Annotated in this window: 43 protein-coding genes (2 of these 43 cut by a window edge); 21 read left to right on the top strand and 22 right to left on the bottom strand. The window is 71.6% G+C overall.

The window, feature by feature from the left end:
• Positions 1–184, top strand: the final stretch of a protein-coding gene (gene hemQ, locus NQO67_RS31625; protein WP_255953763.1) for a hydrogen peroxide-dependent heme synthase. Its footprint begins 557 nt before the window's first position; 184 of the gene's 741 nt are visible here — the last part of the coding sequence; the start codon falls outside the window, past its left edge; its stop codon occupies positions 182–184.
• A 46-nt stretch (positions 185–230) separates the two neighbouring features.
• Here the strand turns inward: hemQ and NQO67_RS31620 are convergent, their stop codons facing one another.
• Together NQO67_RS31620 and NQO67_RS31615 are read right to left on the bottom strand one after the other, a co-directional pair.
• A complete protein-coding gene (locus NQO67_RS31620; RefSeq protein ID WP_255953762.1) occupies positions 231–1,592 on the bottom strand; it encodes an MbnB/TglH/ChrH family RiPP precursor modification enzyme in 1,362 nt (453 codons plus the stop codon).
• A 356-nt stretch (positions 1,593–1,948) separates the two neighbouring features.
• Entirely contained in the window at positions 1,949–2,689 is a 741-nt protein-coding gene (locus tag NQO67_RS31615) for a peptidyl-tRNA hydrolase (RefSeq protein ID WP_305126527.1), read from the bottom strand.
• Between the two features lie 350 nt (positions 2,690–3,039).
• Here NQO67_RS31615 and NQO67_RS31610 point away from each other — a divergent pair, with 350 nt between their 5' ends.
• The 3 genes from NQO67_RS31610 to NQO67_RS31600 all read left to right on the top strand — a co-directional run bounded on the left by NQO67_RS31610 (position 3,040) and on the right by NQO67_RS31600 (position 5,535).
• Entirely contained in the window at positions 3,040–3,957 is a 918-nt protein-coding gene (locus NQO67_RS31610; protein ID WP_255953761.1) for an ABC transporter ATP-binding protein, read from the top strand.
• The gene (locus tag NQO67_RS31605) at positions 3,954–4,622 is read left to right on the top strand and encodes an ABC transporter (RefSeq protein ID WP_255953760.1); all 669 of its coding nucleotides are present in this window, start codon (positions 3,954–3,956) and stop codon (positions 4,620–4,622) included. The genes NQO67_RS31610 and NQO67_RS31605 overlap by 4 nt, the downstream gene beginning before the upstream one ends.
• A gap of 169 nt (positions 4,623–4,791) precedes the next feature.
• Positions 4,792–5,535 carry an SAM-dependent methyltransferase gene (locus NQO67_RS31600; protein ID WP_255953759.1) on the top strand — a complete coding sequence of 248 codons (744 nt, stop codon included), beginning with the start codon at positions 4,792–4,794 and terminating at the stop codon, positions 5,533–5,535.
• A 15-nt stretch (positions 5,536–5,550) separates the two neighbouring features.
• On the opposite strand, the gene zapE is transcribed toward NQO67_RS31600, so the two are convergent.
• On the bottom strand, positions 5,551–6,690 hold the full coding sequence (gene zapE / locus NQO67_RS31595; RefSeq protein ID WP_255953758.1) for a cell division protein ZapE: 1,140 nt from the start codon (positions 6,688–6,690) through the stop codon (positions 5,551–5,553).
• Between the two features lie 37 nt (positions 6,691–6,727).
• Here zapE and NQO67_RS31590 point away from each other — a divergent pair, with 37 nt between their 5' ends.
• The 4 genes from NQO67_RS31590 (at position 6,728) to msrB (ending at position 10,652) form a co-directional block, all read left to right on the top strand.
• Complete coding sequence (locus NQO67_RS31590; protein ID WP_255953757.1) at positions 6,728–7,783, top strand: pyrimidine reductase family protein; 1,056 nt, start codon at positions 6,728–6,730, stop codon at positions 7,781–7,783.
• Between the two features lie 445 nt (positions 7,784–8,228).
• Positions 8,229–8,702, top strand: coding sequence for an indole-3-glycerol phosphate synthase (locus NQO67_RS31585; RefSeq protein ID WP_255953756.1), 474 nt, complete (start codon positions 8,229–8,231; stop codon positions 8,700–8,702).
• A gap of 128 nt (positions 8,703–8,830) precedes the next feature.
• Positions 8,831–10,219 (top strand): UDP-N-acetylmuramate--L-alanine ligase, encoded by a 1,389-nt coding sequence (murC, locus tag NQO67_RS31580; RefSeq protein WP_255953755.1) that lies wholly within the window; start codon positions 8,831–8,833, stop codon positions 10,217–10,219.
• A 25-nt stretch (positions 10,220–10,244) separates the two neighbouring features.
• Positions 10,245–10,652: a peptide-methionine (R)-S-oxide reductase MsrB gene (gene msrB, locus NQO67_RS31575; RefSeq protein ID WP_255953754.1), complete on the top strand. Its 408-nt coding sequence runs from the start codon at positions 10,245–10,247 to the stop codon at positions 10,650–10,652.
• A 60-nt stretch (positions 10,653–10,712) separates the two neighbouring features.
• Here the strand turns inward: msrB and NQO67_RS31570 are convergent, their stop codons facing one another.
• Positions 10,713–13,112 (bottom strand): helix-turn-helix domain-containing protein, encoded by a 2,400-nt coding sequence (locus NQO67_RS31570; protein WP_255953753.1) that lies wholly within the window; start codon positions 13,110–13,112, stop codon positions 10,713–10,715.
• 331 nt (positions 13,113–13,443) lie between these two features.
• Between NQO67_RS31570 and NQO67_RS31565 the strand changes: the two genes are divergently transcribed.
• Positions 13,444–14,568, top strand: coding sequence for a glycoside hydrolase family 183 protein (locus NQO67_RS31565; protein ID WP_255953752.1), 1,125 nt, complete (start codon positions 13,444–13,446; stop codon positions 14,566–14,568).
• 241 nt (positions 14,569–14,809) lie between these two features.
• Here the strand turns inward: NQO67_RS31565 and NQO67_RS31560 are convergent, their stop codons facing one another.
• From NQO67_RS31560 to NQO67_RS31535, 6 genes are all read right to left on the bottom strand, one after another.
• Entirely contained in the window at positions 14,810–15,001 is a 192-nt protein-coding gene (locus NQO67_RS31560) for a hypothetical protein (RefSeq protein ID WP_255953751.1), read from the bottom strand.
• Positions 15,002–15,279: 278 nt separating this feature from the next.
• Positions 15,280–18,189, bottom strand: coding sequence for a CHAT domain-containing protein (locus NQO67_RS31555; RefSeq protein WP_255953750.1), 2,910 nt, complete (start codon positions 18,187–18,189; stop codon positions 15,280–15,282).
• Positions 18,190–18,200: 11 nt separating this feature from the next.
• Positions 18,201–20,150: a caspase family protein gene (locus NQO67_RS31550; RefSeq protein ID WP_255953749.1), complete on the bottom strand. Its 1,950-nt coding sequence runs from the start codon at positions 20,148–20,150 to the stop codon at positions 18,201–18,203.
• Positions 20,147–20,728 (bottom strand): nucleotide exchange factor GrpE, encoded by a 582-nt coding sequence (gene grpE, locus NQO67_RS31545; RefSeq protein WP_255953748.1) that lies wholly within the window; start codon positions 20,726–20,728, stop codon positions 20,147–20,149. Before grpE ends, NQO67_RS31550 begins: the two co-directional genes overlap by 4 nt.
• Entirely contained in the window at positions 20,725–21,861 is a 1,137-nt protein-coding gene (locus tag NQO67_RS31540) for a tetratricopeptide repeat protein (protein WP_255953747.1), read from the bottom strand. The genes grpE and NQO67_RS31540 overlap by 4 nt, the downstream gene beginning before the upstream one ends.
• Before the next feature lie 14 nt (positions 21,862–21,875).
• Positions 21,876–23,495, bottom strand: a complete 1,620-nt coding sequence (locus NQO67_RS31535) for an Hsp70 family protein (protein ID WP_255953746.1) — start codon at positions 23,493–23,495, stop codon at positions 21,876–21,878.
• Positions 23,496–23,810: 315 nt separating this feature from the next.
• On the opposite strand from NQO67_RS31535, the gene NQO67_RS31530 reads away from it, so the two are divergent.
• Positions 23,811–25,796, top strand: a complete 1,986-nt coding sequence (locus NQO67_RS31530; RefSeq protein WP_255953745.1) for a caspase family protein — start codon at positions 23,811–23,813, stop codon at positions 25,794–25,796.
• Positions 25,797–25,884: 88 nt separating this feature from the next.
• Here the strand turns inward: NQO67_RS31530 and NQO67_RS31525 are convergent, their stop codons facing one another.
• From NQO67_RS31525 to NQO67_RS31510, 4 genes are all read right to left on the bottom strand, one after another.
• Positions 25,885–26,538: an RES family NAD+ phosphorylase gene (locus tag NQO67_RS31525; protein ID WP_255953782.1), complete on the bottom strand. Its 654-nt coding sequence runs from the start codon at positions 26,536–26,538 to the stop codon at positions 25,885–25,887.
• Between the two features lie 2 nt (positions 26,539–26,540).
• Positions 26,541–27,242: a hypothetical protein gene (locus tag NQO67_RS31520; RefSeq protein WP_255953744.1), complete on the bottom strand. Its 702-nt coding sequence runs from the start codon at positions 27,240–27,242 to the stop codon at positions 26,541–26,543.
• Entirely contained in the window at positions 27,239–28,357 is a 1,119-nt protein-coding gene (locus NQO67_RS31515) for a macro domain-containing protein (RefSeq protein WP_374119205.1), read from the bottom strand. The genes NQO67_RS31520 and NQO67_RS31515 overlap by 4 nt, the downstream gene beginning before the upstream one ends.
• A 101-nt stretch (positions 28,358–28,458) precedes the next feature.
• Positions 28,459–29,910 carry a pyridoxal phosphate-dependent decarboxylase family protein gene (locus NQO67_RS31510; protein ID WP_255953742.1) on the bottom strand — a complete coding sequence of 484 codons (1,452 nt, stop codon included), beginning with the start codon at positions 29,908–29,910 and terminating at the stop codon, positions 28,459–28,461.
• A 192-nt stretch (positions 29,911–30,102) separates the two neighbouring features.
• On the opposite strand from NQO67_RS31510, the gene NQO67_RS31505 reads away from it, so the two are divergent.
• The 7 genes from NQO67_RS31505 to NQO67_RS31470 all read left to right on the top strand — a co-directional run bounded on the left by NQO67_RS31505 (position 30,103) and on the right by NQO67_RS31470 (position 41,654).
• Positions 30,103–30,594, top strand: a complete 492-nt coding sequence (locus NQO67_RS31505) for an Lrp/AsnC family transcriptional regulator (protein ID WP_255953741.1) — start codon at positions 30,103–30,105, stop codon at positions 30,592–30,594.
• 647 nt (positions 30,595–31,241) lie between these two features.
• Positions 31,242–32,738, top strand: a complete 1,497-nt coding sequence (locus NQO67_RS31495) for a hypothetical protein (protein WP_374119210.1) — start codon at positions 31,242–31,244, stop codon at positions 32,736–32,738.
• Positions 32,735–34,243, top strand: coding sequence for a vWA domain-containing protein (locus NQO67_RS31490; protein ID WP_255953740.1), 1,509 nt, complete (start codon positions 32,735–32,737; stop codon positions 34,241–34,243). The genes NQO67_RS31495 and NQO67_RS31490 overlap by 4 nt, the downstream gene beginning before the upstream one ends.
• Positions 34,244–34,305: 62 nt before the next feature.
• Positions 34,306–35,418: an ATP-binding protein gene (locus NQO67_RS31485; protein WP_255953739.1), complete on the top strand. Its 1,113-nt coding sequence runs from the start codon at positions 34,306–34,308 to the stop codon at positions 35,416–35,418.
• 41 nt (positions 35,419–35,459) lie between these two features.
• Positions 35,460–38,309, top strand: a complete 2,850-nt coding sequence (locus NQO67_RS31480; protein ID WP_255953780.1) for a DUF5682 family protein — start codon at positions 35,460–35,462, stop codon at positions 38,307–38,309.
• 1,288 nt (positions 38,310–39,597) lie between these two features.
• A complete protein-coding gene (locus NQO67_RS31475) occupies positions 39,598–40,947 on the top strand; it encodes a B12-binding domain-containing radical SAM protein (protein WP_255953738.1) in 1,350 nt (449 codons plus the stop codon).
• Entirely contained in the window at positions 40,944–41,654 is a 711-nt protein-coding gene (locus NQO67_RS31470; protein WP_255953737.1) for an HAD family hydrolase, read from the top strand. The genes NQO67_RS31475 and NQO67_RS31470 overlap by 4 nt, the downstream gene beginning before the upstream one ends.
• Before the next feature lie 214 nt (positions 41,655–41,868).
• Here the strand turns inward: NQO67_RS31470 and NQO67_RS31465 are convergent, their stop codons facing one another.
• The 7 genes from NQO67_RS31465 to NQO67_RS31435 form a co-directional block, all read right to left on the bottom strand.
• Entirely contained in the window at positions 41,869–42,447 is a 579-nt protein-coding gene (locus tag NQO67_RS31465; RefSeq protein ID WP_255953779.1) for an adenine phosphoribosyltransferase, read from the bottom strand.
• Positions 42,448–42,617: 170 nt separating this feature from the next.
• On the bottom strand, positions 42,618–43,943 hold the full coding sequence (locus NQO67_RS31460) for an ABC transporter substrate-binding protein (protein WP_255953736.1): 1,326 nt from the start codon (positions 43,941–43,943) through the stop codon (positions 42,618–42,620).
• Positions 43,940–45,031 (bottom strand): hypothetical protein, encoded by a 1,092-nt coding sequence (locus tag NQO67_RS31455; RefSeq protein ID WP_255953735.1) that lies wholly within the window; start codon positions 45,029–45,031, stop codon positions 43,940–43,942. The genes NQO67_RS31460 and NQO67_RS31455 overlap by 4 nt, the downstream gene beginning before the upstream one ends.
• Positions 45,028–46,503, bottom strand: coding sequence for a VWA domain-containing protein (locus NQO67_RS31450; RefSeq protein ID WP_255953734.1), 1,476 nt, complete (start codon positions 46,501–46,503; stop codon positions 45,028–45,030). The genes NQO67_RS31455 and NQO67_RS31450 overlap by 4 nt, the downstream gene beginning before the upstream one ends.
• Before the next feature lie 66 nt (positions 46,504–46,569).
• Positions 46,570–48,747, bottom strand: a complete 2,178-nt coding sequence (locus NQO67_RS31445) for a tetratricopeptide repeat protein (protein WP_255953733.1) — start codon at positions 48,745–48,747, stop codon at positions 46,570–46,572.
• A gap of 4 nt (positions 48,748–48,751) precedes the next feature.
• Positions 48,752–50,731 carry a S1 family serine peptidase gene (locus NQO67_RS31440; protein ID WP_255953732.1) on the bottom strand — a complete coding sequence of 660 codons (1,980 nt, stop codon included), beginning with the start codon at positions 50,729–50,731 and terminating at the stop codon, positions 48,752–48,754.
• Between the two features lie 111 nt (positions 50,732–50,842).
• A complete protein-coding gene (locus tag NQO67_RS31435) occupies positions 50,843–52,717 on the bottom strand; it encodes a WD40 repeat domain-containing protein (RefSeq protein WP_255953731.1) in 1,875 nt (624 codons plus the stop codon).
• Positions 52,718–53,190: 473 nt separating this feature from the next.
• Between NQO67_RS31435 and NQO67_RS31430 the strand changes: the two genes are divergently transcribed.
• Positions 53,191–54,042 (top strand): putative RNA methyltransferase, encoded by an 852-nt coding sequence (locus NQO67_RS31430; RefSeq protein WP_255953730.1) that lies wholly within the window; start codon positions 53,191–53,193, stop codon positions 54,040–54,042.
• Positions 54,043–54,081: 39 nt separating this feature from the next.
• On the opposite strand, the gene NQO67_RS31425 is transcribed toward NQO67_RS31430, so the two are convergent.
• Positions 54,082–54,660 carry a TetR/AcrR family transcriptional regulator gene (locus NQO67_RS31425; protein WP_255953729.1) on the bottom strand — a complete coding sequence of 193 codons (579 nt, stop codon included), beginning with the start codon at positions 54,658–54,660 and terminating at the stop codon, positions 54,082–54,084.
• A 401-nt stretch (positions 54,661–55,061) separates the two neighbouring features.
• Between NQO67_RS31425 and NQO67_RS31420 the strand changes: the two genes are divergently transcribed.
• The 3 genes in view from NQO67_RS31420 to NQO67_RS31410 are tightly spaced (each overlapping or abutting the next) and all read left to right on the top strand, a layout consistent with a single transcriptional unit that may run on beyond the window.
• Positions 55,062–55,661, top strand: coding sequence for a (2Fe-2S)-binding protein (locus NQO67_RS31420; RefSeq protein WP_255953728.1), 600 nt, complete (start codon positions 55,062–55,064; stop codon positions 55,659–55,661).
• On the top strand, positions 55,658–56,650 hold the full coding sequence (locus tag NQO67_RS31415; RefSeq protein WP_255953727.1) for an FAD binding domain-containing protein: 993 nt from the start codon (positions 55,658–55,660) through the stop codon (positions 56,648–56,650). The genes NQO67_RS31420 and NQO67_RS31415 overlap by 4 nt, the downstream gene beginning before the upstream one ends.
• A protein-coding gene (locus tag NQO67_RS31410; RefSeq protein WP_255953726.1) for a xanthine dehydrogenase family protein molybdopterin-binding subunit crosses the window boundary here: on the top strand, positions 56,647–57,671 show its start. Its footprint extends 1,126 nt past the window's final position; 1,025 of the gene's 2,151 nt are visible here — the first part of the coding sequence; it begins with the start codon at positions 56,647–56,649; the stop codon falls past the right edge of the window. The genes NQO67_RS31415 and NQO67_RS31410 overlap by 4 nt, the downstream gene beginning before the upstream one ends.

Raw genomic sequence — 57,671 nt, 5'->3', positions numbered from 1 at the left:
CGCCTCGTTCTCGCTGGGCGACTACGAGTGGATCCTCGCCTTCGAGGCGGACGAGCTGCATCGCATCGTCGACCTGATGCGGCACCTGCGCGGCTCCGAAGCGCGCCGGCACGTGCGCGAGGAAGTGCCCTTCTACACGGGGCGCCGCAGGTCGGTGACCGAGCTCGTCGCGGGCCTGGCCTGACGGCCCGCGTCCTCCTCCTGTGCGGCGGAGGGTGGCGGCACCGCGGTCACCCGCGGTGCAACGCCACCCGCGCCGCCCGTACCAGCCGGGCGACGGGACGGTCCGACGGCGGTTTCGGACCGGACCGCTCAAGCCACCAGGCGGTCAGCCGACGCCGCGCGCCCGCGTCCGTCGGCTCGCCCGCGAGCAGCAGCTGCTCGGCGAAGTCGAGCGCGTCGCGCCGGTAACCGCCGGTCAGTGGCCGCTTCCGGGCGTACGCGAGGAAGGCGGCGCGATAGCCGGCGCCGAGGATCTGCGGCAGCTCGGGCGCGACCTTCGCCACGACATCGGCCCGCTTCCTGGCCAGCGCCCGGCTCTGCACCGTCAGCCGCACCCGGTCGAACCCTTCCGGAACGGGGGTCCCGGCGACCAGTGACGACAACAGGGCCGCCTGCGCCAGCCCCAGGCGCTGACGTGCGGGACCGGTGTCCGGCGCGGCGTCGGAGGACGTGACCGAGGGCTGGGAGGGCGTGGTCGCAGGGGTCGCAGGTGTTCCGGTCCCGGTACGCCGTGGTGCGCGCGAGCCTCCGGGGCGCGCGGCATGGGCGGCCGTGGTGATGGTCTCCCGTATCGCGTCCAGCTCCGCCGTCAGCTCCGCCGGTGCCGGGAAGTTCTCGTCGCGTTCCAGCAGGACGCCGGGCGGAGTGGTCCGTGCGGCCAGGTCGGCGAGGATGTCGAGGACCTGACGGGGGACCGGATGGGCGTGGCTGTCGTGCCAGACGCCGTCACGCTGGTAGCCGCCCGCCACGTGCACGTAGGCGATGGCCTCCACGGGCAGTTCGTCCAGCGCCTTCGACGGGTCCTCGCCGCGGTTGACGTGGTTGGTGTGCAGATTGGCCACGTCCACGAGCAGGCGCACGCCGGTGCGCTCCACCAGCTCGGACAGGAACCGGCCCTCCGTCAGCTCCTCACCCGGCCAGGAGAACAGCGCCGCGATGTTCTCCACGGCGAGCGGTACCGGCAGGGCGTCCTGGGCGATCCGGATGTTCTCGCAGAGCACGTCCAGCGCGTCCCGGGTCCGGGGGACCGGCAGCAGGTGCCCCGCCTCGACATGCGCCGAAGCGGTCAGCTCGCCCCCCGCCCGTACGAAGGCGATGTGCTCGGTGACCAGCGGCGATCCCAGCGCCTCTGCGCGTGCCGCCAGCTCGGCAAGGCGCCGGGGGTCGGGCCGCTCCGCGTCGCCGAGCCCGAGGCCGACCCCGTGCGGCACCACGGTCACGCCGCGCTCGCGCAGTCGCAGCAGGGAGGCGGGCAGGTGACCCGGGCAGACGTTCTCCGCCACGACCTCCACCCAGTCGACGCCCGGCATCTGCTCCACCGCTTCGGCGATCTCCGGCCGCCAGCCGATCCCGGTTCCGAGCCGCTCCATGTGCCCTCCTCCGTCACGTCCCCCCGCACCCGAACGGGCCCGGCACCGGAGGCCCGCCGGCCCGGCCGCTCCGTCCCGGTGGCCCTCCGCCCACCGGGACGGCTGCTCCCGGTCGGTCGATCGGTTGCGGCGCCGTGCGTTGCCGTGGGCCGTTTGCCGGCCGGTGGGTTGCCGCCGTTCGGGCAGAGTGCCGTCATCCGCGCAGACTGCCGCCGTTCGGGGCAGGCCGGCGCATCCGGTGCTGCGGGTCTCCTCACCAGCGTGCGCCCGGCCCAACCGTTCGGACGCGCGTTCAGAGGAACATTTGAGCTTGGCGGCGGGCGTGTTCGGGTGCGGTGGGCCGGGGTGAGGGTGGGTCAGGGGCGTCCTGTCGCCTTCAGGTCCGCCACCCGGTGGTGGCCCTCCACCGCGACCGTGTCCCCGGGCGCGATCTCCGTGAAGCCCGCGTCACGCACCACCGGCAGGCCGCTCGTGGTCAGCCGGTGCCATCGGGCCGGATCGGCGGTGCGGACGGAGAGCGGGAAGCCGGCGGCGTGCCAGGCGGTGCGTTCCGTCTCGGAGAGGTCCCACCAGGCGAGTTGGGCACCGTGCCCGGCCTGGGCCATGGCCTTGCCCGCTGTCATGTCGACATGTGGGCTTATCCACAGTGTCGGTGTGTCGGGGTCCGCGTCGGGGGGTGGCTGCGGATCGTCCAGCACGGTGCCCGAGACCTGGAGCCGCGCCAGGTCCTTCGGCCAGCCGTCCAACGGTACCGGGGGGAAGACCTGCACCTCCGCCGAAGCGCCGGTCACCGTGATGCCGTCCAGCGCCTGGGCGCGCCGCCACTCGGCGCCCCGCGCCCGGCGCACGACCTTGCGGATCCGGCCGTCCTGCCAGTCCCGTACCGCCTGCGCCCAGGGCCCGTCGCCCTGCGCACGGGGATCACTCAGCATCACCAGCACCGCACGGGCCGCGGTCTCCAGCGCATCCGTACGGGACGGAGGCGAGGCCCGCTCGATGTGTACCACCAGCGGGAGCACGAACTGCGGCGGTTCGTCGCGCGGCGAACGAGCCGAACGGAACGGGCTCTCCTGGGCGCCGCCGGCCGGTTCCGGCAGCGCGCGGCCGCCCGTGTCCTCGCCGCCCACCGGTGCCGCACCGGTGTTCTCACTGGTGTTCTCACTGGTCACGGCTCCAGTCTGCCAGGCAGGGATGGCGTGCTCGCGGGCCCCGTCCAGGGGCGGGGGGACGGCCCGCGCAGGGGTGCGCTTGGCGGTGGACGCGGCGGACAGGAGGATGGGGCGCGTGACGGGTGCGCACGCCCATGCGGGTGTGGTGTGGATGATGTGTACGGTGCGCAGGAGACGGATGCGGCACACGAAGTGCCCGCGGTGGTGGGGAGGCGCACGTGGGGCTGGAGGCGCGCGTGAGGCCCGACGCGCTCGGCGGGCGGGGGTCCGGTGACCGCTTGTCAGAGGTGTGCATACGGCTGACCGGCGTAGGGCGGCGCTACGGGCTGCGCGGTCCCTGGGTGCTGCGCGAGGTCGACCTCGACGTGCCCACGGGAACGCTGGTGCGCGTCGAGGGGACCAACGGCAGTGGCAAGTCGACGCTGCTGCGGCTGCTCGCGGGCGTCGACGCACCGAGCGCGGGCCGGATCAGCGGGCGGCCCCGTAGGGCCTACGTTCCGGAACGCTTCCCGGCCCGGCTGCCCTTCACCGCCGCCGGCTACCTGACCCACCTGGGCCGCATTCACGGCCTGTCCGGCCCGGCGGCGAAACGTGCCGCGGGTGAGTGGCTGGAACGGTTCGGTGCCCAGGAATATCTGCACACACCGTTGTCCGAGCTGTCCAAGGGCAGCAGCCAGAAGGTGGCCGTCGCGCAGGCCCTGCTGGCCGCGCCCGACCTGCTGCTGCTCGACGAGGCCTGGACCGGCCTCGACACCGCGGCCCGTGCCGAACTGGACAGGGCGGTCGTGGAACGCACTGCGGCGGGCGGCACCGTCGTCTTCGTCGACCACGACCCGCGCCGCCTCGCCGGTGCGGCCGATGCGACGTTCCGCGTGGCGGGCGGCACGGTGCGCCGCGTGTCGGCGGGGCCCGCGGGGGCGCTCGTGACCATCGAGACGTCACCGCCGACGGAGGCACCGGGCGCAGGGCCCGACGGTGCCGCGGGGCCCGGTGCAGAGCCCCGCAACCAGCCGCCCGTGGGCCCGCACCACGTGACCGGCCTGCGCACCTCGGGCGGAACCGTCCGCCTGGCCGTGCCCGCGGCCGACTCCGACGCCGTCCTGCGCTCCCTGCTGACGGCGCAGCCGCCGTGGCACGTGGTGTCGGTGACCCGGGAGAGGGCCGGTTCCGGACCGGTTGCCGGGGTGGTCCGATGAGTGCCCTGCTGCGGTACCACCTTGCGCTGTTGCTGCGCTCGCAGCGCTGGCTGCCGCCGGTGTTCCTGTACGTTGCCCTGCTCGCGATCGGTGTCAGGCCCGGCCAGCCGGTGCTGGACAGCCTGGGCTACACGGCCGGGTGCCTGCTGCCCGTGGCGGCCTGGTCGGTGCGGATCTGCGTGACCGGCGAGCCGCCCGCCGCACGCATCTGCGTCGCCGCGCCCGCCGGCCCAGCGCGGGCGCACCTCGCCGCGCTGCTGACCGCGTTCCTGACGTCGGCGGTGGTCGGTGCCGTCGCCGCCCTGCTGGTCACGGCGATCAGCGAGCCGGCGAGCGGTGACCACCAGGTGCATGTGCCGCGGGTGCCGGCCGGTGCGGCCGGTCTGCTCGGGATGCTGGCGTGCGTACTGCTCGGAACCGCTGCGGGAGCGGTCACCAGCCGGCCGCTGCTGCGCAGCCGGGGCCACGCCGTCCCCGCACTGGTGCTGGCGGTGATCCTGGCCCTGGTGCTGCCCGGCTCCCCGGCGCGCGCCGCGCTGACCGACCTGGTCACCGGCTCGCAGGACGGCGTGGTGCATGCCCCGCTCCTGCCGTGCGCCACCGGCGCACTCGTCGCCTTGGCAGCCACCGCGCTGGCCTGCGCCCTGTGTTCACGCCGGGACTGAAACGGGGCGCACCAGCAAGGAACAGCCCGCAACAGCAAGGAACAGTCGGCAACGGCAAGGATCAGTCGGCACAACAGCAAGGGTCAGCCGGCAACAACCGGGAACACCCCCCGACAACCCGCAACGAAAACCACGTGCGCCTGCTCTGCGGCGTTGACACGCTGCGCCGGTGAATCGCGAACAGATCTCCCGGATCGCCCATGCCGAGCATCCGATCAAGAGCCCGATCGACGACGCCTCGGTCAGTCGCCTGCTGGCCCGCGGGCTGCCGCGCGGCGACGAGCGGGTGCTCGACCTCGGTTGCGGGGGCGCGGAATGGCTGCTGCGCGCCCTGGCCACCCGACCCCGACTGCACGCGGAGGGGGTGGACGTCTCCGCGGACGCCCTGGCCCAGGCCCGCCAGGCAGCCAGTGCCCTCGGCCTCCGACAGCGCCTCGCCCTGCACCACCGCAACGCCCAGGACTTCGTCCCGTCAGAACCGTTCGACCTGGTGCTCAGCGTCGGTGCCACGCACGCCTTCGGCGGCCTGCTCCCCACCCTCGCAGCGGCCCGCAGACACCTGGCCCCCGGCGGGTACGTGCTGATCGGTGAGGGGTTCTGGGAGCGCGCCCCCTCCCAGGAAGCCGTCGAGATGCTCGGGGACCTCACCGACCTGGCGACCACCGTGGACCGGGTCGTCGCCGACGGATGGACGCCCGTCGACGGGCACATCAGCACACGTCGCGAGCTGGACGACTACGAATGGGCCTGCTGGGGTTCGCTGGCCGCGTGGGCCCTGGACCACCCGGCCGATCCGGACAGCACGCAGGTGCTTCAGACGGCCACCATCCGGCGCTCGGAGTGGCTGCGGGTCTACCGGGACGCCTTTGGCTTCGTCTCCCTGGTGCTGCGCCGGACACCGGAGCACGCCTGACGTGTGTACCGCGGCTCAGTCCGTGGCGGCGGCTGTGCCGCGGTCGCCGCGGTCGCCGCGGTCCAGGAGGGCCTGTCCCTCGCCGGCCAGGGCGGTGAGGCGGGAGATCGCACGGAGGTACTTCTTCCGGTAGCCGCCGTGGAGCATGTCCGTGCCGAAGACGTGGTCCAGCGGCTCGCCCGCCGCGAGGACCGGCGTCTCGCGGTCGTACAGCCGGTCGGCGAGGACGACGAGGCGCAACGCGGTCGCCTGGTCGAGCACCGGCCGCACCCCGGTGAGGCAGACCGCCGAGACACCCTCGGTCAGCGTGCCGTAGCCGCTGGGATGGCTGCCGGAGAGCTGTGCGAGCAACCGCGGGAAGTCGTCCAGCCGGGCGCCGGCGGTGGCGTGCGCGGTCGTGGTGACCTGCTCGGCGGTGGGCGGGGGCGGGGCGGTCGGCAGGCCGCGGTGGCGGTGGTCCTCGCCGTCTATGCGCACCGTGCGAAAGCGCGCGGCGAGGCCCTGTATCTCGCGCAGGAAGTCGGCCGCGGCGAACCTGCCCTCGCCGAGCCGGTCGGGCAGCGTGTTGGAGGTGGCGGCAAGGGCCACGCCCGCGTCGGCCAGCCGGCCGAGCAGCGACGAGACGAGCACGGTGTCGCCTGGGTCGTCGAGCTCGAACTCGTCTATGCACAGCAGCCGGTGCCCGCTCAACCTGCGCACCGTCTCCTGGAAGCCCAACGCCCCGGCCAGGTGCGTCAGCTCCACGAAGGTGCAGAAGGCCTTCTGCTCGGGCGGTACGGGGGCGGCGTGCCAGAGCGCGGCCAGCAGGTGGGTCTTGCCGACGCCGTAGCCGCCGTCCAGGTAGACGCCGCGCGGGCCCTTCGGCGTCGCGGCCGCCGGGCGGGCCCCGAACCAGCGGCGCCGTCCGGCCCGTCCGGCGCCCTGCCCCGGTTCGAGCCCTGTCGCGAAACCGCTCAGCGTGTGCACGGCCTCGGACTGGCTGGGGCGCCGCGGATCCGGGACGTAGGTCGCGAAGCGCGCCGTGCCGAACCGTGGCGGCGGCACCAGACCGGTCACGAGGCGCTCCGCCGGCACGTCCGGCCGACGGGCGCACAGGGACGGCGGTGCCGCGGTGGGCAGCGGGCGGTCGCCGGAGGCGTGGGTGGAGCTGGACACGCTTTCCGAGGGTAAGGCCCATGCGACACTGCACGGCATGCGACGACTGTTCCCTGTGACCGAAGAAACACCTGGCAGGACGGGCCGCCAGGAGGCCGGGCACGCGGACGCGGCGGACGCCGCGGCGTCCGGCGGGCAGGACGTGCAGGGCGGGGACGGTACGCCGGTTCCGGAACGGAAGGACCAGGAGGACCGGACGGACCGGGAGGGCCAGGTGGACCGGACGGACCGGGAGGACCAGGTGGACCGGACGGACCGGGAGGACCAGGTGGACCGGACGGACCGGACGTGGGAACTGGACGAGCTTGCGGAGGCGTACGCCTATCCGGAGCCGGTCCCCGCCTCCGCTCCCGCCCCGGCCTCCGCGCCCGCCCGCCCCCGTCACGTCTGGCTGCGCGCCAACATGGTCTCCAGCCTGGACGGCGCCGGGCAGCACGACGGCCACTCCGAGCCGCTGTCCTCCGCCGCCGACATGCGCATCTTCGGGGTGCTGCGGGCGCTGGCCGACGTCGTGATCGTCGGTGCAGAGACGGTACGGAAGGAGGGGTACCGGCCGGCTCGTGCGCGCCGGCACTTCGCTGCCCGGCGCGCGGCGGCCGGGCAGCCTCCGGCGCCCCCGATCGCCGTCGTCTCCGCCGGCATGGACCTGGACTTCTCGCTGCCGCTGTTCACGGAGCCGCTGGTGCCGACGCTCGTGATCACCGGGGCCGAGGCGCCGGGGAACCGGGTCGCGGCGGCACGGCGTGCGGGCGTCGAGGTGGTGATCGCGGGTGAGGGCGTGGGTGTCGAGCCGCAGCAGGTGGTCGCGGCGTTGGCCGAGCGCGGCTACGCGCGGTTGCTGCTGGAGGGCGGGCCGCGGCTGCTCGGCCAGTTCGTGGCCGTCGGCGCGCTCGACGAACTCTGCCTGACGGTGTCCCCGGTGCTCACCGCGGGCCAGGCGCAGCGCATCGCGGGAGGACCGGCGGTGCCGGTGCCGGACCGTCTCCGGCTGGTCTCCGTCCTGGAGGACGAAGGCTTCCTCTTCACCCGCTACCAGCGGATTCGCCCGCTGCCGGCGGACCCGCCGGAGGAGCCGCAGGATCCCGAGGCGTGACGACGGCCGATACGGGAGAGAAGCGGAGTGAGGCAAGAGCTGGGAGGGACAAGAACCGGGGACGAGGACGGGGGAGAGGAACCGAGGCAGGGAACAACCGAGGCAGGGAACAAACGCATCGGGCCGTCGAAGACATGTTCCCGCCGTTACCCGAAACGGTGAACCGGGCCGTTACCCGAAACAGCGAAGGTGACGGTCGGCGACCGGAGAGCCCACCCGGCACAGTCAGTCATACGCAGTCAGCCATAGGAATCGCACCAGTCACGCTGCGCGCACCGTACCCCTCAGGCAGATCGTTCGTGCGGCCTGACCCTGCCGGTCGGAATAGATCATTCCGATTCGCCGTCGCCGGGGTGCTGAAAGCCCTCGTCCACGGGCGGATACGGGGCAGGATGGTTTCCGCAGGGGTCTGAGGCTGGGCCCAAGGAGGAAAGGGGCGCCTGTCGTGTTCACAAGCGTACTGATGATCGAGAAGGCCCTGACGTCTGCAGACGTGGAGTTCGTCACCACCTTGCACGGTGATGAGGACGTCTCCTTCAGCGTGCTGCTCCAGCCGCGCGGCGAGCAGGCCGACCGGCTGCTGAGGGCCATCGACGACGTGGCCATCGGCGAGCTGGACCAGGCGGCGCGCGAGGCGGCGGCGCCGGACGGTCCCGCGGGCGCCGACCAGGCGGAGCAGGCTCTCGAGGTGTCCCTCGCCGCGCTGCACGCGGCGGGGTGCGAGGCCACCGGACGGTTGGTCGACGACCATCCGCTGGACGCCGTGAAGTCGCTCGTCGAGGAGACGCATGCGGACGAGGTGATCGTGCTGACCGATCCGCACTACGTGGAGGAGTTCTTCCACCGTGACTGGGCGTCTCGGGCCCGCCACAAGGTGGGGGTGCCGGTCCTGAAGCTGTTCTCCCACGCTCGGGCCTGACCAGCCCGCGACCGCCCGCGACCGGCCCGTTCCGGGACACGTACGCTCAGACGGGCACCGCCCCCAGGGCATAGTCTGACCACCGCCGGTCGCCCGGACCGGAACGGCACCAATGAGGAGACAACCGCATGGCACCCGGCCTTCCTGCCGCGATGGCGCGACCGCACTTCATCGGCATCGGCGGCGCCGGAATGTCGGGTATCGCGAAGATCCTCGCCCAGCGCGGTGCGACGGTCGCGGGCAGCGACGCACGGGAGTCGGTCACCGTGCACGCCCTGCGGGATCTGGGTGCCACCGTGCACATCGGGCACGCCGCCGGACACCTGGCGCCCGACGCCACCTGCGTGGTCGTCTCCTCCGCCATCCGCGACGACAACCCCGAGCTGGTGCGCGCCGCCGAACTCGGCATCCCCGTCGTCCACCGCTCCGACGCGCTCGCCGGCCTGATGGACGGCCTGCGCCCACTCGCGGTGGCGGGCACGCACGGCAAGACGACGACCACCTCGATGCTGGCCGTCGCGCTGTCGTCGCTCGGCCTGGACCCGTCGTACGCCATCGGCGGCGACCTGGACGTGCCCGGCTCCAACGCCCACCACGGCACCGGTTCGATCTTCGTCGCCGAGGCCGACGAAAGCGACCGCAGCTTCCACAAGTACGCCCCCGAGGTCGCCATCGTCCTCAACGTGGAGCTGGACCACCACGCGAACTACGCCTCCCTGGACGAGATCCACGAGTCCTTCGTGATCTTCGCGGACCGTATCGTCGAGGGCGGCACGCTGGTCGTCGCGGCGGACCACGAGGGCGCGCGGGAGCTGGTCCGGCGGCTGCCCGACTCGCTGCGCGTGGTGACCTACGGCGAGTCGGCCGGCGCCGACGTGCGCATCCTGTCCGTCGTGCCGCAGGGCCTGTCCAGCGAGGTCACCGTGCTGCTCGACGGGGCGAAGCTGACGTTCACTGTCGCGGTCCCCGGACGCCACTACGCCCACAACGCCGTCGCGGCCCTCACCGCGGGCGTCGCCCTGGGCATCCCGGTCGCCGAGCTGGCCCCCGCACTCGCCATGTACACCGGGGTGCAGCGCCGTCTCCAGCTCCGGGGCGAGGCGGCCGGCGTGCGGGTGATCGACTCCTACGCGCACCACCCGACCGAGATGACCGCCGACCTGGAGGCCATCAGGGGCGCGGCGGCCGACGGGCGGATCGTCGTGGTCTTCCAGCCGCACCTGTTCTCCCGCACCCAGCAGCTCGGCGCCGAGATGGGCGCCGCGCTGGCGCTCGCGGACGCCGCCCTGCTGCTGGACATCTATCCGGCCCGCGAGGACCCCATCCCCGGGGTGACCAGCGACCTGATCCTCTCCGCCGCGCGGGAGGCCGGCGCGGACGTGGCCGCTGTGCACGACAGGACGGCCGTCGCCGAGCTGGTCGCGGGAATGACGAAGCCCGGAGATCTCGTTCTCACCATGGGCGCGGGTGACGTCACGGAGCTCGGACCGGAGATCGTCACCCGCCTGAACCAGTAATCCGCATGGACAAGGGGCTGACACCATGGCGTACGACGTCGAGAAGCCGGACGAGCAGTGGCGCGCGGAGCTGACTCCCGCCGAGTACGCGGTACTGCGCCAGGCCGGCACGGAGCCCGCGTTCACCGGTGAGTACACCGACGCCAAGACCAAGGGCGTCTACACCTGCCGTGCCTGCGGCGCGGAGCTGTTCACGTCGAACGAGAAGTTCGAGTCCCACTGCGGCTGGCCGAGCTTCTACGACCCGCGCGCCACCGACGCGGTGGAGTTGCTGGAGGACCGTTCGCACGGGATGGTGCGGACGGAGGTGCGGTGCGCGAAGTGCGGCTCGCACCTGGGGCACGTCTTCGAGGGCGAGGGGTATCCGACGCCGACGGACCAGCGGTACTGCATCAACTCGATCTCGATGCGGTTGGTGCCGGACGGGGAGTGACGCCCAGGATCGGCCGCGTATCCGCCCTGCCGCTGCCGCTGCCTCCGGCGACGGCACCCCTCACGTGAGGGAAGAGACATCGGCCGGCCCACCGAGCTCGGAGGTCCGGGCCCGGTGGGCGCGGGCGAGGTGCTCCTGCATGCGGGCGTGGCGGAACTGGTAGACGGCACCGGCCTGGCGCAGGACACCGCGCTGGTAGGCGTCGTCGAGGAAGCTCATCAGGGCCCAGGGCAGCCGCCCGGTCAGGGGCAGCCAGATCCGGGCGATGAGCACCCACTGGCCCCAGGCGGTCAGCGTGAGCCCATAGCCGACGGCCCCGCCGAAGCCGCTGAGGGCGCCGGCGATCACGCTGCTCGCGGGCGACCACGCGAGCGGTCCCAGCGGCCTTTGGAGCAGCGCGACCACCACGTAGCTGCCGATCCCCACCACGAGACCGAAGAAGGGCGCCCACACCACCATCTGGGTGAGGGCGGTACGCCGGTCGGCGACCAGCAGGCTGCGCGGGTCGACGGCGGAGCCGAGGTCGAGCGGGGCTTCCAGTACACCGAGGAGGCAGTAGGTGAGCCCGGTGCTGCCGCCGAAGACCAGGGCGAAGATGATCCCGTCGCTGATGCCGATCCGTAGCCCCTGCGCGATGCCGATGTGCCAGTAGAGGACCCGTATGACGCCGAGCGCCATGCCGTAGCAGGAACCGAAGGCGGTCCCGCACAGGGCCCCGAGCAACAGTCGGTGACCTGAACTCCGTGTGAAGGTCCCCGTTCTGCCGCTGACGCGTAGGCGGACCGCGGAGGGCGTGGCGGCCACGTTTCTGACACCGAACGTGATCCAGTGGGCGAACCCGAACAGGAGCCCGGCGAGGAGGCCGACGATGGGAGCGTCGATGAGCGCCACCCGAACCGGGCCGACGAGGGTCCCGACGCCGAAGTCGACGAATCCCACGGCGATTCCGACCATCAGCGCGGTCACCAGGGACTGGGAGGAACGCCGCAGTCCGCTGCCGATCCGCCACCATGCGAGGTCGGGCGTGCCGAGAACGGTCAGATGGCGGGCCAGGTAGCCCAGCCAGTTTCCGACCCGGTCCGGGTCGGAGGTCCGGGCCCGGTCACCGACCGGAACCCGGCCGGGCTCGGGGTGGTACACGGTGGACACGTAGCAGCCGAGCAGGTGCTCTTCTAAGGCCTGGCTGCTGCCGAAGCTCTCGTTCCTCAGCAGCTCGGCCGGCTCATGGTCCGGGCTGTCGCTGTAGACGGTGCGGGCCAGTGCCACCATCAGGGGAGTGGTCAGCACCGACGCGACACGGGCCACGTGGGGGTCGTGCGGCCGTTCCCGCAGTTCGGCAAGGACGGGATCCCAGACGTTGGCGGTGGGGTCGGCGGCATCGGTCTTGCGCGTCGTGCGCGGCAGGTAGCCGACGAGATCGTCGAGGGTGAGATCGGTCAGTTCGATCGTCGCGGCAGAGGTCAGGACGTCCGCCAGTGCCACGGCCGCGGTGTATTCGTCCGGGCGGCTGGTCAGCACCAGGGGGAGGGCGGTGGCGTTGAGGGCCTTGAGCGCGGGGCGGCGCAGGCCTTCGGCCAGCTCGTCGAAGCCGTCGAGCACGGGCAGCACACGGCCGGAATCGACCAGTTCGGCGGCGAGACTTCGGCCGGTCGGGCCCTGCGCGGCGTAGCCGGGATGGTCGCGGGTCAGCCGCTTCGCCAGCCAGTCCCGCAGGGTGTGGGTGGTGGGGTTCCAGGTGCCGATACTGAAGATCACCGGGATGGGCTCGGTGTCGGTCCGGGTCTTGAGCAGGTCGAGTACCAGACGCAGGGTCAGGATCGTCTTCCCCGAGCCGGCTCGGCCCAGGATCACCAGCCGCCCGGACGGGATCCGCCGGTACGTCCGTGCGATGCCGTCCAGCCGGCCGGTCAGGTCCAGCGGATCGGCGTCGCCTCCCGGAGGCAGGCAGAGGATGTTGGCCCAGTGGTCGGTCTGCGCCTCAGGACCCGGCTGCCAGCGGACCGGGAGGGGGAACGGATCGTGGATGTGCCGTTGCTCCTCCTCGCGTTGCCAGCGGGCGGCCATCAGCCTCGCCAGCTGCTCGGCGGCGTCTGCCGCCACGCCTGCGGGTGTCGGCGCGCCGCGGGGCGCGTCCGTGCGGGTGAGCCCGGCGGTGCCACCGCCGAGGGTGCCCTGCCGGCCGCCGTCCGCGGGCTCGCCGGCAGCGGCGTCCCTGTCCTCCCCGGCGTCACGTGGGCTCTGGACGACGACCGTTTCCAAAAGCTTCTTGCGGTCCCCGGGCAGGAGCCGAAGCGCGTCGCTCAGCTCCTGCACCGTGGCCATACGGGGGTTGGAACGCTTACCGGTTTCCAGGCCGCGGATGGTGCTCACGCTCACCCCGGAACGGCGCCCCAGGTCCTCCTGCGTCAGGTCCGCCTGACGGCGCAACTGACGCAGAAGTTCACCGAATTCACTGGACACCGATCATGCCCTCCCCGTGGAGACCCCGTTTCCGCAGGTGACGAATGTAGCGCGAGTACCGGTCATATATGGCCGCCTCCATGACCTGTCCATCTCGCGTTCCCGGCACCAGGCTCGCCTGCACCGATCGGACACGGGAGATGCGGGCACGGTCCGGAGAGCGGGCACGGTCCGCAGGTCCGGACGGAACGAGGACCGGACGGAACGAGGACCGGACGGAACCACGGGCCCCCGCTGAACGAGGCCCGTCCACCGACGCAACACCGACACTCACCAAAGGAATCCCCCCCACATGTCCGCTCCTTCCCATCGTTTCCGACCGAATCGGCGCATGCTGCTGAAGACCGGCGTAGGGCTCGGTGTCGCCCTCGCCGGGGTCGGTGTGGCCCGTGCCACGTTGGCCGACGCCTCGCCCACCGAGGCCGCCGGCCAGCGGAACAAGGAACTGTGCGACCAGCCCGGCGACTCGGCGAGCCAGCAGGGCCTGGGCTCCGGCGACCTCGGTATCCCGTACTACCGGGAGCACGACGGCACGTGGGGCTACGTCTTCGGCGACTCCTGGTCGGGCATCCAGCAGACCGGCACCTACCTCGGCTCACCGGTGATGCTCAACCAGGACCACTTCGACGCCTCAGGGGCCGCCCCGATCTCGTTCACCTGGGCGATGCCCACCGCCGGTCAGGCCCGTCAGCTCTTCGACTACCGGACGAAGGCGGACAACGGGTTCGGCTACGAGGTGTCACGCATCCCCAACGACTGCATCGAGTTCGGCGGCCGCACGTACATCCAGTACACGTCCGTAGCGACCTGGGAACCGCCGGCCGGCTACGACGGCTCGCTGATGTCCGGTGTCGCCTACTCCGACGACTACGGAGTGACGTGGCACGACTACTCGTACCACTGGGACGGTGACGTCCGTGGGGCCAACCAGTCCCTGTACGGCATGTGGTCGTTCGCGGGAATCGACCCCGACGGCTGGCTCTACATCTTCTCCAAGCGGTGGAACGGCACCCACCGGAACACGGCCGACGGCGGAGCGATCCAGCTGTTCCGGATCCAGCCGAACGACTTCCGCGACGGCAACTTCGGCGCCCAGCAGAACTGGGCGTACCTTGACGGCTCGTGGAAGTGGACCACCGCGGCCGCGCCGTCGGTGATCCTCTCCGGGAACGACACCGGTGAGTTCTCCGTCAAGCGGATCGGCGACACCTACTGCATGAGCTACTTCGACGTGAAGCTCGGCGCGATCTGCACCCGCCATGCGTCCCGTCCGGACGCGGGGTGGAGCGTTCCCGTTCCGCAGATCACTTCCGTGGAGGTGCCGAACCTCTACGGGGGTTACATTCACCCCGGCAGCGCAAGTGCGTCGTCTCTTACCCTGATCGTGTCGCAGTGGAACGGAGTGTTGAACGCACCGCCGTACTGGGTGAAGCAATTTGACGGTATCGCTTCCTGACCGCCTTTGCCTTCACTTCTCCTTGTTGTCGTGCGCTCCTGGAGTGCACGACAACAAGGAGTGTTTTCTTTGCGGCTGCAATTAGCTGCTCAAGCCTTGGTTCTTTTCCCTGGCCTTGGTTATTTTCCCCGTCAGGGGGAATTGTACGGAAACGGCCCCCGCCGAGAATGGAGTCCTCGGTGAGGGCCGGCTGGGAGACGGGCTACGGAGAGCAGCCCGTCACCTTTGTGTGCGGCGTATCTCAGAAAGAGATGTCGCCGACCGTGAGGGTGGCGGAACCGAGGTGACCGCCGGTCACGATCGGCACGCCGTTCGGGCCGGGCACGACGTCCAGGTGCAGGTTGCTGAAGCTGCCGCTGAGGTCGATGCCGCCGGCGACCGCGTCGAGGGCGGTCTCGTCGAGTTCCTGGGTCTCGATGCGCTGGTCACTCATAGTAAATATATCCCTAACTGCGATGCCGACTGTTTCGTGATGCCGCGAGCCGCTGTGCGTGGTCTTCGTGCAGGACCAATCGGACAGTCACGCCCGACGTCACAGCGGAAGCCGTCATGATTTCCGCTTGACCAATACAACCACAGACTCGAGCTCCCACGTGTCACGGAAGGATCAGTCTTCACACTTTGGTCACGCACATGAATGAGCACTCGCAAATGGAATCCGGTCGATTCCGGAGCCAGGGCGGCGTGGTGCTCCCACGCGAAGTCCGGCGGTCACCAGCCCTGGTGCGTGAAGCCGGCCCAGCCGACCAGATGGTCGGGGTGGATGTACCGGGCCCGAACGGCGAGATGGGCCGGCATCTCGGGCGGGATGCTGCGCCGTGGGTCGAGCATCCACAGCTGCGCCCGGCGAAGCGCCTGCCTCGGCGGCAGCGACTCGCGCCGCAGGTAGTGGTGGGTCATGTACATCAGCAAGGAGGTGGCCTCGTCCGGCACCGGCCACAGCGAGCCGAGCACCGTGTGAGCGCCAGCCGCGAGAAAGGCGGTGGCCAGGCTGTACGCCTCGTCGTAGCCACGGCTTGAGACATTGCTCCAGCAGGCGGCGAGACATACCAGACCGAGCTCGTACCGCCCGATCGTGCCGTCGGTCAGTTCCTCGGCGGCCAGCCTGCTGCCCGCGGCCAGGTCCAGGTACGCGCTGTGCCGCTCACCGGGATCGACCCGCGCGTGACAGGCCAGGTGCAGCACGCCGCCGCGCAGGTCGGCCAACCGGGCGGACACCTGCGTCGCCACGGCGGTGTCCGCGTCGAGATAGGTTCCGCGCGGGTAGAGCACCCGGTGGATGGCCTCGGCCTCCTCGCCCGCGTAGCGCAGGTCACGGGTGGGGTTCCCGATCACCAACGCCGGGCTGCCGGGCGCCCTGACATCGGCCGGTGTGCGTCCGGCGACCTCACACAGCGTCCGGGCCGAGGGCGCGTACGAGACGTGCAGGTCCTGTAGCGCATAGCGCCGACCCTGCCCTGCGGAGCGCCAGGAGGCGTGCCACGGCACGGCGCCGAGCGCTCCGATGGGGACGAGTACCACGGACGGCAGCCGGGACGCGCCCGATTGAGCACCGAAGAAGCCGCCGCGCTCGTCGAACTGTCCCGCCAGCGGCGCCAGCACGGACCGCCATGCCCAGGAGCACAGCTGATCCAGCGCCTCGGCCGCCTGCGGCAGCCACCCGGTTTGGGGTAGATCCGCCGGGCCGGCGTCCCTGCGCGGGCCCCGGCCCACACCGCCAACGGCCTGGTACGCGGCGAGTTCCGGGGCGTCGAGGCGCAGGTTCGGCAGCTCGATCGACCACATCATCCCGTCCGCCGAGACGATCAGCGCGGCGCCGGGAGCCTTTCCGCCCAGCCGCGGCAGGGACAACTTCTTCGCGGGCACCAGATAGACGAGCGCGTCGGTGTCGAGCGTCCGCAGTGCCCATGCGATCTCGGCAGCGGACGGCGGCGAGAGCAACTTCTCGCGATAGGGGGAGGCGGTCAGCACCTCCAGTGCCTGCCGCCGTAGCCGCATTCCGGGGCCGGTGGCCGCCGGCAACGCCACCGTGGCGGGGCGGCCGGGCGCCCCCGGGTCCGGATCGGGCGGTACCGGCCCGGCCGCCCGCCACTCCTCGGCCAGCTCGTGCTGGCCGAGCTGCCGCAGCATGTCCGGCACGGTGGCGTGGACCTGCGCGCTGTGCAGCACCAGTGCTCGGCCGCTGTCCAGCGCCCGTACCGCGTCATCGAGTTCGTTGTCCTCGATGCACCAGAGAGCGATGTCCAGGCAGTGATCTTCCATCGCCCTGCTGCCCGCTTCCATGCCGTGCCGCGGACCGGATTGGAGGAGGGCGCTCCAGGCGAGCCCGGACAATGCGTCGAGGGCGACCTCCCGTGACTCCTTCCACATCTGCATGGCGGTGCCCGTCCGGAACAACGGCAACATCATCGACCGCGAACGCAGCGCGTCTGCCAGCGCGTGGCCGATGGAGAGCCACAGCGGGTGCGCGGGCCCCTCGGTGGCCCGAAAGGCCTGCCGCAACAGGGAGATGGCCTCATTGGTCTGGGCGGTGATCTGCCGGCCCGCACGAGAAAGGTGGCTCAGTGGCTTCGGCTCCCAGGCGACGAGACTGGACTGGAGAAGAAGGGCCATGGCCAGCTGGGCCGCACACCGCACCCAGAGCTCGTCACCCTCGTCGCACTGCGCCATCGCCTCGCGGAGCAGGCCAGCCGCCCTGCCGACCGTTTCCGGGTTCTCGCCGGCTTCCGCCGTTTCAAGTATCTCGATCGCGGCCAGAACCAGTTCGTGGTGGTCGGACCGGTGCGCCGGCTTGTGGGCGTCGCGTCCCGGTCGGGGCTCCGGCGAGGTCTTGCCCCTGCGTTCGGTGATCAGGCCCCGGAGCTTGATCCGATCGACGGCCAGCCATCCCTCGGCGCTGGCCCGCCCCGGATGGCGGCGTGGCAGCCGGGCCAGGGCGAGTTCCTCCGCGCGGACGTGTCGAGCCATCGCGTCCGCGTCCATGGCGAGGTAGGCCCGGCCGGCGCGGAGACAGGCGATATGGCAGGTGAGGTACGCCTGCTCGTCCGGTCGGTGCGCCATGCCCCGCCGGGCCGTGACCAACTCGTCGATGGCCGCCTCGAGTTCGGCCTCGCCGCCCCTCAGCCGGGCGTATTCCACCAGCACCACCGCGCGGGCGACTCCGAAGCCACCGGCGGTGCTCCCCTCGGGCAGCCGGCCGGCGACCGTGTCGAGATCCTCCATTATTTTTTTGAGCAGCTCCGGGTCCCGCTGCGTGACGGGGTCTTCCAGCATCGCGAGGCTGCGGACACCGATGATCGTCGCCTGCCACTCCGGGTCCTGCACGGTCAGTGCCGACGCAGCCAGTTCTACTGCCTGCTCGTAGGTGCAGCACGATCCGCTGCGTCGCATCAGCGGCACGAGCTGGAGCAGATAGCCGGCGAACGTGGGGCGGCGCGGATCGCTGTCCGGCATGGTGCGCCACTGCGCGAAGTAGACGTCGAAGGCCGCTGCGGCATCGGCCGTGCCCGCGTGCGCGGCGACCATCGCGCTCAGCCGGTTGGTCGCCGTGGTCCACGGCCCGTCACCGACCACCGACTTCAGGGAGCGCATCAGGAGTTCAAGGTCGTGACGATCAGGCATGCGGACTTCCTTCACCACGGGGGCACGACGGTGCGTATCGGGAGCGTCTGGGTGGCCCACTGGCCCGGACCGCCCGGCTCGGCCGGGCGGGCGTCCCTGTGGCTGCGTTCCGGCGGGTCGAGACGTAGCACCCCATGCGTGTGCCGGGGGGAAGCCCGCCGGCTGCCGAGCGGTGCCAGCGGGTCCCAGCGGTCGAGGTGGAAGGGCACGGTGTTCAGCTCGCCCTCGCAGACGATCAGCTTCAGCCAGTCCTGTACGAGCGCACCGGGCCGCGGTGCCCGGTGCGGCGGGAGGGACAGCTGGACGGGCCGGTTGTCCAGCGCGTAGCCGGTGTGGCCGGGGCCGACGAAGCGACCGTCGTCGAAGAGCCCGGTGTCCGAGGCGTAACTGTCGGTGAGGTCGAGCAACAGGCACCACAGCCGACGGCCCGTGGCGGCCCGGTGCCGGATCCGCACGGAGACGAGCGGCGGTGTGGGGCCGGCGGCGCCGAGGCCGTACCGGCAGACGATCTCTCCGTTGCCGCCGGGAAATAGCGGGACGTCGCTGCCCCACGGGGTGATCTCCAGCTGCACCTGCCCCGTCAACGCAGAGTGCGGCGCCTGGAGGTCACGTAGCTGGTGCCAGCGGGTCAGGTGGACGAGGCAGGCCGCGAGGCGGTTCCGGTCCTCGGGCACGGCCAGTGGCAGCGGGTGGACGAACGCGGAGCCGTCGCGCCGCAGGATGTGTGCCCGTCCCCCGCGCAGCTCGACCCGGAACAGCAGATCGCCGGCCTCCTCCGGCCGACCGACAATACGCAACAACGGGGAGGGGCCGCCATCGGGCCCGGCTTCCGAGATCGCACGCTCCAGCGTGCGTCGTGCCGCGGCGGGACCGTCGGGTGCGGACAGGACGACCGAGGCGGGCGGCACGGCCAGTGCGGACAGGGCCACCGGGTAGACCTCTGCCGCGCTGGGCACCCAGTCCACCGGCTCGACGTGGGTGTGCTCCGGGCCCACGGCCACCGCCCTGACCGCCCGCCCCGCGGCCGCCGCCGGGCCACGATCGCCCGACCGGAGCACCCGGAACTCGGTGCCCCGGCCCGGCGGCAGGCCGTGGCCCGTGCCGCAGTCGACCTGCCAGCTGTTCGGCCGGTCTGCCCGCAGCAGATGCGGACTGGGCCGGCGGCCCACGGCGCCGCCCAGGAACGGCTGGTCGGCGACCCCACCGGGCTGCGTGGGCAGCAGTGCCGGTCGCTGGTAGGCGCAGGAGACCTGCACCCGGGACGTCGTGGTGGCGTGCAGCTCGCGGTACGTCGTCGTGGCGCCCGCCGTACGCAGCGCATCCAGCAGGGCGTGGCTGAACAGGCCGTGCGTCCGACCGTCGCGCCGGACCTCGTAGGCGGGCTCGTCGAGCTGGCCGGCGGCGAGCAGCACGTGCCTGGCCGGCCGCTCGGGAAGGACGGCGTCACGTGCCGCAGCCGCGAGCCAGGCCGGGTCGGGTGGCACGAAGCGCGGGGTGAGGAGCCGGCCGCGGGTGGCACCTCCGGCGTAGCAGCAGTCGAGGACCGCGACCGTGTGGGCGCCGCCCGCGGCCACCTCGTTGAGGAGTGCACCGAGGCGCTTGTCGACGAGCAGGCCGTCCACGCAGACGAGGGCCTGGTTGCGGCCGGTCGCCTCGACGTCGAGGTGGAGCCGCTCGACGGCGGGCAGTTCGGTGCCGTGGCCGGAGAACCAGAACAGTGCCGTGTCCCCGGGGCCGGCACGACCGAGGTGGTCCCGGATGGCCGCCTCGACCGCGGCCACGGTGACGTCGGCGTCCAGCAACGTGATCGGTTGCAGCCGTCTGCCGGCGCGCCCGCGCAGCAGTTCCTCGGCGGCCACCACGTCGTTGAGGCAGCCTTCGAGCGGTGTGCATCGGTCGGCGGGGTAGGCGTTGACGCCCGTGAGCAGGGCGTAGACGGTGCGCATCCGGCCGTCGCTCACCGGTCGGTGTAGACGCGGACCTGCTGCGGGCGCACGATGCGCTCGCCCGCCCGATAGCCGTGTCGCACCACTTCGGCGACGTCCCCGCTCTGCTCCGGGGAGGGCGCGTGGGTCGTCCCGATGGCCTCCTGGGTTTCGGGGTCGAACGGGCCGACCGCGGCGGGGATACGGGTAGTGCCGTACTTCTCCAGGAGGGCCAGCAGCTCCATGGCCACGGATGCGGCGAACGCGTCGTCCTGCGCGGCCTGCCGCTCAACCCGGTCGACGAGGAGCACGAGGTCGTACAGGAGGGGCTGCACGATGCGGCCCTCGGCTGCCCTGCGCGCGTGATCGAGCTCGGTCAGCAGCCCGTCGAGGCTGCGGCGGGTCTCCCGGTCGTTGAGCAGCCGACGGCGGAACTGGTCACCGAGCGCGGCCAACTCCTCGCGCATGCCGTCGACCGCGTCGGCCACGACGGCGAACGGGTCGGGGTCCCGCGCCGGGTCCTGCCCCTGGTCCGGCGGCGGTCCGGGCTGCTCCACCAGGTGGGTGTCGGGCGGCTCTGCCGGTTGGGGCGGCAGCGGCGGTTGCGTGGTCATGGGAACCTCCCTGCCTGCGGCCCGAGATACGGGGCCACGTCGTCGTAGGTGTGCTTCCAGCGCGGCTTGAGGCCCATGGCGATCGGCAGTCCCAGGACCCCGGCCAGACCCAGCAGGTGGAACGCGTCCTCGGGCATGAACATCACGATGGCGCAGAGGATCACGACCGGACCCGTGCCCCGGCGCCAGTGCCACGTCCTGGCCAGTGCCGTGCCGGCTTCCAGCCGGTACGTGTTGAGCTGCTGTACGAGCTCGGGGTCCGAGACGCCGGCGGCCAGCGCCTGTTCCACGCAGTGCGTGACCACCGGGACGCTGTCGGCCGAGGCGATGACGTACTGCATCCGGACCGGGTGCCAGACCATGGCCCCCTCAGCGCGCAGCGACCAGATCCGGCCGATCCGATCACGGATGGTGCGGTCGCTCGGTCGCCTGGCCAGGGCCTGCTCGTAGGTGCTCAGCGCCTCGTCGTGGCGCCCGGCCCGGTGGAGGCTGTCGGCGGCCATCACCTGGGCGTCGGCGTCGTGCGGCACGAGTCGGGCCGCCGCCAGGTACCAGGAGGCGGCCGTGGACGAGTCGCCGAGCTGCTCGTGGGTATGGGCGATGAAGGCACGGATGAGGGCCTCGTGGGGGAAGTGCGGCAGGGCCCGCAGGAACTCTTGCAACGCTTCCCGCGGCTCACCCAGCTTGAGGTGGAGCCAACCGAGCAGCTGCCAGGCGTCGCCGTTTTCGTCGTCGTGGTACACGGCCTGCCGCAGCTCGTACAGCGCGCCCTCATAGTCTTTCCGGTCGAGCCTGGCGCGCGCCTGACCGACCCAGTCCCGAAGGTGGGGCGGGTCCGGCTGTGGCTCGGGTGCCGGCTCCTTGCGCTGCTCTGAGCTGGGGCGCTGGCGCGCTGTGGCCAGCTTGTGGTCGTAGGCCGCGCGCCGTGCGCGGTCGAGCAGATCCCACCGTGCCTGGCGGACCAACTCGACCCTGTCCTCGGCCTCCCGCCGCTTCGTGGCGTCGGGGGCCAGACTGGCCCGGCTCGACCAGGTACGGAAGGCCCGGTCGAGGAGCCGGGAGATCTCGTTCGTGGTCGCCGACCGGTCGATGCCGAACTCCGCGTAGTAGTCGGCGGGGGTGTCAGTCGTCATCGCTGCGGTTCCGACTAGAGGGTCGACACCCTGGCGACACGGTCGGTGAGCTCGGCGAACTCGGCCTCGGCCAGGTTGTCAGGGCGCTCGACCTCGAACTCCCCGAGCCACTTGCCCGTGGTGAGGTCCTTTACCTCGACGTGGATGATGCCGTCGACGTCGTAGGCGTAGAACACCTCGAACGGCGCGTCTTTCGGGTACGACGGGATGTCGATGGTGCTCTCCCCGACCGTCCTCACATAGTCCAGGTCCTCGCCCTCGCCCTCCGTCACCTGCACCCTGAACTTGGTCTGGTGGTCGATCAGGGTGCAGAAGACGTCGCTCTTCTTGGTCGGCACCGGTGTGTTCCGCGGGATGATCACCGCGTTGTAGTGCAGGTCGTGGTTCTCCGTACGGGTCGCGATCATGCCGAGGGACTGCGAGGTGACGTCCTTGATGGACTTCACCTTCCCCTTGGTGAGACGGGCCAGGCCGTTGCCCGGAGTGGACTCGGTGCTCGCCCCGGGCCCGACGTACTTCCGCTTCTCCTGCGCGTCCTCCGCACGCACCGCGGCGTCCAGCGCGACCAGCGCGGCGCCGAGCGCCACCACCTCGTCCTGGGCGATGCCGCGCTCCGGCTCCCGGCCGGAGAGCCGCCGGATCAGCTCGTGCACCATGGGCATCCTGGTGGAGCCGCCGACCAGCAGCAATCGATCGATGTCGGCCCAGCCGAGCTGGGCTTCCTCCAGCACGCCCTCGGTGATGATGCGGGTGCGATCGAGCAGCTCGGCGCTGATCTCCTCGAACTTCTCGCGTGTCACCCGGATCTGCTCGTGCCGGCCGCCGGCGGAGAGCATCACGACGGCCTGCTCGGTGGTGGACAGGGTCCGCTTGGCGATCTCCGCCTTGTCACGCAGCTCGGCCTGGAGGCCGCTGTCCTCGGTGAGGTCCGGGCCGCCGGCCGCCATGAACGCGTCGTTGAGGTGGCTCATCAGCATGCCGTCCCAGTCGAAGCCGCCGAGGTTGCGGTCGCCGTCGGTGGCGATCACCGTGTAGTCGCCGTCCTCGATCCGCATGACCGTGACGTCGAAGGTGCCGCCGCCCAGGTCGTAGACGAGCACGATGCCGATCCTCCCGCCGTCCTCACCGCCCTCCTCGCGGTCGGCGGAGGACCGGTCGAGGCCGTAGACGAGCGCGGCCGCGGTGGGCTCGTTGACGATGCGCAGCACCTGGAGCCCGGCGAGCCGCCCGGCGTCCTGCGTCGCCTTGCGCCGCACGTCGTCGAAGTACGCGGGAACGGTGATGACCGCCTGTTCGACCGGCTCGCCGAGCATCATCTCGGCGTCCTCCTTGAGGCGTTTGAGCAGCAGCGCGGAGATCTCCTCGGGCCGGTATGGTGTGCCGGACTCCGAGTGGTAGATCGGGTTGGCCTCGCCCATGTAGCGCTTGACGAACTGCACCACGTGATCGGGGGCCGTCGCAACGGAGCGTTTCGCCTGGGAGCCGACGACGACCGTGTCGCCCTGGAACATCACCACGGACGGAGTGATGTTCTCGCCCTCTCGGTTGCGGACGATGGACGGGCTGCCCGAGCGGTCCGCGACCGCCACGGCAGAGTAGGTCGTCCCGAGGTCAATGCCCACCACACGCGTCACTACTGCTCCCCCTTATGAGCATGAACATCTACATGCCAACAATGCCCATTTGAGGGACAGTTGACCGCATGAGACCCGTTGCCGGCCTGCTCCCCGTCGCTTCTCGGCCGATTGCGCCTCGCCCCCGCCGGGCGGGTCGGGAAGGCGGATCGTCATGCCTGCGCTGGTCGGGCACGGATGGACCTCGATGGTGCATCAGGAGGAGGGCCCGGCACCATCGCTCAGGACCGGGTGACCGACGATGAACCGGAACACGACCGTTTCTCGCCCTCTTCTCTTCCGCGCTGCCGGGGCAACCGCTGCGACACTGGACGTATGGGGCACATCCACGCCCTTCTCGTGGGCGTCAACAGCTATCCGCCCGACATCGCCGGTGGGCTGACCGGTTGTGTCAACGACATCGACGCGGCCCGTCGCCTGATCGAGGAACGCGGCGGCGGCGCGGCGCGGGTGCTGACCCTGGCGGAGGCGGAGGCGACGACCGCCGCGGTCGAGGCCGCGATAACAGACTTCATGGGGCAGGCGGGTGAGGGCGACACCGCGCTGTTCTGGTTCTCCGGGCATGGCAGGCAACTGCCGGCGTCGGGCGCGGACCTGCTCCTCGAAGCGACCGGGATGAACCAGGCACTCGTGTGCTACGACGGGGACCTGTTGGACAAGCGGCTGGGAACCCTCCTGGACGGCGTCGCGGCGCGCGGCGCTGAGACGGTGGCCGTGCTCGACTGCTGCTTCTCGGGCGGCGCAACACGGAACGCCGACACTGCACCGGACCTGACCGTGCGCTACGCGCCACCGCGCAGCCGGAGGGAACCGTCCCCACGGTTGCCCGGTACACGGCACGGCGCGCAGTCGCGCGACGCGGCGACCGGTGCCCGGCCGCAACGGCACCTTCTTCTCGCGGCGACCCGGCTGGACCAGTACGCGTACGAGGACTGGTGCGGGGGCCGGCGGCACGGGATCTTCACCCACTCCCTGCTCGAAGCGGTCCGTGCGGCCGGGCCCGGCGTCTCCTATCGGCAGTTGCTCGTGGCGGCGGACGCACGGGTGCGCCGCGCCGTGCGGAGCCAGCAACCGGTGCTGCAACCGGCAGGGACCGGTGGCGCGGCCGACCGGCCGTTCCTGGGCGGCCCGGTCACCGGTGCGGCCGGCGATCACCTGTTGCGGTACGGGCCCGCCGGTTGGGAAGTCGACTGCGGAGCCGTGCACGGCCTGCGGACCGGGCAGGGTGCCGAAGGCACCGAGTTCGCCCCGGTCGACGGCGCGGACGGCGGCCTGCTGCGGGCGCACACGGTGCTGGCGGAGCGGACGCTGGCCGAACCGGTCGGGTGGACACCGGACCGGGCGCGGGTCTACCCCGTCGCGGTGTCCGCGCTGGCCTCGCCGCCGGCCGCGGTGAGCATCAGGGCGGACGCCACGGACCGGGCAGCCCTGCTGCGGGAGGCGATTGCCGGACACGGCTCGGGCGGACGTCCCTCACCCTTGCTGCGGGTCGCCGACGATCCGCAGAACTGGTCAGCGCTCCATGTGCAGGCCGTGGTCCAGAACGGCACGGTCAGGCTGCTGAGCCGGGACGGGACCCCGCTCCTCGGCTCGCTGCCGCTGGTCGGCCCGGCGGACGCACGGCGGGTCGTCGACTGCCTGGCCCACCTCGCCCACTGGCACCGGCTGCGAGAGCTGGGCTCGGGGCCGTCCGTCCTGGACACCTCCGTGTCGCTGGAGATCGTGCCCTGGCACTGCCCGGCCGGCCCTGCCCTGGCGCCGGACGGCAGCGGGGAGATCGTCTGCTCGTACGACGGCTGGGACGACAGGGGACCACATCGGCCGCTGGTGTCGATCCGCCTGCACAACCGGGCCCGACGGCCGCTGTGGTGCCTCCTGCTCGACCTCACCGACAGCTACGCCGCCCACCCGTTGCTCTTCCCAGGGCACTGGATCGGGCCGGGCGGCACGGGCTTCGCCTTGGACGGCGCAGCCGTGGAGCTGAGCGTGCCGTCGGCCAGGGAGGAACCGGGTGCCGAAGCACGTGACTGGCTGAAACTCGTGGTCGCCGAGTCGGAGTTGAACACCCTGCCGTTCTGCCTCGACCCGTGCGACCCGTCCCGACCGGAGGGCCGCGGCGCCGCGGCCGAGCCGTCCGAGGTGCTGCGCTTCGGGCCGCCGTCCAGCCACCGGGACCTCGGCCGGCCCTCCGGCACCGCGGCGCTGGCCCGCTGGGCCGTTCGGACCATCCCCTTGCGTACCCGCATCCCGGCCGGGATACGGGTACGTCCCGCCGGGGACGGGCACCGGCCCGGTACGTGATCTCGAACCAGGCCGGCGCGGCTGGCCACGCAGAGGCTCCTTCAGCAGGCCGGGGAGTGGTACGCGACGTCCGGGAAGGGTGTCGGATTCACGGCGCGAGACGGACGTGGTACGGCTCCAGAGCCGCATCGAGCCACTCCCGGCCGGCCGGCCCGTCCAGGTCGAGGGCGGAGTCCGGCTCGACGCGCAGGGCGCCGGGCGGGCAGCGGTCACCGAAGAGGACCAGGGCGCGCTCGCCGGGTTCGCGCTTCGACGGCCACAGGAAGCCCATGGCCCAGGGCTCGGTGTGGCGGCGGATCCAGTGACCCCAGTCGCGGGTGTACGCGTAGTCACGCGCCTCGGTGTGGATCAACCAGGGGTCCTGGTGGACGGCGGCGAGGTCGCGACCGTCCAGCAGGGGCAGGACGGTCAGGTCCGTGGTGAGGCGCAGTGCGGTGAGCCGGCGGCCCTCGACGGCGGCACGGGTCAGCAGACGGGGGCCGCCCGAGGGTTCGAACTCCAGGTCGCGCACGAGGGTTTCGCAGAGGGCGGCGGCCACGCCGAGCCCGGCGTAGAGGTACGGGTACGGGGCGCAGGAGGTGCCGTCGAACCGGCCGCCACCGTACAGGCAGTGGGCGGGGCGCGGGTTGAAGGCATCGGCGGGGCGGTGGGAGCGGTGCACGCGGTGGAGCAGGGTGCCGCGCGGCAGGACCGCCTTGCCGGGTGTGCCGGTGAGGCGGTCGGGTGGCTGGTAGTGCGGCACGGTCAACCCGCCTCCTTCAGCAGTCGCGCGGTGTCCAGCAAGCGCCCGTCCTGCCCGGCGCCGAGCAGACGGGCGGGGGCGACGCCCAGCCAGGCGTTGGCAGACAGCCACCAGTCGGCGACGCCCCAGGGGTCCTGGTCGGCGCCGAGCAGCCGGTTGACGTCGAGGACGACGGGACGGGGCCGCAGATCGTCGTCGAACTGGAACAGCGGCACGTGCTGCCGGCCGCCCGGACCGGGCAGCCGGATCAGGTCGGAACGGCACGGATCCTGCCCGCGGGCACGGACGGCTTCCGGACGGGCGGCGGGCTCGGCGAGCAGCCGATCACGGATCGCGCCGAGCGTCGGACCGACCATCCGGTGGCCGTCGACCACGAGCACGGCGAGGTCCTCGGCGACGAAACCGTGCACGGACGGGGCCTCGACGCCACCTGAACCGGCGGGGACGAAACGCGCCGACGGACCGTGGTCGAACTCGCCGGGCAGCGTCCGGCCCAGCAGGCGAGCCGCCTCGGCCGCGGCTTCGTCGGGGGAGTCTCCGTCGCGGTACGCGGTGAGCAGTGCAGCCAACCGGTCTCGGATTCCCGGGTTCGCCTCGAGGCGCGGTGCGATGCGGTCCCAGCCGGCCGCCGCGGCGGCGAGCGCCAGCCGGGGGTCGGCTGCGGGATCGCTCGATGCGGCGTCGTCCAACGGTCTGTCGTTCACCGGACGGCTCCGAGTTCGCCGAGCATGCGCTGCAACAGGTCGGCTCGGTCCGGGTTGCGGACGACGAAATGAACCTCCCACTCGGCGCCACGTGCCCATTCGGCCTCGACGGCCGCCCAGACGGCGGTGAAGCTGGCCGCCGGTTCGAGACCGCCACGGCCCGCTCCGAGCAGGGGCAGGCACAGGGACCGCAGGGGCGGGTCGTGCCGGCCGGACTCGTGGGAAAGGAGTGCGAAGACGCGCGCCATCGCGCGGGTGACGTCGGCGGGCTGGACCTCGTACTCGTTGGTGCCGGGCCGAGGAACGGCCACGGCGGCGTGGTAGATGCGTCGGATGCCCTGGTGGCCGAGGGCGCCCGCGGTGGTGACGGCGACGGTGCCGGCGTCGGCCGGGCGGCCCGGGCCGCCGTGCCGGGCGACCCACTGGGTCAGTTCCGCCTGGAGGTGGTCTTCCGCTATCCCGCCGGCCGGGTCGCGGCGGGCTCCGGCCCGCCGGAGGGCGGCCGAGACGGAGGACTTGTAAGGGGCAGGCAGTGCGAAGTAGGTGTTGGTGGGCGCAACGACCACGTCGATGTCGCGCAGCAGGTCGACGGAGTGCACGTGCACGGTGACGATCACGGCCCGCCCGCTGACGCGCATCCGCAGATGACGGTGGCTGGGCGCCAGCCGGGCCGGTGAGGAGGCGATCAGCGGAGCGTGGCCGGTCGCCTCTGCGGCGGTCAACTGGACGAGCTGGTCCGCGATCTGGCCCAGCACCATGGGCTCGTGGTGCTTGCGGAACCGCTCGGGGCTCACCCCGTACACCTGGGCGGCTCGGCGCCGCCGGTCGGAGGCGGGCCAGTCGCGGGTCCCCTGGGCGAGGCCGAGGGCGAATTCGGCGGCCTCCTGGAGCGTGCCGCCGCCCAGTCGGGCGACCGCGGTGCGCAGGGCCTGCTCGATGCCCCAGCCGATGCCCCGGGGAGCGGCTGCGTGGCCGGTGCGGCATGCGGTGCCGACGCTCGTCAAAGCGGGCAGTTCGAGCTGCCGCAGCCTCACCAGTCCTGCCCGTCGTACCTTGCGTAACTCCTCGAGCAATGCTGTGTAGTCAGGCACCAGAGCATGCGGCGACGAACGCATGCCTTCAGCATCGCAGCGGCTCACAGCACCGGCAAACCTTTTGCACCGCTGCATGTCCTCGAGCACGCGCCACTGCGCCGGGGGACGGGGGCCGCGTGAGCCTAATCTCCGCCGGCGTCGGAGGTGACCCCGGTGGTCTCGGCGCTGATGATGTCGAGTGCCTCGGTGATGCGGTCGAGGTGCGTGCGGTGGGAGACGATGCAGACCCGCAGGGTGTAGCGGCCGTCGATGACCGTGCTGGAGAGGGCGATCCGCCGGTGCGCGTTGATCCGGTCCATCAGCCGGCGGCTGGCTTCGTCGGCCCGCTCGGCGGCGGCCCGGCTGCCGTCGGAGGGGCGGACCCGGAAGACCACGGTGGTCAGGTCCGGGCGGTGCGGGACCTCCAGCTCCGGGATGCGGGACAGGACGGCGTGGACGTGCCGGGCCAGGTCGAGTTTCTCGTCGAGGGCGTCACGGAAGGCGTCCACGCCGTGCAGGTGCAGGGGGAGCCAGGCGCGTACCCCGCGTATCTCGTGGGTCAACTCGGCCCCCAGCTGGCCGGAGTCGGGGATGCTCCCGGTCGGGCCCACGTCCTGGAGGTAGGCGCCGGTGCCGTCGTGGGCGGCCCGCAGCGTGGCGGGGTCGCGTACGACGAGGGCCCCCGTGCCGAACGGCATGAACAGGCCCTTGTGCGGGTCCAGGGTGATCGAGTCGGCCTGCTCGAGGCCCGCCAGGCGTTCCCTGCCGCGTGCGGTGAGGCGGAAGAAACCGCCGTAGGCCGCGTCGAGGTGCAACCAGAGGTCCGCACGTCGGGCCAGGTCGGCCAGGTGCGGCAGCGGGTCGATCGTGCCGGTGTCGGTGGTGCCGGCGCTGCCCACCAGGAGGAACGGGCGCAGTCCGGCCGCGCGGTCCGCGCGGATCATCGCGGCGGCCGCGTCGTGGTCCATCCGTAGCTCGCGGGTGTGCGGCACCAGACGTATGTGGGCGCCGCGGATGCCGGCGAGACGGGCGGCCTTGGCGACGGAGTGATGGGTCAGGGCGGTGGTGTAGACGGTGCCGGTGGCGAGGTCCTCGCCGAGGCGGTCGTGCCGGGCGGCCACCGTCGCGGAGAAGGCGGCCAGGGACCCGCCGCTGGTCAGCAGGCCGCCGCTGCCATCGGGCAGCCCGCACACCTCGCGCGCGATCCAGCGGATCACGCTCTCCTCCAGCGCGGCGAAGCCCGGGGCCACGGCCGACTGGCCGCCGTAGCGGTTGACCGCCCGGTTGTAGAACTCGGCCAGCGCCGCGGTGAACATGCCGCTGCCCGGGATGTAGGCCAGGTGCCCGGGGCCGGCACTCTCCAGGGCGCAGTCGGCGGCCTCGTCCAGGCGCGCGAGCAGCGTCTCCAGATCGCCGCCCTTGGCGGGCGGGGGAGCCAGGAGCGACGCCGTGAGGTCGGCCGTCTCCTCCGCGGAGAGCGGGTTGGTCGCCGGGCGGGAAGGGAGTCGCTCGGTGCGGTCGATGACACGGCGCAGGACGAGGTCACCCATGTCGCTCATCGCGGTGCGGTCGGGTTCCAGGGGGAAAGGGTTCATCGGCCAATCCGGGGCAGGCGGTCGTGGGCGTGGACGCGCGCGGAGACAGGTGGGCGCTGAGCGGCGGTCGAATCGGTGCTCGTGGCGCCCACCAGCATGCGCCGGAGCATGCGACACACGATGGCTTGATCAGCGCCCCGGGCACCGTTCGGCGGCAGATCGTGCGACGAAGAGGCCGTTACGGTGAACGCCATGCCACGCCCCATGTACGACCGCATCGACCAGGCCATCCTCGACCACCTCCAGCGGCACGGCCGGACTCCGAACGTGGAACTGGCCGATGCCGTACGGCTGTCCCCCTCCTCCTGCCTGCGCCGCACCAAGGCCCTGGAGGCGGACGGGGTGCTGGCCGGCTACCGGGCCGACCTGGACCGCGAGCGCCTCGGGCTCGGGCTGACGGTGTTCCTGTCCATCAAGGTCGAGCACTCCAGCACCACGCCCCAGGTGGTGGCGACGGCGATGAAGGAGATCCCGCACGTGGTGGCCTGCCACATGGTCTCCGGCGACGCCGACTTCTTCGTGGAGCTGGCCGTGCCCGACCTGCTGACCTTCGAGCGGGTGCTGAGCGACCAGATCCTGGCCATCGGGCCGGTGCGCGACGTGCGCAGCACCGTCTGCATCCGCACCGTGGTCGACCGCGGCCCGTTGCCGCTGGACTCCTGGCCGGGACGCCGGCCCCGCTGACCCTCCGGCACCCGAACGACTCCCGTACGGCCGGTGGTTGGGCGGGCGCGGCGCCATCGGCTCGCGCACGCCGTTGTCAGTGGTCCGCCGTATGTTCGGTGACGTCCCGCCGTCGTGGCGCGCGTTTCGCGCGTACGGCGTTCGGCGGTCTTTTCGTGCTGTGATGAGGAGTTGGTGTGGTGTCAGTCTGGGAGAGGTCGAGCACGGCGCGGGTGGTGCCACCCGCTCGGCCACGCAAGCTCGCCAAGGTCCCGTTCGTCGAGCTTGCCGACGGACGCTTGCAGGGCGTGGTGTCCAGCGGCTCCGACATCGCGCGGGTCTACGTCTCGTCGGTCACGGCCGGCTCGTACGCGTACGCGTGCAGCACCAACAACAACCGGCCGTGCGGTGGCGCGGGATACATGTACTGCAACCACATCAAGGCCCTGATCAACGAGGCGGTGTTGCAGTACGGCGCCGAGCGCGTCGCCCGCTACCTGAAGGTCGAGGTCACGGACCAGGAACTCGGCGCGCACTCCCTCACCCTCGCCATGACCGGCACCCGTCCACCGCAGGGCGACACCAAGGCCGCCGCACCCGTCTTCAGCCGGTTCCTGCGCCACCTGGCCTACCTGGAGCTGACCCCGACCACGGCACCGTTGCCGGAGATGCACTGGTTCCCGCCGACCAGGGCGGTGACCGTGGGGGCGCCCCAGGGCGAGGGCGATACGAGTGCGGTGGAGCCCACCGAGCCGGCCGGCGAAGCCGTCGCCGGACTCGACGAGGCGCTGGCGGCCGTCGACGCCTTCGACCAGACCCTCGTCGCCGGGCTGCTCAGGCCGCACCCCGCCCAGGCCGCACAGCTGGCGGAGGTCGCCCGGGCCGTCGCGGGGACACCGCTGGTGACCCGGGTCGCCGAGGCGGCGGAGAAGGCGGCGGCCGGTGCCGCCGGCGAAGACCACTTCGTGGCCCTGGCCGCCGCCCGCAGCGCCCTGCTCGGCTCCGTCCACGACGCGCTGACGGTCCGGGTCGAGGAGACCAGCGGCCGGTCCCGCAGCGTCGAGACGATCCCGGCGCCCGCCGCCCAGCAGCCGCCGAACCTCCCCCGCTGCCCTGAACGGGCGTGGCAGGCACCCCCACTCGCAGCGGCCCGCTCCTGGCTCTGTGACCTGGCGCGCGCCGGCTGGCAGGGCATCGACCACGAGTTGGTCTCGGGCGCGGCACAGATCGTCTCCGCGATGCTCCCCGACCCGGCGCTGCGCCGCCTGGCCACGCTCCTCGACGGCTTCGCCGCCGAACTCGCCGCCAGCTGCCCCGGCGCCACGCTGGAGCGCATCCCGGTGCGCCGCTGGGCCGACCTGTGGTCACGCGGCATGCTGCTGACGCTGCCCGGTGCGTGCGACGTGCCGCTGGCCGGCACCGTCACCGGCCGTCTCCTGCCCCTCGGCGTCGACCTCCAGGAGCATGCGACCGCCGTCCAGGCCCAGGTGCACGCGGTATTCGAGCCGGCGGACGGCGCGACACCCCGCCTGCTGCGTGCGGGCGTGTCCGTGCCGAAGCCCGACACGGTCGTCGAAGCCGGACTCTGGCAACTGCTCCGCCCGCACATGTCGCTCCTCGCGGCCGTCGGCGAAGGCCGTTCGATACAGCTCTCCGACATGCCGGTCACCGCCGAGGGCGACCTGGTGTGGAGCGACGAGCACGCCCACCCGGGCGAGCCGGCCGACGCCTTCGCCACCGCCCGAGTCGCCCTGCCCACCGCCACCGACGCGACGACCGCACCCCTGGACCGCCATCCGACACGCATCGCGGTCCCCGTGTTCCTGGAGGGCTACGCCGTCGAGAAGGGCGACGGCGCCCTCACGTTCACCGTCGCCGGCCAGCCCTTCGCCGTCGACACGGACCGCATTCCGACGGCGGGCCCGCTCACTCCCGAGGCCGTCGCCGCGTCCGGCGCCTGTATCGGGCTGCTCCGCTGGGACGCCGGGGCGTACCGCATACAGCCGCTGGCCGTCGAGGCGACGGTACGGAAGAAGGCCGTGGCTGTGCACGCCGGCGGATGGGCCGGTGGCACCGCCGACAAGGCCGGAGTCAAGGCCGAGAAGGCCGCCACCGCTGCCGTGGCCGTGCTGCGGGAGCGGGCCGGAAGGCTGCTGCGGAAATGACCGAACACACGCGAGAAGAGACGGTCGAGACAGGGCGCCCGGCCACCGCGCCGTCCGCGACGGACCCCGGCGTGGACCCTGATGAGAACCGCCGGCAGGTGCTGTACTGGCGGCTCCTCGCCCGTCTCTTCGACCACGAGGAGCAGGCCACGCTGGAATCGGCGAGCCTCGCCGTCGTCGAGGACATCGGGCTGCCGTCCGGGCTGCTGGACCCGAAGACCTCCGTCGACTCGATCGTGCAGCGCCATCCGGAGCTGGCCGCCGAGTTCGACGGGCTGATGGCACGAGAGGCCGAGCCGGAGCCCGAGGCCTCCGACGCCGCGGGTGACGGCGCCTCTGCCGGCGGACGCGACCGGGCCGCTGAAGTGCGGCGTGCCGCGCTGGTGTCGAAGGTGCTGCTCAATGTCTTCGCGACCGGCTCCGGTTCGGTCTCCGCCGGGCAACTGTCGCGCTGGCAGTCCGACGCGGGCTGGCTGGAGCGCGCGCTGGGCTGCGGGCCGGGCGAGCTGCGCGGCCAGGGCGGCAGAGGCGTGGGCGGCGGAGGCGGGGGACGGGGCGTCAGCCCCACCGGCAGCGGCGGTCGCGGCACCACGCCCGACCTCAGCCGGCTGATTCCGGCGATCGGCCCGGAGCTGGGCGCCATCGAGGCCGACCTCGTCAAGCGGATGCAGCTACGTGAGGTACTGGCCGACCCCAAGCTCGCCGCACAGCTGACCCCGAGCATGTCGCTGATCGAGCAGCTGCTGCTGGACAAGAACAACCTGTCGGGCGTGGCCCTCGCCAACGCCAAGGCGCTGATCCGCCGTTTCGTCGACGAGGTCGCCGAGGTACTGCGCACCCAGGTGGAGAAGGCCACGGTGGGCGCCCTGGACCGCTCCGTCCCACCCAAGCGGGTGTTCCGCAACCTCGACCTCGACCGCACCATCTGGAAGAACCTCACCAACTGGAGCCCGGAGGAGGAGCGGCTGTACGTCGACCGCCTCTACTACCGGCACACCGCCCGCAAGACGACGCCCCAGCGGCTGATCGTCGTGGTGGACCAGTCCGGCTCGATGGTCGACTCGATGGTGAACTGCACCATCCTCGCCTCGATCTTCGCCGGCCTGCCGAAGGTGGACGTCCATCTGATCGCCTACGACACCCAGGCGCTCGACCTCACGCCCTGGGTGCACGACCCCTTCGAGACCCTGCTGCGCACCAACCTCGGCGGCGGCACCGACGGCACGGTCGCGATGGCCCTGGCCCAGCCGAAGATCGCCGAGCCGCGCAACACGGTGGTGGTGTGGATCTCCGACTTCTACGAGTGGCAGACCGAGCCGCTGTTCCAGTCCATGGCCGCCATCCACCGCTCGGGTGCCAAGTTCATCCCCGTCGGCTCCGTGACCAGCTCCGGGCGCGGCAGCGTCAACCCGTGGTTCCGGGAACGCTTCAAGGATCTCGGCACGCCGGTGCTCTCCGGCCACATCCGCAAGCTCGTGCAGGAACTCAAGACCTTCCTGGCCTGAGGCCGCACCGCTTTTCGCTTCTTTTCGCCTGACGACTTTCGTACGTGAAGAAAGGCCCTCACATGTCCGACCTGCTGCGCGCCCCTGCCGAGATCAAGTACGCGGAGGAGCTCGACTGGCTGGAGTCCGTCGACGACAACCCCAAGCCGTTCTCGTGGCGCCTGTCGCCGAAGATGATCCGCCTGTTCATCCTGGGTTCCGAGCGCTCCGACGGCCTGGACCGGGAGATCGCGCAGAAGTGGTTCGGCGACCGGAGCTTCGTCGAGCGTGCCATCGTCACGCTGGCCTCCGACCGCGGCCTGCTGCTCATCGGCGACCCGGGCACGGGCAAGAGCTGGCTGGCCGAGCTGCTGTCCGCCGCGATCTGCCGCAACTCCACGCTCGTCGTGCAGGGCACCGCAGGCACCACCGAGGACCACATCAAGTACTCCTGGAACGTGTCCATGGTCATCGCCAAGGGCCAGTCGCGCGAGTCGATGATCCCCTCACCCATCATGAACGCGATGGAGACCGGCGCCATCGGCCGGTTCGAGGAGCTCACCCGCTCCACCAGCGATGTCCAGGACGCGCTGATCTCGATCCTGTCCGAGAAGTACATCTCGGTCCCCGAACTGGACAGCGACAACATCGTCTTCGCCCAGCCCGGCTTCTCGATCATCGCCACCGCCAACAGCCGTGACCGCGGTGTCAACGACCTCTCGTCGGCGCTGAAGCGCCGCTTCAACTTCGTCCGCATCCCGGTGGTGACGAACAAGAAGAGCGAGGCGGAGATCGTCCGCTTCCGCACCGAGGAGCTGCTGCGCCGCCACCAGATAGAGCTGGACGTGCCGCCCACCCTGCTCGACGTGCTGTTGCAGAGCTTCGCCGACCTGCGCGCCTCGGCCGCCGCGGCCGGCAGCGACGACGAGAAGCTGGAGTCCGCGCTGTCCACCGCCGAACAGATCGGCGTGCTCGAAGACGCCGTCCTGCACGGCAACTTCTTCGGCGAGCGCGCCCTGACCGCCCACACGCTGGCCTCCTCACTCGTCGGCTCGCTGGCCCGCCGCGAGCCCGAGGACCTGGCCATCCTCAACAAGTACCTGCACGGCGTCGTCGAGCCACGCAGCAAGGAAGAGGGCGGTTCGTGGCCCGAGTTCCTCGAGGGCGGCCGCGACGCGATCGCCACCCTGTCGTGAGCGCCCCTCAGAAGGTGACCGAGGCGACCGAGGTGATCGAGGTGACCGAGGCGAGTAAGGACGCCGGGGAGAGCGAGGGGACGTTCGAAGCGCTGCGTACCCAGCTACAGCAGGCCGCCACGACGTTCGCCGACGGTCCCGACGCCCTGGAGGGCATCCTGCTCGGCATCGTCGACGACGTCGACCGTGCGGTGCGCGAGCCCCTGGAGATCTTCCCCGTCTGCCACCACTCGCCCGCATCGGCGCTCGCCATGGCACGCCGCCTGCGGGAGAAGCAGCCGAAGGTGGTCTACCTGGAGCTGTGCGAGGACATGGCTCCGCTGCTGTCCGAGCTGCGCAACTGCACGCTCCCGGTGGCGGTCCAGGCGTTCGCGACCGACGTCGACGGTTTCCCCGCCGAGTGGTCCCCGCTGTCGGTGGTCGCACCGATCACCGAGGCGTCGGCCGAGTACCAGGCGATCGCCTACGCGCTGGACACGCCGGGCGTCGAACTCGTCCTCGTCGACCGTTCCTCGGACCACGTCTTCCAGTGGGACGCGGACAAGGAGCAGGCCGTCGAGGCGGCCGATCCCGACGCCCCGCCCGCCGAGGAGGAGGCCGCGCTGCACGGCGACGCGGTCGGCGTGGAGATCGGCGACCTCAGGCCGCGGTTCGCCGAGTTGGAGGAGCACCTGCTGCACCACGGCAGGGTCCGGCACTGGTCGGAGTGGTGGCACCAGTACGTCGAGCTGCCGCTCGGCGACAGCGACCACGACACCTACCGCCAGGTCATGCTGCTGATCGGCAGCCTCTTCAGGCGCCTGGCACCCGGCGACCCGCACCGGGTGCGCGTCGACGAGGACCGCGAGCGGTACATGTGGACCAGGATGCGCGCGCATCTGGCCGCGTCCGACACGGATCCCGCGGACTGCCTGTACGTGTGCGGCGCCTTCCACGCGGCCAGTCGCGTCGCCGAGTTCGGCGTGCACGGCTCCGACACGTTCGAGATCAGCCCGCGCAGTGCCACCACGTGGCAGCACGGTCTGATCCCGTCCAGCCACGCGGCGATCGAGGCGCAGTTCGGCCTCGCCGCCGGCTCGGTGTCGATCGCCGCCACCGTCTGGGCGAAGAACCTCAAACGCACCCGCATCAAGCCGTACCGGTTGGAGGGACAGGCGGGTACGAAGAAGGGCAAGTCCAAGAAGTCCACGGCGGCGCCGGCCCCCGTGGCTCCCGTACCGTCAGCCCTGCCGTCGGACAGGCTGACGGGCTTCCTCCAGCGACCCCCCGCCCTGGACCGGTTGGACGAGGCCGAGCTGCTCGGCTGGTCGGTGGAGATCGTGCGGGCCGCCCGTCGCAACGGCTACCTGGCGTCCACCGCCGACGCCATCGCGGTGTTCGAAACCTCGATCCTGCTGGCGGGGATGCGGGAAAGGAGCAAGCCCACCCCGTACGACTTCCAGGACGCGGCGATCACCTGCATCGAGAAGGACAGCGTGCCCGGCCGGCGCGATGTGCGCCGGCTCGTGGAGATCATGATGGGCGGCGACCGGATCGGCCGGGTCGGCTACGAAGCGCTGCCGCCCCTGGCACGCGACGTGCACGACCGGCTCACGCCGCTGGGGTTGAACCTCCAGCAGCGCGGTGTCAAGCGTGCCCTGCTGGACATCGCGGGCCGGCCGGAGCTGGAGCCGTGCTCCGACGTGCTGTGGATGCTGCGGTATCTGATGCCGCACGGCGCCGCCCGCCCGATCATGGGCGAGCGCAAGCTGGGGGAGCGCCCGATCCAGGAGTCCTGGGACCTGGCGCTGGGCACCCACCAACGGGCGCTCATCGAACTCGGCTACGAGGGTGTGAGCATCGAGCAGGTCCTGGAACAGCGGCTGCGGCGCACGGCATACGCTCCGCAGGCCACCGCGGCGACGGTTCTGGAGACCGTCGAGGACGCGACGCTGTACCTGCGCAGCCGGCGGCTCTCCGACGAGCTGGGCACCCACGCACTTCACGTGCTGTCGGCCGAGCGCAGTGTCGACGGCGCACCGGAGGTGCTGCGCCGGGTGCGGCGGCTGCTGGCGTACTACCGCACCAGCGAGCCGGTGCTGCCGTCCTGGATCGAGTCGTTCGTCAAGGCCGGGTACGCGCACTACTGCACCCTGCTGCCCACCGCGTTCACCGACGAGGACGCCACCGTCCGTCAGGTGGCGGCCATGCTGGGCTTCCTGTTCAGCATGGAGAGCCTGGCGCTGTCGCTGGGCTGCGACCGGACCCAGTTGGAGCTGGCGGTCGCCCAGTCGCATCCGGAGGACCCACCCAAGACGGCGCTGCTGTGGGCGGCCCAGACCCAGCTCGGCCGGCTGAGCCGCGCGGAGCTCCGGGAGCGCTGCGACCAACTGCTCGACAACCCCCTGGTGCTGCCCGCCTACCCGCGCTACCTCAGCGGGTTCGTGCACGCCCTGGAGCCGGTCCCGGGGCTCACGGACTTCGTCGTGGAGGCGGTGTCGAACGCGTTCGGGCGGTTGCCGGACACGGTGCTCCTGCCCTGGCTGCCGACCCTGATCACCACCCTCCGGGCGGACGGCGCCGAGCTGGCGCCGTTGTTGATCCGCGAGGCGGGCCGGATCTTCCCCGGTCGCCTGGCGGCACTGGACGACTGGCTGCCGCCGTGGCGGGCCCACCCGGAGTCGGAAGCCGCACGTCCGGCGCTTCGCCCGGCCGGCGGCACCGGCTGTGCGCTGCTCGTCGCCCACCCGGCGACCTGTGACGCGCTGGCGGAACTGCTGGGCTGCGACGGCGAGTGGGAGACCGCGGATGCCGCACCGTCCGGTGCGGTCCTGACCGGTCGGTACCCGGAGACGGCGGCTGCGCTGGAGGCGCTGCTCGTCGGGGGTGTGAGACCCGGGGGCGGGGTGTGAGACCAGCGGTCGGGATGTGAGGCCGGCGGGGAGCGGCTCGCGACGGCAGCCGGGATTACGCCCCGCGGGGCCAGCTGCCGTGGGTCCCTGTCGGCTGGCCGGACCCACCCGTCGATAATGGAAGAGACGGATTCCTGAAATTCCTGACGCCTACTCGCCCCGCGCACCTCATTCTCGATTCAAGCGGGACCGGAGAGGGCGAAGTGCGGACGCATCTGGCCTTCCGTAACAAAGGGTTGCATATGCCCTCGGCAACGAATGATCGCTGCTGGCGTCGGCGGATGATCCCAGAGGTTGATATTCACAAGAAGAAGAGAACATTCCGGGCGCAGTGTCGTGGAATGCCATAAGTAAGGCTCGGGATACCCGATCGAGTAGGCCCGAATACCAGTGACTTAAAGTTTTCCAACTGGTAGGGTGCCGTCCCGGGAGGTGCCTGGATGCCATGGTCGGAGCAGGTTGAGCCGGAGACGGACAAGTCGTTATCCGACCGCATCGCGGTTGGGCCGCGAGCAGCGCTAATCCGGGTAAAGCAGGTGCACATGGCGGCTGGACATGGCGGCCATGTTAACACTGTCACAGTTCCGGGTTGGTTGCAGACACCCGGTACCGCTCCTGCCGTCAAGGTTTTCGGCCACCTGGGCAACGGGCGCTTATTACCCGTCGCCGGCTCCCATTCCCTTTCCGACCCTCCTTCCTGCCCTGCCTCATCCCTCGTTCCCGCGGACGCGAGTGCGTCCCCACTGCTGCCGCGTTTACGCGACGGTCACGGGGGAAGCAATTTCCCGGCCAGGCAACAGCTGCGAAGCTGTTTATCGGCTCGGAATTGCGCGCGGGGGAGTCCTTCTCCGTGACCGCGGATCACACCCATCCGCGTGGCGCTGCCGGAGAAGGCCCACGACGATCCACCGGCGAGCCGCACGCCTGGCGAGACCCGGTTGCATCGCCTGATCCTCCCGGACGCTCCGCACGGGGCCCCGTTCCTGCGCGAACGCCACGGTGAGGACGCCCTTCACGGCGTCGAGTACCCGCGCGTAGCACCGCACCTCAGCAGGCTCGAACCCCAGACCACCGGTCCTGGCTCAGTGCTGCGCGCCTGTTTCCACGCGGGCCGGCGACATCGTGGTCGTCGACCCGTCCGGCACGCTCATCGACGACACCCCTGTCCGTGGACGTCAGCCCTCTCGGATGCGAGTTGCTGAACCCATGCCCGGACGCCCGGTACCACTACGGGGCAATTCTGCAACGCAAGCGGTAGGCACCCTTCTGTCACAAAGGAGCACCGGTCATGAGGGTTGTGATCATCTTCCCGCACGTCGGCTACTGCACCGGGTGGCGCCCGCACCTGGCCACTGAGGTCAAGAACGGCGCGACGTACCACATTGCGCAGGCGCTGCCGTATCTCTACAGCATCGCGCGTCACTACACCCCCGACGCATGGGTCGTGGACTTCAACTTCGGCTCGCACGAAGAGAACATGCAGCGGGTCCTCGACTACCAGCCGGACGCCGTGCTCATCTCCTCCACGGTGAACTCCTATGACAGCACCAAGGAGATCGCGGCCGAAGTGGCCCGGCGTTCCCCCGCACGCATCTTCGTCGGTGGGCCGGCGGTCAGCTCGAACCACTTCCTCCGTCCCGACCTGCTGGCGTGCGATGCGCCGGTCGAGTTCGTGGTGACGAACCGGGACATCTTCGCTTGGTCGCAGCAGGTCTTCGGCAAGGACGACAAGCTGAAGTTCCGGACGTTCGAGGTGGACAACAGCTGGCTCTTCGAGACGTATCCCCAAGAGGTGCGGGACAAGCTGCGGTACACCGTGATCACGAGTCTGGGGTGCACGTTCAAGTGCACCTTCTGCCTCAACCCCGCGGTCTACAAGATCAATTACAAGGATCCGGAGGTGCTGCGCCGAGAATGCGAGTACCTCCGCAACGAACTGGGCGCGGACGCGGTGTCCGTCGCCGACCCCTACTTCTTCATGCGCCAGCAGCACGCCGAAGAAGTGATGGACGTCCTGGCCGACCTCGAACTGCGCTGGTCGCAGCAGACCTGCCTGGTGACGCTCACCGACCACAACCTGGACCGGATGGCCGAGACGGGCTGCCGGTCCGTGCTGGTGGGGATCGAGAACTTCTCGAGCGGTGAGATCAACAAGCCGGTCGAGGTCGCCACCTTCGAAGAACGCGTGATGAAGGCGAAGGAGCGCGGCATCTCCATCAAGCCCAGCTTCATCTCGGGCCTGCTGGACATCGACCATGACACCGACGTGGCGCAGATCAAGTACATCCGCAGCATCATCGACCGCGACCTCGTGCCCAACCACCACATCCAGTCCAACATCTACACGCCCTACATTCCGGACGCCCGGGACCGGCTGCTCGACGTGCCCTTCCGCTTCTGGGGAATTCTCCCCGTCACCGCACGGGACGAGGAGCACTGGCACCGCAATCTCGAGCTGTGCGACATGATCTACGACCAGATCTTCCCGGAGACCGCGAAGCGGTTCGCGGAAGTGCGGACGGAGTACCTCGACTATCTCGACGGGCGGGAATCGATGTGGATGGAGCACCGCCCGGTCCCGGACATCGCACCGGACAAGCGTCTCCACATACTGACGTCGGGTAAGGTGCGTGCGTGAGCTTAACGCGACACATCGTATGGGACTGGAACGGCACGCTCTTCGACGACTTCGACATCAGCGTCACGGCAGCAAGTGCCGCGTGCGTCGAAGTCGGTGGGGCTCCGATCGAAGGCGAGGCGTACCGGCGCTGCTTCACGCGCCCGGTGCGCACCTTCTACGAGCGCCTGCTGGAACGGGCGGTGTCCGACGACCAGTGGCATACGATCGTCGACACGTACCACAGCAACTACACCCGTCAGATCCCGCTCGCGCGGCTGCGCCACCGGGCCAAGGAAGTGCTCGCCGAACTGGCCGCTTCCGGAGTGACGCACTCCCTGCTGTCGATGGGGGAGCACGAGGAGGTGGTCGCGCTGGTCGAGCAGTGGGGCATCTCCGAGTCGTTCCTCATCGCCGAGGGCGTGCGGCACCACCAGGGGCGGACCGACTCGAAGCAGCAGGCGCTCAAGGAGCACCTGGCCCTGCTCCAGGGGCTGTCCGGCACACCGTTGCTCCCGAGCCAGGTGGTCCTGATCGGCGACACCCTGGACGACCTGGAGGCGGCCAATGCGGCGGGCACCGTCTGCGTTCTCCTCGATGACGGATCCTACGATCCGTCCCTGGTGGGGGAGTTGGGGCTGACGGTGGCAAACGGGCTGGAAGCAGCCGCTGAGGCCGGCCTGCGGCTGCTTCCGGAAGTGCTTCCGGAGGGTTCGTCCCGCACCTAGGGCGATGTGCACGTGTCTTCTGCGGCCCCCTGCCGTCCGGCAGGGGGCCGCCGCTTGAGTGCGGAGTGCCACGGAATGCGGCAGCGACGGCCGAGCGTTCTGAACCGTTCTGAAGCGTTCTGACGAGACGGGGAGAGGCCACGTCGGGGTCGGGTACACACCCGAAGCCGGTGTGAACCGTTGCGCCGAAGAGCGAAGGGGGACCGGTTCGGCGCTACTTGATGCTGTGCGCGATGAAGACCGGGGACGGGGCCAGGCGTTCCTGCCCACCGAGTCCGGCGATCTCCAGGATGGCGGCGAATCCGCACAGGTGCGCCCCGCACGCCTCCACCAGACGGGCCGCCGCTTCGAATGTTCCACCCGTCGCGAGCACGTCGTCGATCACCAGGGCGCGGGATTCCGGGCCGAGGGTGCCGTGCTGGATCTCCAGTACCGCGCTTCCGTACTCCAGGTCATAGGAGACGGCGTGCGTTTCCCCGGGCAGTTTTCCCTGCTTGCGAGCTAAGACCAGGGAGCTGCCGGCCTGCTGGGCGACCAACGTCCCGATGGGGAATCCCCTGGCTTCGATTGCGAGCACGGCGTCGAATTCACCGCGGAAGGCTTCCACGATGGCCGTGGCCGTATCCCGCATGATCTCCGGGGCGGCATAGAACGACGCCATGTCCTGGAACTGCACACCGACGCGTGGAAAGTCCGGAACCGGCTTGAGCGTGGCCGCAATTCGGGCGGCCAACGCATCGTCCGACGGTGGTGACAGGTGCCTGATGGGTCTCGCTTCAGGGGTTGTGGTCATATCCATGTGGCAATCCTAAGTGGCGGAATGGATGATTCCGCCAAGTGGATACATCTTTTTACCAAGTGGCGCCCGCGTTGCTCATAAGAAGGTGAATTCCGGCGTTCGTACCGACTGGTGAGGAGTTCACCCGGGGTTCTTCCGGGGGCCATGAGTTCCGGCCGCAGGACTCACGGGGTGCAGAGCTTGTCGTCGGGGACGACCGGGGAGTCCCCCCGGTCCTCCTGGACGGCCTGGAGACCTCGCAGGAGGTCCGACAGGTGCGCCGCGCCCGTCGCGTAGCTCAGCACGGCCCGGTAGAACGCGGCGGACACGTCGGTCCGCATGGCGTCGGCCGCGCTGAAGCAGAGCAGATGGCCGGAGTCCGGCCACAGCATGGCGGCGATCCGGCGCTGCACCACATTGCGGTACTTCCCCGGCCGCACCGCGCGACTCGCGGAGATGGCGTACCCCTCCTTGTAGTTCACCCAGGCCAGCTGCGCGGCACCGCCGGAGAGGTAGGTCAGGAGCTGCTCGGCGGCCGTGTTGTCGGTGAACATCCCCACGAAGTCCGCCGAGACCTGGAGGGGCCCGCCAGGGGTGAAGGTCACGAAGTCATAGCCCTTCTCCGGCGCCAGCTTGGCCGGGAAGTCCATCGCGGAGAGCGTGCCGTGCGCCAGGGAGCAGCTCGGCCGGGGACCCGTCATGCCCGCCGCGGCCTCGCCGTACTCCAAAGTGGCGGCCTTACCGAGGCTGTCCTCGCCCACCATGGAGGCCCAGGCCTTCCAGGCGCCGGACGTCTCCGCCCAGTCCAGGTCGCCGGAGAGCCACTGCCGGTACCTGCTGGCCGACCCCTCGGACGGGTCGGCCAGCAGGATGTCCGCGATCCAGTCGGCACCGGGCCAGCCGGAGGTCGGGCCGGAGGCCAGGCCCAGGCACCACAGGTCGAGGGGGTGACCGGTGGCGGACGTGGCCAGCGTCTGCAAGGTCGGGTGCTGGGGGCGTGGCGTCGTCTGCGGGTTGTACCAGATGAGGCTCTTGACGTCCGCCTTGACGGGGATCGCGTACACGGTGCCCCGCACCGTCGCCAGGCTCCGGAACGGTTCGAGGTAGGCCGCCGCCGTCCCGGTGTCGAGCGGGCGCAGACGCGTCCCCCCGTTCCCGTCCTTCCTGGCGTACTGGTAGATGGCGCCCGGACTCGGCAGCATCGCGAGGTCGGGCGGCGCGCCGGCGGTCACCGCGGCGTCCAGCTGCTGGGTCAGCGCACGGGTGACCTGCACGTCGACCTGGATTCCGGTGCTCTTCTCGAACGCCCTGATGACCGAGTAGAACGCCTGGAACTCACCCCCGGACCAGGGCACCATCACCGTCACCCGGTCCTGCCGCGGTCCGTCGCCGCACCCGCTCACGGCCATCAGCAGGGCGATGACCAGCACACCGCGCAGGAGTCGGCCGATGACGCCGGGCGCGCGGGCGGCGCCCCGTGCCCGCACCGTGGCGCGCAGTACGCCCCTCATGACAGCCTGAACCTGTACTCGACGAGGAGCGGGCGGCACGCCGCATGGGCGAGGGCCCCGGCGGCGGCCAGCAGGAGCATCGCGAGCGTCAGGGGCAGCCAGTGCGCCGGGTGCCAGAGCGTGAGCTGTCCGACGGTGAGGGAGACATCCCGGCCGAGGGCGACGCAGACCCCCGCGGCCACCGCCAACGGAGCGGCCACCAGGCGCCGGTCGAGGTACCGCCGGAAGTGCCGCGCCAGGACATGGCCGGTCGTCATGGTGAGCGCCAGCACCATCAGCACCGGTCCGACCAGCAGGGACCAGGAGACGGCAGGGTGCAGCCAGTACGAGTGCAACTGCCGGTCGCGCGCATCCTCCTCGAGCTTCTTGAGGTCCCCCAGCAAGGCCTGAAGCCCGCCCGTGCCCGGGATGCGCTCGTGGTCCACCAGCTCCTCCTCACCGGTCAGTGCCTTGTGCACGGAGGTTTCCTCGTAGTCGCGGGGTCGGGTGTAGGCGTAGTCATGCGCTGCGGTGTTGGCCTGCTGCACGCAGGTGGTGAGCGTGTTCTGCACGTTCTCCATCTGTGTCAGGCCACGCGGCCCGGCCGCGTTCCCCTCGGTCGCCGAGGTGATGTACGCACTCACCCGGGCGGTGGCGTTGGCGAAGTCGCTCCCGGTGCCGGTGAGCGACAGCTGGCCGGTGTCGAAGGCGTGCTTGAGCGCGTTGTCCGCGTCCTCGACGGACGCGGCGGCGCGGACGATGTCGTCGATGGACTGCTGCTGGGTGCGCCGGGCCGCGTCCTTCTGCTGGTCGGCCTGGATCGCCACCAGGAGGCAGAGCACTGCGGTACCGAACACCGTGACCAGGACGCCCGTTCTGAGCCAGCGCAGCACCCGGATCGGGTGGGTGGCGCGCAGTTCGGCCCACTGGTGCTTGGCGCGCCGCCGCGCCCTGCGGTGAGCGGCCCGCACGGTGGACCACGGGGGAGCGGCGCGCAGCGCGGCCCACCGGCCGGGCTCGGCCTCCGGTGCCGGGTCCGTGTCGGGGGTCGGGTCCACGTCCCGAGCCGGATCCGGGGGCGGGCTCGGGGGAGTGGTGCGCGTGGTCATGGGGCGCCCACCGGGCCGCCGCCCGCTGCTGCTCCGCCGGGCACCGAGTCCGTCCGGGCGAAGGGCTCGCCGCACTCCTCACAGAAGTTGACCCAGTGCGACGTGGTCCAGTGGCCGCGTGCGCAGCGTCGCCGGCGCGGGGTGCTGGGGATGGGGGGATCGACCACGTCCGCCGGCATGGGACCGGTCCTGGTCGACTCCAGACCGAGCCGCTGGACCTCGCCACGGGGCAGGCCACGGCGCATGCGGAGCCGGCCGTCGGTGCCGGAGACGGCCATGGCGTGCAACAGGGCCAGTCGCGTGGGGTCGTCCAGTGCGGTGGCGAGTTCCACGGCCGTGCGCAGTTCCTCGTCCGCCCGGTCGACGTCCCCGTCCTCGTGGGCGTCGGCGCAGGCGCGCATCGCCATGTTGAGCTCGCGCAGGTCCTCGACCCGGGTCAGGTCGAGCCGGACGTTCCGGAACGCGGGGGTGGCCCGGCGCCGTACCACCAGCGGTCGTGACTCGGCGCACTCCTGCCAGGTGCCGTCGCCGTGCTCGGCGCGCAGCCAGACGCGGGCGGCGCGGATCTCCTCCTCGACGGGGAGGGATTCCGGCGCGTAGCGCAGCGACACCTGGTACTGCGCCCAGTCCCCGGGGGACCAGGAGCCGAGCGGCACATGGACCTCGTCGTCGGACGCGTACGACTGCCCCGTCAGCTCGGCTTCGACGGGCCGGTTCTGACGCACGAAGTCCAGCTGGAACCGGCCGTCGAGGCGCAGGTCCAGACGGGTGCGGCCGACGACCACGCGCTGGGCCTGCCGCATGAGCCGGGTGAAGTCGTCGGTGAGGTCGGCGATCCTGACGACCGCCTTGGGGTCGCCGTGCAGTGCCTGCGTGATCCGCAGCAGTACCTTGTAGTCCCAGTCGTCGCCGAGTCCCCGTGCGTCGCAGACGAACTGGTCGCCGCACTCGGCAAGCGTCCGGTCGAGCTGTTCGGACGTCTCGTGCTCGTTCCTGCCGTCCGTGTAGAGCACCGCGTGCCGCACCGTCCCGGGCGCTGTCCCCTCGGCGAAGAGCTGCCGGGCGCAGGCCAGCCAGCTCCCGATCGCCGTGCCGCCACCGGCGATCTGGTGGATCACCTCGAACTTGGCGGCCGCCTTCACCGCCGTCGTGACCCGGACCAGACCACCGCCGGGCGGATAGATCACCTCGGCGGGCCGGCTGCCCGCGACGACGGCGAGGCGGGTGCCCTCGTGCAGGGTGTCGATGGCGGCGCACACGGCGCGCTTCGCCTCGTCCAGCTTTCCCCGGTTGGTCATGGACAGCGAGGTGTCCATGATCAGGACCAGGGCACCGGCGCCCGCGGCCGCCCGGGCGGAGGACGCCGCCGAGACGGTCAGCAGCGCGTCCGCGCGGTCGTCGCCCAACGCCTGGTCCGCAACCGTCCCCATGTCGAGGGAGAAGCGCAGACTCGACGCTGCCGGATCTTCCACCGCATCATCCGATGCTGATGGCCCCCCCATTGCACCACCTGATCGCGTCCGAGGCCCGTCGGGAGCCTATGAGCTTAGCGGCTGGGTTTTTCTTTTGAAACCGAATAGTCCGATTCTGCCGTGTCGCGACCAGGGCCACGGGACCGGCGGCCGTACATGGTTCGCGCCGTCGAGCAGCGCCGTGTGGTCACCACCGTTCGTGGCGTGCGCCGCAAGCTCCTGGATCGCCCTGGACAAGGCCAGCCGGTCGTCGGTGTCGCCGGTGCGCAGGAAGTCCGCGTACCGGATCTCCGCGTCCAGGCTGTCGGCCGTGAACCTGTCGACGATCTCGGCACGTCTGGCGCGGGCCTGCGCCACTTCGGCCGATCCGGGCCCCGGGTGCTCCTGCTCTGCCGGAGCGACGATCAGCAGACGGATGGCCGCGATGCGTGCCGCGGGACCGTAGCGGACGACATCGGCCAGCCGGTCGACGGTCGCCACGGCCGCCATGCGCCGGCCGGCCCGCAGATGGACGCGGGCCAGTCCGAACCCCGCGGCGCCGAGCGCCGGGCTGGTGTCGAAGACGGTGGAGTAGCAGGACTGCGCGACCGACGCGCGGTGCGAGATCTCCGCGCACAGTCCGAGCGCGAGCTGCGGTATCAGCTCGCCCGGCAGGGCCTTGCGTACGGCGGTGAAGTGACGGGTGGCCTGCTCGTTCTCCCCGTCGGCCAGTGCGATCAGGCCGGTGTACCAGGACTTCAGCCAGTGCCACGTGGGCAGGTCCGCCTGCTCCAGGGCGGTGCGGGCGCCGGCGGTGTCGGGTGTCCGGAGCGCCCGCTGGCTCTCGGCCAGCGCGGCCCTGCTCGACTCGGTGATGTCCGGGTCGTCGGGGACCTGGAGGGGCGCCGGAAGTGCCATGGCCACGTCCCGGGGATCGGGCGTGCGGAACGCTGCCGGCATCGTGAGACGTGCGTCGTCGTCCGGTTTCGCCCCGACCCAGTGCCTGATCGGCCGGGCCGCCCCGAGCCCACCGTGCAGGGCTTTCGGCATGGAGCCGAACAGCGCGGAGGCCCTGACCACCGGAGCGTGCTGCGGCGAGCCCGCCGCCACCTGCCGGATCACACCGCTGAGTTGCTCGCCGAACTGGCGTGCCGTGGCGAAGCGCCGCTTCGGCACCCTGCTGTCCGTGGCACGGTCCACGAGGAACTGGAGCGACTCGACACCGGGCGCCGCGAGGTTGTCCAGGTGGACGTGGCAGAGCCGCTTCAGCGTGACGCCGAGGCTGAAGAGATCGAAGCCGACGGTGGGTTCGTCCCATTCCGGGTCGTTCTCCCGCGGAGCGTAGTCCGGGGTGAACGACTCGATCGGCCCGGTCGCGTTGCGCTTGCGCACCGAGCCGAAGTCGATGAGCCGGACCCCCTCACGCCGCGCGGGCTCGCCCCCTTCGCCGCCGTCGGTGTACCCGCGCTCCACCGGGAAGCGGATGATGTTGGAGGGTTTGACGTCGCAGTGCAGCAGGCCCTTGGCGTGCAGGTGGTCGAGCGCTTGCAGGATGCGGATCCCGTGGCCGAGCAGGACGGCCAGCCGGTCGGCGCCGTGGAGTTCGGACAGGTCGACCCCGGGCACGTACTCCAGGACGAGGTAGGGCCCCTCCGCCTCGTAGTCCAGGATGCGCACGATGTTGTCGTGCCGCAGGTCGACCAGGGCGTCCCTTTCGTGCTCGGCCGTCCTGGCCACCGATCCCGTCAGGGCCTTGAGGACCACGTATGCCTGGAGGTTGTTGTCGTAGGCGAGGTACGCCGTGCCGTTGGAGCCGGAGCCGAGGCGCCCTTCGATGACGTAGCGTTCGGCGACGGTCTTGCCGACGGGCACCCTGAAGTCGAAGCGGGCGCCGCACCGGGGGCAGTAGCCGTGGATGCGGCCCGGGCTGCGGTCGTATCCACGGCCGACCGGTGCCTGGCAGCGGGGATCGGAGCAGTGCCGCTCCCGTTCGGTGACCGGGTCGCGCGACGAGGACGCGGTGGGTGGCAGATCGTCCGTGCGGCCGGCGGCCTCGAGCGGTTCGGCCAACTCCAGGCCGTACCAGGGATTGGGGCGCACCGCCGCAACGCCGGCCGCGGGGGTGGTGCGCTGCGGTGCCGGGGGGTGGGCACCGGCGTGTTCCGCGGTGGACGTCGGCGGTCCCTGACGCCGTGCGCAGGCGGTGCAGAACCCCTGGTCGTCTATCTCGCCGCGACCGCAGTCCGGGCGATTGCAGACAGTCACGGCGTCACCCTCCGTCGTTCCCGCGGCCGGCTCGATCGCTCCGCCCGTGCTCCCCGTCGGCCGGGCCGCTCGCGGCGCCGTCCCGATCCCCCGCCGGGTCGGCCCGTCCGCCGGCCGCGTCGGCCTGTCCGATCTCGCCGTCGCCCGGTCTGTTCGCCTCGCCGGTCGGTCCGTTGCCAGTGTCTGCCCGATGGCGGGCCCCGTCCACCTCTCCGGTGCGCTCGACGGCCCGGTTACCGGTCTCGTCGATCCGCCGGTTGACCTCGTCGATATAGCGGTTGACGAGGAGCTTCGCTCGTCCGATGTGGACGGGTGCGGTGTGCAGTTCGCGGGCCGCGCGGGTGTAATCGGCGCCGAGCCGCAGGTCCTCGTCGGGGAGCTGCTCGGCGGCCTCGCGGCGGTACAGCTCCAGGTCAGCGGTCAGGTTCTCGTGCAGGCCGACCATCTGCCGCATGGCCTGCGCGAACCGTGCGACGGCGGCTTCGGCGGCGCCGGCTGCCGCGTGGATCGCGGCGAGTTCGGGGCACGGGTCCGTCTCGCGTGCCACGGCGAGGCGCACCCGCAGGCGTGGCGCGGCGCTCGGTGGCAGTGCGGGGGCCTGGTAGAACGTTCCGCCCCAGGTCGACTGCGTCAGGATCGCCGCGTCCTCCTGCTCGGCGAGCCGCCGGACGGCTTCCTCCGCTTCGGCCGCGGTCACCGGTCGCGCCGCCGGGCCCGGCAACGGTTCGGGATCAAGGAAGACATCGCGGGGCAGCCTCGCCGGCGGTCGGTCCGCGAAGCCGAGTACCAGCCGGAGTCCGCGTGCCCGGGCCCGCGCGGCCAGCGGCCCCAGCAGCCTCCTCACCAGCGCGTCCGGGTTCTCTGCCCGGTCGACGCCGCTCACCACGAGCCGCGCGGGCGGTCTGCGGCGCAGCAGTTGCAGGTACACGTCGCGATCGCTTCCACCGCTCAGCCCGAACCGGCCGACCAGGTAGGCCCGTACGTCGGCGACCGACTTGTTGCGCGCGTCATACGCCCCGTCGACGGCGCCCAGGCCCAGCACGGTGCCCGGGGGAGCGGCGCTGAGCACACCGTCGGGGAGCGCGGCCCGGGCCGCCGGATCGGCCGTGTTCACCAGGCGCACCAGCCACGCGGCGGCCGCCTCCGTCGTGTCGCCGGTGACGACGACCGCCGAGCCCGACCACGAGCCGTCGAGCAGCCGGGCGAGTTCACGGGTCAGCGCGCGCGGCAGGGAGTTGCCCAGCGCATCGCCGCGCACTGCTCCGCCGGGCGTTCCCAAGAGGGTGGCGTGGACACCGTCGACGAAGGGGGTGATCTGCGACCGGAGGTAGTGCTCGATGGTCTCGGTCGGCAGCATCCAGGCGGTTTCGGTCCCGTCGGTCGCGTTGGTTCCACCGCTCCCGTCGCTCCCGTCGGTCCCGCCGGCCGTCTGGCCGCCCACCATGATGCCGATGACCCGTCCCGCGAACGCGCCGTCCAGCGCCGTCACCGCGGCACCGGAGTAACCACCGCCCGTCCAGGGTGTGCCCGGCGCCAGGGGTTTCAGCAGGCACCCCTCGGCCTCCCGGTCATCGTTGCCGGCCAGCTCGGCGTCGACCGGGACGGGCCGTGACGCGTGCTCGGGGACGCCGTGTACGCGTACGGTGCCGCCGGATACCGGCGCCCGTCGCAGCATCGTCGTGATCCCGCAGTCGGCGGGCTCGTCGAGGCGGAGCAGGGCGACGTCACGCCGGCGCGTGCCCGCCAGGTGCACCCAGGAGCCCGGCGCGACGCGCGCCGACCGGCTCCACTGCGGCCGGCACGCGAGACTGGTGACGCGCACCCGCACCGCGCTGCCGCCCGGTGCGGCACCGGCGCCGATGACGGCATGTGCGCTCGTCAGCACATGCCGGTCGTCCAGGAGAATGCCCGCCCCCCGGGGCCTGCCGTGCTCGTCGTCGACCCGCACCGGCCAGGTGGGGTCACCATGGTGATGCCGGCCCATGCGGTCACCGTATTACGGTGCCGGACCGGCAGGGTCCGACCCGATCAGTTGACGAGAAGTCGTTATGCGTGGTGTGCGCGTGACCTCGGCAGGGGTACCCGCCTGATCCGGTCACATCTCCTCGTCCGGCCCGGTCGGTTCCCGCTGCCCGCTGCCCCGCCCGGCGAACACGGCGACGTCCGTGCCGAAACAGACGACGATGCGTCCGTCCTCGTGCAGCGCGACCGCGTTCACGTACTGCGGGAAGCAGAGCCGGTCGCCGATCTGCCGGCAGGTGTCCAGGTCCCACACCTGCACCATGCGGTAGCCGGCGATGACGGCGACCGGTCGGCCGTGCACCGTGCCCGCCGTGAGGTCCTGGACGCCGTCGACCGGCAGTTCGCCGAGTTGCCGGCGGGTCGTCACGTCCCACACCTTCACCCGCTCGCCGCCCTCGCCGCTACTGGTGACGGCGACCGGTCGCCCGCCGACCACGCAGGTGGCGATGCGCGCGACGCTCTTGCCCGGGCGTCCGGTGGGGTGGGCGCCGGACTGCCGGTTGGTGGCCAGGTCCCGGACCCGGAGGGCGCCGTTCCAGGCGCCGGCCACGGAGACGGGGGTCCCGCCGGCCGCGGTGATGGCGACGGCACGCACCCAGCGGTGGTGGCTGGTTCCGGGGGCTGCGATCTGCTCGCCGGTGCCGAGGTCCCAGACCCGTACGGTCTTGTCGGCGCCGGCGGTCACGGCCAGCGGCCGTCCGGTCGCGGTGGTGGTCGCGACCGAGCAGACGGCGGCGGTGTGACCGGGCAGCGCGGTGCCGAGGGGCCGTCCGCCAGCCAGGTCCCAGACGCGTACGGTGCGGTCCGCACCGCCGGTCACGGCAACCGGGCGGTCGTCGACGACCGTGGTGGCGACCGCACGCACGGGGCCGGTGTGACCGGTGAGCGGGTTGCCGACGGGATCGCCCGAGTTCAGGTCCCACAGGTGGACGTCGTGGTCGTCGGTCCCGGTGACCACGACCGGCCGCCCGTCGACCACGGTGGTGTCCACGGCGCGCACCGTGCGACGGTGCCCGGGCGCGGGTTCGGCCCCGGTCAGCCCGGACCGCAGGTCCCACACCCGGATGGTGCCGTCGCTGCTGCCGGTCACGGCGACCGGCCGGCCGTCGAGAGCGGTGAGGTCGACCGCCCACACGAAGTCCGTGTGCCCGGTGTACTCCCGCAGGAGCTTGCCCGTGCCGAGGTCCCACAAGCGCACCGTGCGGTCGACACCGCAGCTGACCAGCACCGGTCGACCGTCCAGCGTGGTGACGGCGACCGCGTCCACCGCCCGGTCGTGTCCCGCGAACGGTTCACCGATCTGTCGGCCGGTGGCCAGGTCCCACACGCGTATCGTGCTGTCGTAATGCCCCCCGGTCACGGCCACCTGACGGCCGTCGAGCAGGGCGGTGGTCAGCGCTGACGTCCCGTCCTCGTGGCTGGCGAACGCCTCGCCGACCTGTTCCCCGGTGGCCAGGTCGGACATCCGGATCTCCCCGAGGGCCCCGTTGGAGACGACCACGGGGCGACCGTGCAGCGTGGCGACGGCCACGTCGCCGACCGCGCCGACGTGGCCGGTGAAGGGTTCCCCGATCGGGCGCCGCGTCGCCAGGTCCCATACCCGTACCGCTGCGTCGAAGCCGCCCGTGACCGCCACCGGTCGCCCGTCGAGCGTGGTCGTGGCGACAGCGCGCACGATCTCCCCGTGCTCGGTGTACGGGCTCCCGATCCGCTGACGGGTGGTCAGGTCCCATACCGCCGCCGCCCCGTCGTTCGCGGCGGTGACGGCCACCGGCCGGCCGTCGAGCAGGGTGGTGGCCATCCCGTACACCGGGCTCCGATGCCGCTCGGGGAACGGTTCACCGAGCCGCTCCCCGGTGGCGAGATCCCACAGCCGTACCGCGCCGTCCTTTCCGGCGGAGACGACGACCGGCCGATCGTCGACCGTGGCGGTGGCTAGCGTGTACACCGCCCTCTCGCCGCGGGGCGACGAGGGGCCCACCACCGGCGGCATCGAGGCCACTTCGCCCGAGGACCGCCAGACCCATCGCAGGACCCAACCGGTTTCCCCGCCGCATGCCATCGGTTGACCGGACGACGTAAGCATGGACATGCCGACACGCTACACAGGCCGCAAGGGCCCGCTCGGAGCCGCCGCAGATCCCCTGCCCGGACCGTGTCTCGCCCTTGTCCCTCCCCCCGGCGGGCACGAAAGGCCTTGTCCGGGCTCGTAGACTCGAGGCGTGGCATTCACGAGCACCCCGCACTACTGCTTCCTGTGATCGGAAGGCGTTGAGGGCGATGTCGGACGGCGTCGCCCTCCTTGGTGTGCCTGCTGTGTGACCCGCGTGTCCGGCGCTGCCCGTTCCTTCCCGAGGCGGCGGCCCTCCGCGTGCGCGTGCAGGCACGGTCCCTTCCCTTCGGCCTTGCCAGGAGCGCCTCGTGCCCGTGTTGCTTCCCCCTGCCCTCGAACTCTCCCTCGACCTGCTGCGCTGCCCCATCTGCCGGACCCGCCGCCTGCATCCCGACCGGGGGGCGCTGCGCTGTTCGGCGGGCCACACCTTCGACGTCGCCCGGCGTGGCTACGTCAGCCTCCTGACGGGCACCCGCGCGACCAGCGGCGACGACGCGGCCATGGTCCAGGCTCGGGACCGCTTCCTGGCCACCGGCGCATACGCGCCCATCCGCGAGGCCCTGGCCCGTCTGGCGGCCGACTCCGTGTCCGAGCGTGGCGCGGTCGTGGACGTCGGATGCGGCACGGGCTACTACCTGGCCGGCGTTCTCGACCGGTTGCCCGGAGCCCGAGGCCTGGGCCTGGACACGTCGGTGCGCGCGCTGCGCTCGGCGGCCCGAGCCCACGCCCGAGCCGCCGCCGCGACCTGGGACGTCTTCCGGCCCTTCCCGCTGGCCGACGCGGTGGCCGACGTGGTGCTCGACGTGTTCGCCCCGCGCAATCCGGCCGAGTTCCACCGAGTGCTCCGACCGGCCGGCCGGCTGATCGTGGTCCGTCCCACGGGGCGGCATCTGGCCGAGCTGCGCAGTCGGGTGCCGGGGACGGTCACCGTCGACCCGGCCAAGGAACCACGCCTCCACCGGGCGCTGGACCCCTACTTCGAGGCCGTCGCCACCGAGCAGGTGGAGTACCCCGTGGCGCTGGCCCGGCCGGCGGCCCTGGACCTGGTGGGGATGACGCCGAGCGCACGCCACGTGAGCCGTGCGGACCTGGGCGATGACGGCTTGCTGCCCGACCGGGTCACCGTCGCCGTGCTGGCCACCGCCTACCGGCCCCGATGATCGCGGGGGGCGCCTGCGCCGCCACCCCCGGTGCCCGTCTCACCGCCCGGCTGCCGCCCCCGTGCGCAGTCCGTCCATGACGAGGTCCAGGAGCCGGGTGACGCGTGGTTGCCAGTCACCGTGCGGGTCGATCTGCCAGAGGCCGGCGATGGCGAGGAAGAAGTCGTCCGCGGTCACTCCGGGGCGGATGGTGCCGGCCTGTTCGCCGGCCCGGAGCAGGAGTTCGGCGGCGCAGTGCACCGGGCCGTTCCCCGGCTTCGCCGGCTTTCCCGGTGCGCTGGTGGCCTGCCGGATCGCGTTCGCGAGGCCCGCCTTGGCCAGCGCGAACCGGGCCAGGCGGTCCATCCACTCCCGGAGCGCCTGGTCCGGTGGGCGGGTGCAGAGCAACCGGGCCGCCGCATCGGAGACCTGCTGCATCTCGTAGCGGTAGACCTCCAGGACGAGCGCACCACGGTCGGGGAAGTTCCGGTAGAACGTGCCCTGCCCGACGCCCGCTCGCTTCGCGATCGTGCTCAGCGGGACGTCCGCGCAGCGCGTCAGCTCCGCCAGGGCCGCTTCGAGGATGCGCTCGCGGTTGCGTTGCGCGTCCGAGCGCAGAGGCGCCTTCTTGTGCTGCACTCGTCCTCCTCGGGGCTCGGGGGCGCGCGGTTCGGTCTTGCTAAACGGACAGTTGTCCGGGTAGGTTCATGCAGTAGCGGACGCTTGTCCGGTTGGGTCCACCATAGCGGCGGTCGCGGTCGACGGGGTGGTCGGTGACTCTCTGCCGCCCCACCCTTGCCGGCCACCTGCGTATTCCCGTGCCATCAGTGCCATCCTCGCCGCGTCCGCTGGATCCTCCGCTGTCCGCTGATTGACGGCATATGTCTGAAGTATTGGGTTTCTCTCTGTTGTCTGCCCTCGGTCGCTGTTTGCTCGCCTGCCCTCGTCACGATCCATGACCCTTCAACGCTTGCCTCTAGTCGACTCCAACTGTCCAGACTTTGTTCGACGTGTTCCGGATCCGCGAAAGAAGGCTGACCATGGCCCCAGCCCCCTCGTCGACGTACAGCACCATCACCTTGAACATCAACGGCGAGGACTGCACGCTGTCCGTCGACCATCGCACCACGCTGCTTGACGCCCTACGTGAGCGGCTCTCTCTCACCGGCCCCAAGAAGGGCTGTGACCAGGGACAATGCGGGGCCTGCACGGTTCTGCTCGAAGGACGCCGAGTGGTCTCCTGCCTCCAGCTGGCGATGGCCGCCGAGGGGCGTGCGATCACCACCGTCGAAGGGGTCGCCGACGGGGAGCGGCTGCACGCCGTGCAGCAGGCGTTCCTGGACTTCGACGGGTACCAGTGCGGTTACTGCACCCCGGGCCAGATCTGCTCGGCCGTCGCGGTGCTGGAAGAGCACGCCGCGGGCTGGCCGAGCGCCGTCACCGACGACCTCCGGCCGGAGGCGGGACCACCACCCCTGACCCCCGAGGAGATCCGGGAGCGGATGAGCGGCAACCTCTGCCGCTGCGCCGCCTACCCGTCGATCGTCAAGGCGGTCGCCCGGGCGGCCGAGGCCACCGCCGGTGCGGAGGCGGACACGGCACAGGGGACGACGACGAAGGTGGCGGAGGCGTCGGTATGAGGGAGTTCACCTATCAGCGCGCATCCGACGTGTCCGGCGCCCTCGCGCTGCTGGACGCCGACCCGGACGCACGCTTCCTCGGCGGTGGCACCAACCTCGTCGACCTGATGAAGACCGGGGTGGAACGGCCCGGCCGGCTCGTCGACGTCCGCGGTCTGCCCCTCGACCGGATCGAGGTGGCCGATGACGGGACCCTGCACATCGGTGCCACGGTCACCAACAGCGACCTCGCCGCCCACCCCGAAGTCCGCCGCCGCTACCCGGCACTGGCCCAGGCGGTGCTGGCCGGTGCCTCGGGGCAACTGCGCAACATGGCCACGGTCGGCGGGAACCTGCTCCAGCGCACCCGCTGCGGCTACTTCACCGACGTGACCAAGCCGTGCAACAAGCGCGTTCCCGGCAGCGGTTGCCCCGCCATCGAGGGCGAGCACCGCAACCACGCGGTGCTGGGCGCCTCCGACCACTGCGTGGCCGTCCACCCCTCGGACATGGGGGTGGCGCTGACCGCCTTCGACGCCGTCGTCTCGTACCGGTCGGCGGACGGGCCCGGCGAGCTGCCGCTCAGCGAGTTCTACCTGCCCGTCGGCGACACCCCGCACCTGGAGACCGCGCTGCCGCCCGGGGCGCTGATCACCGGCGTCAGCGTGCCGCCCGCGCCGGTCGCCGCCCTCTCGCGCTACCGCAAGGTACGCGAGCGTGCCTCCTACGCGTTCGCGATCGGCTCGCTGGCCGCCGCGATCGACGTCCGGGACGGCGCCGTGCACGAGGCGCGCCTGGCCTTCGGGGCGGTGGCGTCCCGGCCGTGGCGGGCCCACGCCGCCGAGCGCGCGCTGACCGGCGCCCCGGCCCACGCCGACTCCTTCGCCGCCGCCGCCGACGCCGAGCTGGCGGCCGCCCGGCCACTCCCCCAGAACGGATACAAGGTGACCCTGATGCGCAATCTCGTGGTGGCCGTGCTGACCGAACTCTGCGAGGAGGCCGCCCGATGACCACGACCACCGTCGCGACCACGACGACGAACCGCGCCGTCGGCACGTCGCACACCCGAGTGGAGGGCCGGGAGAAGGTCACCGGGACCGCCCGCTACGCAGGAGACATCCCGTACGCCGAGCTCGCCCACGGCTGGCTGGTGCTATCCACCGTGGCACGCGGCCGCGTCCGCGCCGTACGGACCGGTCCCGTCCTGGAGATGCCCGGCGTCCTGGCCGTGCTGCACCACGGGAACGCGCCCCACGTCGACGGCTCGTACACCACCATCCTCGGCAGCAAGCCGTACCCCACCGCCGTCGTCTTCCAGGACGACCGGGTGCCGCACATGGGCTGGCCGGTGGCGCTCGTCGTGGCGGAGACGTCCGAGCAGGCCCGGGAGGCCGCCGAGGCGCTCCAGGTGGACTACGTGGACTACGACGCGGAGCCGCACGAGGTCGAGTTCGACCCGCGGACCTCCGACGACTACGTGGGCGGCGCCCGCGACCTGGACGGGGAGACCAGCAAGGGGGACCTGGAGGCGGAGCTCGGCGCGTCCGCCGTCGTCGTGGACGAGGAGTACACCACCCCCGAAGAGCACCACAACCCGATGGAGCCGCACGCGGCGATGGCCCGCTGGGAGGGCGGTCGCCTCGAAGTCGTCGACTCCAACCAGGGCAGCATGTGGATCGCCGGGGAACTCGCCAAGCTGTTCTCGCTCGACCCCGCGGCGGTGCGGGTGCGCTCCGAACACATCGGCGGCGCCTTCGGGTGCAAGGGGGTCCGTACCCACCAGGTGGCCGCCGTGATGGCCGCGACGGTCCTCCAGCGCCCCGTCCGGGTGGTGCTGACGCGGCGTCAGATGTTCTCCATCGTGGGCTACCGGAGCCCCACGGCGCAGCGGATCAGGCTGGGTGCCGACGCCGACGGTCGGCTGCGTGCGCTGGAACACCGCTCCCTCAGCGTCACGTCGACCGTGCACGAGTTCGTCGAGGGGGCCTCGGCGCCGGCACGCGTGATGTACGACGCCGACGCGCACTACAC

Origin of the sequence: Streptomyces odontomachi (genome assembly GCF_024435355.1) — a bacterium.
Lineage (GTDB): Bacteria > Actinomycetota > Actinomycetes > Streptomycetales > Streptomycetaceae > Streptomyces > Streptomyces odontomachi.
This window is presented reverse-complemented; position numbering and strand designations above follow the sequence as displayed.

Bases quoted from the DNA above. Each gene is read 5' to 3' on its own strand.
- NQO67_RS31620 (WP_255953762.1), bottom strand. From the start codon at position 1,592: ATGGAGCGGCTCGGAACCGGGATCGGCTGGCGGCCGGAGATCGCCGAA.
- NQO67_RS31605 (WP_255953760.1), top strand. From the start codon at position 3,954: ATGAGTGCCCTGCTGCGGTACCACCTTGCGCTGTTGCTGCGCTCGCAG.
- NQO67_RS31590 (WP_255953757.1), top strand. From the start codon at position 6,728: ATGCGACGACTGTTCCCTGTGACCGAAGAAACACCTGGCAGGACGGGC.
- murC (WP_255953755.1), top strand. From the start codon at position 8,831: ATGGCACCCGGCCTTCCTGCCGCGATGGCGCGACCGCACTTCATCGGC.
- msrB (WP_255953754.1), top strand. From the start codon at position 10,245: ATGGCGTACGACGTCGAGAAGCCGGACGAGCAGTGGCGCGCGGAGCTG.
- NQO67_RS31565 (WP_255953752.1), top strand. From the start codon at position 13,444: ATGCTGCTGAAGACCGGCGTAGGGCTCGGTGTCGCCCTCGCCGGGGTC.
- NQO67_RS31560 (WP_255953751.1), bottom strand. From the start codon at position 15,001: ATGAGTGACCAGCGCATCGAGACCCAGGAACTCGACGAGACCGCCCTC.
- NQO67_RS31555 (WP_255953750.1), bottom strand. From the start codon at position 18,189: ATGCCTGATCGTCACGACCTTGAACTCCTGATGCGCTCCCTGAAGTCG.
- grpE (WP_255953748.1), bottom strand. From the start codon at position 20,728: ATGACCACGCAACCGCCGCTGCCGCCCCAACCGGCAGAGCCGCCCGAC.
- NQO67_RS31540 (WP_255953747.1), bottom strand. From the start codon at position 21,861: ATGACGACTGACACCCCCGCCGACTACTACGCGGAGTTCGGCATCGAC.
- NQO67_RS31530 (WP_255953745.1), top strand. From the start codon at position 23,811: ATGGGGCACATCCACGCCCTTCTCGTGGGCGTCAACAGCTATCCGCCC.
- NQO67_RS31515 (WP_374119205.1), bottom strand. From the start codon at position 28,357: ATGCGTTCGTCGCCGCATGCTCTGGTGCCTGACTACACAGCATTGCTC.
- NQO67_RS31510 (WP_255953742.1), bottom strand. From the start codon at position 29,910: ATGAACCCTTTCCCCCTGGAACCCGACCGCACCGCGATGAGCGACATG.
- NQO67_RS31505 (WP_255953741.1), top strand. From the start codon at position 30,103: ATGCCACGCCCCATGTACGACCGCATCGACCAGGCCATCCTCGACCAC.
- NQO67_RS31495 (WP_374119210.1), top strand. From the start codon at position 31,242: ATGCACTGGTTCCCGCCGACCAGGGCGGTGACCGTGGGGGCGCCCCAG.
- NQO67_RS31490 (WP_255953740.1), top strand. From the start codon at position 32,735: ATGACCGAACACACGCGAGAAGAGACGGTCGAGACAGGGCGCCCGGCC.
- NQO67_RS31485 (WP_255953739.1), top strand. From the start codon at position 34,306: ATGTCCGACCTGCTGCGCGCCCCTGCCGAGATCAAGTACGCGGAGGAG.
- NQO67_RS31475 (WP_255953738.1), top strand. From the start codon at position 39,598: ATGAGGGTTGTGATCATCTTCCCGCACGTCGGCTACTGCACCGGGTGG.
- NQO67_RS31465 (WP_255953779.1), bottom strand. From the start codon at position 42,447: ATGACCACAACCCCTGAAGCGAGACCCATCAGGCACCTGTCACCACCG.
- NQO67_RS31460 (WP_255953736.1), bottom strand. From the start codon at position 43,943: ATGAGGGGCGTACTGCGCGCCACGGTGCGGGCACGGGGCGCCGCCCGC.
- NQO67_RS31455 (WP_255953735.1), bottom strand. From the start codon at position 45,031: ATGACCACGCGCACCACTCCCCCGAGCCCGCCCCCGGATCCGGCTCGG.
- NQO67_RS31440 (WP_255953732.1), bottom strand. From the start codon at position 50,731: ATGGGCCGGCATCACCATGGTGACCCCACCTGGCCGGTGCGGGTCGAC.
- NQO67_RS31420 (WP_255953728.1), top strand. From the start codon at position 55,062: ATGGCCCCAGCCCCCTCGTCGACGTACAGCACCATCACCTTGAACATC.
- NQO67_RS31415 (WP_255953727.1), top strand. From the start codon at position 55,658: ATGAGGGAGTTCACCTATCAGCGCGCATCCGACGTGTCCGGCGCCCTC.